At 65.0% G+C, this 56,614-nt stretch carries 55 protein-coding genes; 21 read left to right on the top strand and 34 right to left on the bottom strand.

All coding sequences use genetic code 11. The features are described from left to right. Positions 1-402: 402 nt before the first annotated feature. From ABIC50_RS15825 to ABIC50_RS15845, 5 genes are all read left to right on the top strand, one after another. Positions 403-1,203: a transporter substrate-binding domain-containing protein gene (locus tag ABIC50_RS15825; protein ID WP_175667359.1), complete on the top strand. Its 801-nt coding sequence runs from the start codon at positions 403-405 to the stop codon at positions 1,201-1,203. 85 nt (positions 1,204-1,288) lie between these two features. After that, positions 1,289-1,948 (top strand): amino acid ABC transporter permease, encoded by a 660-nt coding sequence (locus ABIC50_RS15830; protein ID WP_175674407.1) that lies wholly within the window; start codon positions 1,289-1,291, stop codon positions 1,946-1,948. 45 nt (positions 1,949-1,993) lie between these two features. After that, positions 1,994-2,719 carry an amino acid ABC transporter ATP-binding protein gene (locus tag ABIC50_RS15835; RefSeq protein ID WP_041491502.1) on the top strand — a complete coding sequence of 242 codons (726 nt, stop codon included), beginning with the start codon at positions 1,994-1,996 and terminating at the stop codon, positions 2,717-2,719. Between the two features lie 49 nt (positions 2,720-2,768). Beyond that, a complete protein-coding gene (gene metC / locus ABIC50_RS15840) occupies positions 2,769-3,956 on the top strand; it encodes a cystathionine beta-lyase (RefSeq protein ID WP_354165305.1) in 1,188 nt (395 codons plus the stop codon). 69 nt (positions 3,957-4,025) lie between these two features. Next, positions 4,026-4,370: a DUF3088 domain-containing protein gene (locus ABIC50_RS15845; protein WP_354165307.1), complete on the top strand. Its 345-nt coding sequence runs from the start codon at positions 4,026-4,028 to the stop codon at positions 4,368-4,370. 234 nt (positions 4,371-4,604) lie between these two features. On the opposite strand, the gene ABIC50_RS15850 is transcribed toward ABIC50_RS15845, so the two are convergent. Next, positions 4,605-5,288 carry a helix-turn-helix transcriptional regulator gene (locus ABIC50_RS15850; RefSeq protein ID WP_175739310.1) on the bottom strand — a complete coding sequence of 228 codons (684 nt, stop codon included), beginning with the start codon at positions 5,286-5,288 and terminating at the stop codon, positions 4,605-4,607. Between the two features lie 282 nt (positions 5,289-5,570). Between ABIC50_RS15850 and ABIC50_RS15855 the strand changes: the two genes are divergently transcribed. From ABIC50_RS15855 to ABIC50_RS15890, 8 genes are all read left to right on the top strand, one after another. Then, on the top strand, positions 5,571-6,263 hold the full coding sequence (locus tag ABIC50_RS15855; protein ID WP_175658928.1) for a DUF2589 domain-containing protein: 693 nt from the start codon (positions 5,571-5,573) through the stop codon (positions 6,261-6,263). A gap of 15 nt (positions 6,264-6,278) precedes the next feature. Beyond that, the gene (locus ABIC50_RS15860; protein ID WP_354165310.1) at positions 6,279-7,190 is read left to right on the top strand and encodes a DUF2589 domain-containing protein; all 912 of its coding nucleotides are present in this window, start codon (positions 6,279-6,281) and stop codon (positions 7,188-7,190) included. Beyond that, positions 7,174-7,620 (top strand): lysozyme, encoded by a 447-nt coding sequence (locus ABIC50_RS15865; RefSeq protein WP_354165313.1) that lies wholly within the window; start codon positions 7,174-7,176, stop codon positions 7,618-7,620. The genes ABIC50_RS15860 and ABIC50_RS15865 overlap by 17 nt, the downstream gene beginning before the upstream one ends. A gap of 174 nt (positions 7,621-7,794) precedes the next feature. Continuing rightward, positions 7,795-8,919, top strand: a complete 1,125-nt coding sequence (locus tag ABIC50_RS15870) for an extracellular catalytic domain type 2 short-chain-length polyhydroxyalkanoate depolymerase (protein WP_354165315.1) — start codon at positions 7,795-7,797, stop codon at positions 8,917-8,919. A 66-nt stretch (positions 8,920-8,985) separates the two neighbouring features. Then, positions 8,986-9,528, top strand: a complete 543-nt coding sequence (locus tag ABIC50_RS15875; RefSeq protein ID WP_165753503.1) for a hypothetical protein — start codon at positions 8,986-8,988, stop codon at positions 9,526-9,528. Continuing rightward, positions 9,525-10,145: a hypothetical protein gene (locus ABIC50_RS15880; protein ID WP_175695235.1), complete on the top strand. Its 621-nt coding sequence runs from the start codon at positions 9,525-9,527 to the stop codon at positions 10,143-10,145. The genes ABIC50_RS15875 and ABIC50_RS15880 overlap by 4 nt, the downstream gene beginning before the upstream one ends. A 112-nt stretch (positions 10,146-10,257) precedes the next feature. After that, positions 10,258-10,875 carry a hypothetical protein gene (locus tag ABIC50_RS15885; protein ID WP_011659248.1) on the top strand — a complete coding sequence of 206 codons (618 nt, stop codon included), beginning with the start codon at positions 10,258-10,260 and terminating at the stop codon, positions 10,873-10,875. Between the two features lie 72 nt (positions 10,876-10,947). Then, positions 10,948-11,565, top strand: coding sequence for a hypothetical protein (locus tag ABIC50_RS15890; RefSeq protein ID WP_175712962.1), 618 nt, complete (start codon positions 10,948-10,950; stop codon positions 11,563-11,565). Positions 11,566-11,623: 58 nt separating this feature from the next. On the opposite strand, the gene ABIC50_RS15895 is transcribed toward ABIC50_RS15890, so the two are convergent. Beyond that, positions 11,624-12,511, bottom strand: a complete 888-nt coding sequence (locus tag ABIC50_RS15895) for a DMT family transporter (protein WP_354165317.1) — start codon at positions 12,509-12,511, stop codon at positions 11,624-11,626. Between the two features lie 127 nt (positions 12,512-12,638). Here ABIC50_RS15895 and ABIC50_RS15900 point away from each other — a divergent pair, with 127 nt between their 5' ends. Beyond that, complete coding sequence (locus ABIC50_RS15900) at positions 12,639-14,096, top strand: aminotransferase-like domain-containing protein (RefSeq protein ID WP_354165320.1); 1,458 nt, start codon at positions 12,639-12,641, stop codon at positions 14,094-14,096. A gap of 42 nt (positions 14,097-14,138) precedes the next feature. Here the strand turns inward: ABIC50_RS15900 and ABIC50_RS15905 are convergent, their stop codons facing one another. Further along, entirely contained in the window at positions 14,139-15,572 is a 1,434-nt protein-coding gene (locus ABIC50_RS15905) for a nicotinate phosphoribosyltransferase (protein ID WP_354165322.1), read from the bottom strand. A gap of 74 nt (positions 15,573-15,646) precedes the next feature. Beyond that, positions 15,647-16,687: a bifunctional nicotinamide-nucleotide adenylyltransferase/Nudix hydroxylase gene (locus ABIC50_RS15910; RefSeq protein WP_105786809.1), complete on the bottom strand. Its 1,041-nt coding sequence runs from the start codon at positions 16,685-16,687 to the stop codon at positions 15,647-15,649. A gap of 185 nt (positions 16,688-16,872) precedes the next feature. Between ABIC50_RS15910 and ABIC50_RS15915 the strand changes: the two genes are divergently transcribed. Continuing rightward, a complete protein-coding gene (locus tag ABIC50_RS15915; protein ID WP_354165324.1) occupies positions 16,873-17,325 on the top strand; it encodes a type II toxin-antitoxin system RatA family toxin in 453 nt (150 codons plus the stop codon). A gap of 7 nt (positions 17,326-17,332) precedes the next feature. On the opposite strand, the gene speD is transcribed toward ABIC50_RS15915, so the two are convergent. The 5 genes from speD to ABIC50_RS15940 are packed head-to-tail and all read right to left on the bottom strand — an operon-like array spanning position 17,333 to position 20,848. Continuing rightward, a complete protein-coding gene (gene speD, locus ABIC50_RS15920; protein ID WP_354165327.1) occupies positions 17,333-17,710 on the bottom strand; it encodes an adenosylmethionine decarboxylase in 378 nt (125 codons plus the stop codon). Further along, positions 17,707-17,853, bottom strand: a complete 147-nt coding sequence (locus ABIC50_RS15925) for a hypothetical protein (RefSeq protein ID WP_164714756.1) — start codon at positions 17,851-17,853, stop codon at positions 17,707-17,709. Before ABIC50_RS15925 ends, speD begins: the two co-directional genes overlap by 4 nt. Next, complete coding sequence (locus tag ABIC50_RS15930; protein ID WP_354165329.1) at positions 17,853-19,373, bottom strand: DUF4178 domain-containing protein; 1,521 nt, start codon at positions 19,371-19,373, stop codon at positions 17,853-17,855. Before ABIC50_RS15930 ends, ABIC50_RS15925 begins: the two co-directional genes overlap by 1 nt. A 9-nt stretch (positions 19,374-19,382) precedes the next feature. After that, on the bottom strand, positions 19,383-20,435 hold the full coding sequence (locus ABIC50_RS15935; RefSeq protein WP_354165331.1) for an SPFH domain-containing protein: 1,053 nt from the start codon (positions 20,433-20,435) through the stop codon (positions 19,383-19,385). Between the two features lie 26 nt (positions 20,436-20,461). Beyond that, entirely contained in the window at positions 20,462-20,848 is a 387-nt protein-coding gene (locus tag ABIC50_RS15940) for a DUF350 domain-containing protein (RefSeq protein WP_105830379.1), read from the bottom strand. A gap of 136 nt (positions 20,849-20,984) precedes the next feature. Here ABIC50_RS15940 and ABIC50_RS15945 point away from each other — a divergent pair, with 136 nt between their 5' ends. The 6 genes from ABIC50_RS15945 to ABIC50_RS15970 all read left to right on the top strand — a co-directional run bounded on the left by ABIC50_RS15945 (position 20,985) and on the right by ABIC50_RS15970 (position 26,709). Further along, on the top strand, positions 20,985-22,499 hold the full coding sequence (locus ABIC50_RS15945) for a polyamine aminopropyltransferase (protein WP_354165334.1): 1,515 nt from the start codon (positions 20,985-20,987) through the stop codon (positions 22,497-22,499). Continuing rightward, positions 22,499-24,118 (top strand): FAD-dependent oxidoreductase, encoded by a 1,620-nt coding sequence (locus ABIC50_RS15950; protein WP_354165336.1) that lies wholly within the window; start codon positions 22,499-22,501, stop codon positions 24,116-24,118. Before ABIC50_RS15945 ends, ABIC50_RS15950 begins: the two co-directional genes overlap by 1 nt. Positions 24,119-24,266: 148 nt before the next feature. Further along, a complete protein-coding gene (locus ABIC50_RS15955; protein ID WP_105830376.1) occupies positions 24,267-25,028 on the top strand; it encodes an N-acetylmuramoyl-L-alanine amidase family protein in 762 nt (253 codons plus the stop codon). Between the two features lie 51 nt (positions 25,029-25,079). Next, positions 25,080-25,469: a lysozyme inhibitor LprI family protein gene (locus ABIC50_RS15960; protein WP_105830375.1), complete on the top strand. Its 390-nt coding sequence runs from the start codon at positions 25,080-25,082 to the stop codon at positions 25,467-25,469. Between the two features lie 79 nt (positions 25,470-25,548). Beyond that, positions 25,549-26,073 (top strand): GNAT family N-acetyltransferase, encoded by a 525-nt coding sequence (locus ABIC50_RS15965; protein ID WP_354165338.1) that lies wholly within the window; start codon positions 25,549-25,551, stop codon positions 26,071-26,073. A 147-nt stretch (positions 26,074-26,220) separates the two neighbouring features. Next, positions 26,221-26,709 (top strand): hypothetical protein, encoded by a 489-nt coding sequence (locus ABIC50_RS15970; RefSeq protein ID WP_354165341.1) that lies wholly within the window; start codon positions 26,221-26,223, stop codon positions 26,707-26,709. Between the two features lie 66 nt (positions 26,710-26,775). On the opposite strand, the gene ABIC50_RS15975 is transcribed toward ABIC50_RS15970, so the two are convergent. From ABIC50_RS15975 to ABIC50_RS16095, 25 genes are all read right to left on the bottom strand, one after another. After that, positions 26,776-28,122 (bottom strand): glutamine synthetase family protein, encoded by a 1,347-nt coding sequence (locus ABIC50_RS15975; RefSeq protein WP_354165344.1) that lies wholly within the window; start codon positions 28,120-28,122, stop codon positions 26,776-26,778. Between the two features lie 146 nt (positions 28,123-28,268). After that, positions 28,269-28,826: a helix-turn-helix domain-containing protein gene (locus ABIC50_RS15980; RefSeq protein ID WP_011659265.1), complete on the bottom strand. Its 558-nt coding sequence runs from the start codon at positions 28,824-28,826 to the stop codon at positions 28,269-28,271. A gap of 26 nt (positions 28,827-28,852) precedes the next feature. Further along, positions 28,853-30,142 (bottom strand): NAD(P)/FAD-dependent oxidoreductase, encoded by a 1,290-nt coding sequence (locus ABIC50_RS15985; protein ID WP_354165346.1) that lies wholly within the window; start codon positions 30,140-30,142, stop codon positions 28,853-28,855. Between the two features lie 290 nt (positions 30,143-30,432). Then, positions 30,433-30,870, bottom strand: a complete 438-nt coding sequence (locus ABIC50_RS15990) for an Lrp/AsnC family transcriptional regulator (protein ID WP_011659267.1) — start codon at positions 30,868-30,870, stop codon at positions 30,433-30,435. Beyond that, positions 30,867-31,796, bottom strand: coding sequence for a homocysteine S-methyltransferase family protein (locus ABIC50_RS15995; protein ID WP_354165348.1), 930 nt, complete (start codon positions 31,794-31,796; stop codon positions 30,867-30,869). The genes ABIC50_RS15990 and ABIC50_RS15995 overlap by 4 nt, the downstream gene beginning before the upstream one ends. Positions 31,797-31,899: 103 nt before the next feature. Continuing rightward, positions 31,900-33,069, bottom strand: coding sequence for a trans-sulfuration enzyme family protein (locus tag ABIC50_RS16000; RefSeq protein WP_011659269.1), 1,170 nt, complete (start codon positions 33,067-33,069; stop codon positions 31,900-31,902). A gap of 44 nt (positions 33,070-33,113) precedes the next feature. Further along, positions 33,114-33,809: an ABC transporter permease gene (locus ABIC50_RS16005; RefSeq protein WP_229081682.1), complete on the bottom strand. Its 696-nt coding sequence runs from the start codon at positions 33,807-33,809 to the stop codon at positions 33,114-33,116. A 13-nt stretch (positions 33,810-33,822) separates the two neighbouring features. Further along, positions 33,823-34,500: an ABC transporter permease gene (locus ABIC50_RS16010; RefSeq protein WP_059699164.1), complete on the bottom strand. Its 678-nt coding sequence runs from the start codon at positions 34,498-34,500 to the stop codon at positions 33,823-33,825. 71 nt (positions 34,501-34,571) lie between these two features. Then, positions 34,572-35,351 carry an ABC transporter substrate-binding protein gene (locus ABIC50_RS16015; protein WP_175739353.1) on the bottom strand — a complete coding sequence of 260 codons (780 nt, stop codon included), beginning with the start codon at positions 35,349-35,351 and terminating at the stop codon, positions 34,572-34,574. A 31-nt stretch (positions 35,352-35,382) separates the two neighbouring features. Further along, positions 35,383-36,180: an ABC transporter ATP-binding protein gene (locus ABIC50_RS16020; protein WP_011659273.1), complete on the bottom strand. Its 798-nt coding sequence runs from the start codon at positions 36,178-36,180 to the stop codon at positions 35,383-35,385. Between the two features lie 79 nt (positions 36,181-36,259). After that, positions 36,260-37,690 carry an aldehyde dehydrogenase family protein gene (locus tag ABIC50_RS16025; protein WP_354165351.1) on the bottom strand — a complete coding sequence of 477 codons (1,431 nt, stop codon included), beginning with the start codon at positions 37,688-37,690 and terminating at the stop codon, positions 36,260-36,262. Further along, on the bottom strand, positions 37,687-38,766 hold the full coding sequence (locus ABIC50_RS16030; RefSeq protein ID WP_354165354.1) for a homoserine dehydrogenase: 1,080 nt from the start codon (positions 38,764-38,766) through the stop codon (positions 37,687-37,689). Before ABIC50_RS16030 ends, ABIC50_RS16025 begins: the two co-directional genes overlap by 4 nt. A gap of 151 nt (positions 38,767-38,917) precedes the next feature. Next, entirely contained in the window at positions 38,918-39,415 is a 498-nt protein-coding gene (locus ABIC50_RS16035) for an Lrp/AsnC family transcriptional regulator (RefSeq protein WP_175734774.1), read from the bottom strand. Between the two features lie 31 nt (positions 39,416-39,446). Further along, entirely contained in the window at positions 39,447-40,157 is a 711-nt protein-coding gene (locus ABIC50_RS16040; protein ID WP_354165356.1) for a hypothetical protein, read from the bottom strand. A 490-nt stretch (positions 40,158-40,647) separates the two neighbouring features. Then, complete coding sequence (locus ABIC50_RS16045) at positions 40,648-40,992, bottom strand: DMT family transporter (protein WP_354165359.1); 345 nt, start codon at positions 40,990-40,992, stop codon at positions 40,648-40,650. Between the two features lie 61 nt (positions 40,993-41,053). Beyond that, positions 41,054-42,757 carry a GMC family oxidoreductase gene (locus ABIC50_RS16050; RefSeq protein ID WP_354165362.1) on the bottom strand — a complete coding sequence of 568 codons (1,704 nt, stop codon included), beginning with the start codon at positions 42,755-42,757 and terminating at the stop codon, positions 41,054-41,056. 93 nt (positions 42,758-42,850) lie between these two features. After that, a complete protein-coding gene (locus tag ABIC50_RS16055) occupies positions 42,851-43,690 on the bottom strand; it encodes an ABC transporter permease (RefSeq protein WP_011659280.1) in 840 nt (279 codons plus the stop codon). A gap of 4 nt (positions 43,691-43,694) precedes the next feature. Further along, positions 43,695-44,957, bottom strand: coding sequence for an ABC transporter permease (locus ABIC50_RS16060; RefSeq protein ID WP_354165365.1), 1,263 nt, complete (start codon positions 44,955-44,957; stop codon positions 43,695-43,697). 17 nt (positions 44,958-44,974) lie between these two features. Beyond that, a complete protein-coding gene (locus ABIC50_RS16065) occupies positions 44,975-46,012 on the bottom strand; it encodes a polyamine ABC transporter substrate-binding protein (RefSeq protein WP_354165367.1) in 1,038 nt (345 codons plus the stop codon). 34 nt (positions 46,013-46,046) lie between these two features. Further along, positions 46,047-47,141 carry an ABC transporter ATP-binding protein gene (locus ABIC50_RS16070; RefSeq protein ID WP_354165369.1) on the bottom strand — a complete coding sequence of 365 codons (1,095 nt, stop codon included), beginning with the start codon at positions 47,139-47,141 and terminating at the stop codon, positions 46,047-46,049. 180 nt (positions 47,142-47,321) lie between these two features. Next, positions 47,322-49,820 (bottom strand): CoA transferase, encoded by a 2,499-nt coding sequence (locus ABIC50_RS16075; protein ID WP_354165372.1) that lies wholly within the window; start codon positions 49,818-49,820, stop codon positions 47,322-47,324. A gap of 271 nt (positions 49,821-50,091) precedes the next feature. Further along, the gene (gene gcvA / locus ABIC50_RS16080; RefSeq protein ID WP_011659285.1) at positions 50,092-50,997 is read right to left on the bottom strand and encodes a transcriptional regulator GcvA; all 906 of its coding nucleotides are present in this window, start codon (positions 50,995-50,997) and stop codon (positions 50,092-50,094) included. A 186-nt stretch (positions 50,998-51,183) separates the two neighbouring features. Then, complete coding sequence (locus ABIC50_RS16085; protein ID WP_354165374.1) at positions 51,184-53,055, bottom strand: glycoside hydrolase family 3 protein; 1,872 nt, start codon at positions 53,053-53,055, stop codon at positions 51,184-51,186. Between the two features lie 212 nt (positions 53,056-53,267). Then, a complete protein-coding gene (locus ABIC50_RS16090; protein ID WP_354165376.1) occupies positions 53,268-54,869 on the bottom strand; it encodes a porin in 1,602 nt (533 codons plus the stop codon). A 235-nt stretch (positions 54,870-55,104) separates the two neighbouring features. After that, the gene (locus tag ABIC50_RS16095) at positions 55,105-56,598 is read right to left on the bottom strand and encodes an MFS transporter (protein WP_354165379.1); all 1,494 of its coding nucleotides are present in this window, start codon (positions 56,596-56,598) and stop codon (positions 55,105-55,107) included. Positions 56,599-56,614 lie beyond the last annotated feature (16 nt).

Raw genomic sequence — 56,614 nt, forward strand, 5'->3', positions numbered from 1 at the left:
GTAGTTCACCGCACGGCTCTGCTTGTTGAGCAGTCCGTTGAGCGACTTCACGCGGTAGCGGTAGACAAGGATCATGCCGGTGATCCTAACCCGTGCAAGAAGCTGCCTGTCAACAGCACGCCTTTCCTTCCCGTCATCGATGGCGGGGTTTCTCGGAGCAAATTCTGATGAACACGATGCTTGAACTCTTCGCCGCGCACCGTTACGCCACCGTGCGCGAACGCATGCCGTAACGCATCGCGGCAAACGGCTCGCGGCCTCTCGCGCCGTCTTTCGCCGCACCTTTCCCGCGCCGCATTCCACTGCGGCCTGCTTCCCGCCCACGGCGACACCACCCGTCGCCGCGGATACGTACGCCCAAAAATTTCGACAACAACGTTTCGACAACACCCGGAGACAACCATGAAGCCCTTCACCCCGACGCTCAAGCAAGGCCTCGCCGCCGCCCTCCTCTGCGTGGCGGCCACGGCGTCGCACGCGGCGGACCTGCTCGACACCGTCAAGCAGGCCGGCGTGCTGAAGATCGCACTCGAAGGCACCTACCCGCCGTTCGACTACCGCAATGCCGAAGGACAACTCGAAGGATTCGACGTCGACGTCGCGAAGGCGGTCGCCGCGCGGCTCGGCGTGAAGCCGCAGTTCGTCACGACCGAATGGAGCGGGATTCTCGCCGGGCTGCAGGCCGGCAAGTTCGACGTGATCGTGAACCAGGTCGCGATCACGCCGTCGCGCCAGCAGGCGCTCGACTTCAGCATGCCGTACGTGTATTCGTCCGCGCAGCTGCTGCAACGCCAGAACGACGCGCGTGCGTTCAAGTCGCTCGACGAGCTGAAGGGCAAGAAGGTCGGCGTGACGATGGGCAGCAACTACGTCGATCTCGTGAAGACGGTGCCCGCGATCGATCTGCAGGTCTATCCGGGCACGCCGGAAAACCTGCGCGACCTCGCGGCGGGACGTATCGACGCGGCAGTCAACGACCGCCTGATGCTCAGCTATCTGATCAAGAACTCGCACCTGCCGCTGCGGCCCGGCTCCGTGCTCGCCGGCGGCGAGGACCGGATGGGCATCCCGTTCCGCAAGGGCAATCCGAAGTTCGCGAAGGCGATCGACGACGCGGTCGCGTCGCTGCAGCAGGACGGCACGCTGAAGAAGATCTCGATGCAGTGGTTCGGCACCGACACGACGCGGCCGGTCGCGCAATAACGCAGCCATCACGCGCCCGCGCGCCTGAACGCGCGGGGCCCGCCGACACCTCGGCGGCACACGACACACAATCAGGAGACACGCGATGGAAGCACTCGATCTGGTCATTCATACCCTGCCCGTGATGGTGAAGGGCGCGCTGCTCACGCTGAAGTTCGCGGTGGCATCGATGGCGCTCGGCCTCGTCGTCGGGCTCGTGGTCGCGATCATGCGCATCGGCAGCAACCGGCTCGTATCCGGTCTCGCGCAGGGCTACGTCAGCCTTATGCGCGGCACGCCGCTGCTCGTGCAGATGTTCGTCGTCTACTATGGGCTGCCCGATCTCGGCATCACGCTCGATCCGACGACGGCCGGCATCTTCACGCTGACGCTCAACGCCGGCGCGTACCTGTCGGAAAGCATGCGCGGCGCGATCCTCGGCATCGGCCGCGGGCAATGGGCGGCCGCGCACAGCCTCGGCCTCACGCACGTGCAGACGCTGCGCCACATCGTCTGCCCGCAAGCGCTGCGCCTCGCGGTGCCGAGCCTCGGCAACACGCTGATCAGCCTGATCAAGGACACGTCGCTCGTGTCGGTGATCACCGTCACCGAGCTGCTGCGCTCGACGCAGGAAGTCATCGCCGCGACGTTCCAGCCGCTGCCGCTGTACCTCGCGGCCGCCGCGCTCTACTGGGTGCTGAGCACGCTGCTCACGCGGCTGCAGGGCCGCGTCGAAACGCGTCTGTCGCTGCCGTCCACGCATTGAGCCCGCGCATCTCATTCAATCCGAACCTCCACCACGGACAAACCCATGATCACGCTCGACAACGTTTCCAAGTGGTATGGCAAGCATCAGGTCCTTTCCGCATGCAGCGCGGCGGTATCGAAAGGCGAAGTGGTCGTCGTCTGCGGGCCGTCGGGCTCCGGCAAGTCGACGCTGATCAAGACGATCAACGGCCTCGAGCCGTTCCAGAAAGGCAGCATCGTCGTCGACGGCATGCGGCTCGGCGATCCCGCCGCGAAACTCGCGCAACTGCGCGCGCGGGTCGGCATGGTGTTCCAGCATTTCGAGCTGTTTCCGCACCTGTCGATCACCGACAATCTGACGCTCGCGCAGGTCAAGGTGCTCGGCCGCCGCAAGGACGAAGCGCTCGACAACGCGATGAAGCTGCTCGATCGCGTCGGCCTGAAGGCGCATGCGAACAAGTATCCGGGGCAATTGTCCGGCGGGCAGCAGCAACGCGTCGCGATTGCGCGCGCGCTGTCGATGAACCCGGTCGCGATGCTGTTCGACGAGCCGACTTCCGCGCTCGACCCCGAGATGATCAACGAAGTGCTCGACGTGATGGTCGAGCTCGCGCGCGACGGCATGACGATGGTGTGCGTCACGCACGAGATGGGCTTCGCGAGGAAGGTCGCGCATCGCGTGATCTTCATGGACCAGGGCGCGGTGGTCGAGGATGCGGCGAGCGATGCGTTCTTCGCCGCGCCGCGCTCCGAACGCGCACGCGACTTCCTCGACAAGATCCTGCACTGACCGCGCGACGCCCTCGCTCCGATTCGACTGAACTTCAAAGGACGCCATCTTGAACCCCCTGCATTCGCCCGACACCCTGCTCGCTCACGAAGGCCGCTCGCACGGCCAGCCCGGCTCGCCGGTGAACCCGCCCGTGTACCGCCAGTCGACGCTGCTGTTTCACGGCACCGACGCGCTCGACGCCGTGCGCGGCACGCCGCTCGCGTACGGACGCCACGGCAGCCCGACCACGCGTGCGCTCGAAAAGGCGCTGGCACGGCTCGAAGGCGCACATGCCGCGCTGCTGACGCCGAGCGGACTCAGCGCGATCACGACCGCGCTGCTCGCGGTGCTGAATCCCGGCGATCATCTGCTGATGGCCGATTCGGTGTACGACCCGACCCGCTCGTTCTGCGACGAGACGCTCGCCCGCCTCGGCATCGAGACGACCTACTACGATCCGTCGATCGGCGCCGGCATCGCGTCGTTGATGCGGCCGAACACGCGCGCGATATTTACCGAATCGCCGGGCTCGCTGACGTTCGAGGTGCAGGACATCCCCGCGATCTGCCGCGTCGCTCACCAGCACGGCGCGGTCGTGCTGCTCGACAACACGTGGGGCACGCCGCTGAATTTTCGCTCGTTCTCGCACGGCGTCGACGTGTCGATCCACGCGGCGACCAAATACATCGCCGGACACTCCGACGTGCTGATGGGTGTGATCCTGACGACCGAAGCGCTCGCGCAGCAGGTGACGCGCTGCTACCGGCAGCTCGGGATGACGGTCAGCGGCGACGATGCGTATCTCGCGCTGCGCGGGCTGCGCACGCTGTCGGTGCGCCTCGAACGCCACCAGCGCAATGCGCAGGTGCTGACCGACTGGCTCGCGCGGCAGCCGGAAGTCGCGCAGATCCTGTATCCGGCGCGGCCGGGCGACGCCGGCCACGCGCTGTGGCAGCGTGATTTCACGGGTGCGTGCGGGTTGTTCGGCCTGGTGCTGCATCCGCAGCCCGACGATGCGGTGCGCGCGCTGCTCGACGGCATGACGTGCTTCGGCATGGGCTACAGCTGGGGCGGCTTCGAAAGCCTGATCATCCCGTCGAATCCGTCGCGCCAGCGCACCGCGACGCAATGGAACGCGGCCGGCCCGCTGCTGCGCATTCATGCGGGGCTCGAGCATCCGGACGACATGATCGCCGACCTCGACGCCGGCTTCGCGAGAATGCGCGCCGCCGCGGCCGCGCTCGCGGAAGCGTGAAATCTGACGACGCCACCTGCGGCCGCTTCTTTTCTTCAACGTTAGACCACCACCGATAGCGAGATCATCATGAAAGACACGCTGTTCATTCTCCGTCCCGGCTTTTTCAAGGACTCCGAAGGTCCGTTCTACTGCGGCGACTCGGTCGCCGTCGAAGGGCTGCTGAGCTTCTATCCGCAGCTGCGCGACGCCGTCGCGGTCGAGTACGTCGACGAGCCGCGGCCGCGCCAGCCGATCGTCGCGCTGATCGGCGAGGACAATCAGTCGGCGCCGGTGCTCGTGCTCGGCGACGGGCGCACGCCGAAGGACGACGCGGTCGCGATTCGCGAACACGACGGCCGCCGCTTCATCGATTCGCCGGCCGATATCCGACGCTATCTGTCGTCGCAATACGGCGTCGCGCACGTCGCGTAAGCACGCCGGCGCCCGCTGTCGCAGGGGCGCCACCGAACGGGACGCGCGACCTGCGCGGCCCGCGCCCCGTTCGCCGCTTTCAGTCCGCACGCGGCCACGCGCGTGCCATGTACTCGGCCACGCGGATTCACCGCTACCGATGATCGGCCCGGGCGCCCCGGGCCCCGGCCGTGCGACCTTCAACGCAGCGCGACACCGGATGCTGGCACACACCGGGGCCGGCCGCGGCCCGCGTCAGCCGGGCGAACTACAGACCGGCGCGAACGCGAATGCCGCCGGTTCGGACGACACGTGGCGCGCGAGCCACAATGCGGCCTCGGTCCGGTTGCTCACGCCGATCTGGCGAAACAGCGCATACAGATGATTCTTGATCGTGCCCTCCGCGACGTTCAGCACGCGGCAGATCTGCTTGTTCGACTTGCCTTCGGCCAACAGGCGCAGCACGTCGCGCTGACGCGGCGTGAGGCGCTCGAACGCGCGATCGTCGCCGGCCGGCACGCCGCCCGGGCGCGCCTGCGTCGCGCCGCCATCGTTCGGCGGCACGTAGATCGCACCGGCCGCCACCCGGCCGAGCGCGTCCGCGAACTCGTCGGCGCTCGCGTGCCGGTCGATGATGCCGGCGGCCCCCGCCAGCAGCGCATCGGCAATCGTGCGGCGGCACACGGCCGTCGCCACGCACAGCCACGGCGCGCCGGCGAACGTCTCGTGCAGCACGTTCGGCCAGCTCGGCCGCGCGGCGTGCTCGTCGCATTCGATCGTGATTGCCTCCACCGTCTCGGGCAGCAACGCATCGCGCAGGCGCAAGACGTCCTCGGGACAGCGAGCCGACCACACATGCCAGTTGACATCGCGTTTACACAGTACGTCCGCTACACCCGCGACGAATAACGGCGGGCTATCGATCATTAGAACGTTCATTGCGCGGTTTCCTCGAAATCGGGCTGCTCGGTTTGTTTTTTTTACTTCCCTACCCGGCGTTTTTTTACCGCTGTTTCACGCACCGCGCACTAGGCTCGTCGCTCCGTGACGAATGGCCTAATTCGTCCGCGCCGGGCCCCCGCCACGCGCGCCGATGCCCGTCGCGGGCCGGCCCGGGCCGCCGGCCGTGACGGACGTCATATTGGGTAAGCGTTTTAAATTTCCTAACGTGAATAAAGACAGCGAATTTCCGTTGTCTTCGACACGAAGAGGAGTTTATTCATGGACGCGAATTTCATCGGCTCGGTCATTAATGCTTTACCCATGGACCAAATGATCGCCGGCCCTTTAAAGGCGATGATCAGCGCGCAGACGCAGGCCGCGAAGAGCTACGCGGATTTCCTGATGCAGGTCTGCATCCAGGGCGGCAAGGCCGTGGCCGTCCAGTTCGACTACGACGAGACGCTGGTGGACGAAAGCGGCGTGTCGAAAGGCGTCGTGCAGAAGACCATGCGCATCCCGCTGCTCGCGGCGATCGTCCACCCGATCATCGCGATCGAGGAAGGCACGATCGACTTCGAGATGGAGATCACGCAGTCGGAGAAGGCGTCGTCGTCGACCGAGGCCGGCGGCGAATTCCAGGCGAAGCTCGGCTGGGGGCCGATCAGCGTGAGCGTGTCGGGGCGCGTGTCGCACAAGGCGGAGCAGACGCGCAGCACCGACACGCGCGCGAAATACTCGATCCATACGCAGGTGAAGCGCCAGTCGCCGCCCGAAGCGCTGATGCGCGTGATCGACTTCCTGACCGAAGCCGCGACCAAGCCGGTGGTCACCGAAGGCAACGCGAAGGACGTGAAGCCGCTGCCGGCGACGCCGACCGACGGCAAGCTGGTCGGCGACGCGTCCGGGTCCGGCGGCAGCGCGGCCGCGCCGGCCGCCGCCGGTGCGGATGCCCGGCAGCCGGCGCACGCGTAAGCGCGCGGGCCAGCCATGTTCAGGCTCTTCAGACGGTCGCGCCGCGCGGGCGGCGGCACGCACGACGACGGGAATCCGCGTCCGGGCGGCGGCAATGCCCGGCAGGAACCCGACGGGCCGGTCCCGCCGCCGACCGCGCCGGCAGCGGGCCATGCCGGCGCGGATGCTGGCCCGAGCGCGGGTGCCGCTGCACCGGCGGCGATAGGCACCGATCCGGCGCGCCACGTGCCGCCCGATGACGCCGGGTGGCCGGCCAGTGCCGCACCGGGCACGCATGAAGCATCGGCCATCACGCCCGACGCGTCCGCCGGCAGCCTGCCGCCTGCCCCGCCCGCCCCGCCAGCGCCACCCGCACCACCCGGCCCGTCGGCCGGCATGCCGGCCGACGACGCGCGCCCGCCGCCGCGCGGCATCGCGCTCGACGAGATCGCGCGCGGGATGCAGCACGCCGCCGCCGCCGCGAACCAGTTGCTCGCGCACCAGTACACGGCCGTGCTCGACCAGTTCTTCGACCGGCGCGACGACGGCCTGCTCGCGCCGCGCGAGGTCACGGTCGCGCTCGACGCAGAGCACACGATGCCGGTGCCGCTCGTCGCGCTCGCCACGCCGCGCGGGCTCGCGCTCGACCGGATGATCGTGCACCTGACCGTGCGCGGCGACTTCACCGAGGCGCTGCCGGCCGGCGGCATCGCGGGCGACGACGACCAGCGCAGCCGCTTCTACGTGACGTTCGCGCCGCGTTCCGGGAAAAAGGACGCGCAGGGCAACGCGCGGCAGCGCGACACCGAGCATATCGACATCGAAATGCAGTTCGTGGCGCTGGCCCCGCCCGAAGCGATCATGCGCGTGATCGACGAATACACGCATCGCCTGGTGCCGCGCGCACGGCCGGGCAGCAAGGAGAACGACGATGGCGAACCAGCCTGAACGTACCGGTGCGCAGGGCATCGCGCTGATCAAGCAGTTCGAGGGGCTGCGCCTCGCGCGCTATCTCGACGCGGTCGGCAAGCCGACGATCGGCTACGGGCACCTGATCCTGCCGAACGAGCGCTTCACGCGCCCGCTCACGCCCGCCGAAGCGGAGGCGCTGCTGCGCCGCGACCTGCGCGGCGCCGAGCTGAACCTGCGCAAGCTGCTGCACGTGCCGGTCACGCAGCAGCAGTTCGACGCGCTGATGTCGTTCGTCTTCAATCTCGGCGCGGAACGGCTGCGCTCGTCGACGCTGCTGCGCTACCTGAACGCCGGCGCGCGCGCGCGTGCGGCCGACCAGTTCCTCGTCTGGAACAAGGCCGGCGGCAAGCCGCTCGCGGGGCTCACGAAGCGCCGCCAGGCCGAGCGCGCGCTGTTTCTGTCATGAACGCCATGACGCCGCACCGGCCGAACGTCACGGGTCGCCGCGCATGCCGTTCGCGCCATTTCGCAAGTCGTCGCGTGCCCGTAAGCTGAAACCGTCGCTGAAGTCCGGTCTTGCCGTACCGATCCGTTACAACGATTCGTCATCCGCCATTCGCCACGACAACAGGAGCCTCGCATGAACATCACCCGCTCGACCGGCCGCACGACGCCGCCCCGCTTCGCCGTTTCGCTCGCCATGCGCCGCGCGCTGCGCACCGTCTGCGTCGCGTTCGCCGCCGCGGCTGCCGTGGCTTCCGGCGCACCGTACGCCGTCGCCGCTTCCGCCGATCCGCTGCCCGCCTATGCGGCCGACCTGCAGCGCACGTCGGTGTCGGGGCTGTCGTCCGGCGGCTTCATGGCCGCGCAGTTCGACGTCGCGTTCTCGAGCCGGGTGATCGGCGCGGGCATCGTCGCGGGCGGCCCGTTCTATTGCGCGGGCGTGAACCCGCTGATCCCGCCGGCGGTGGCCGCGACCACGCTTTGCATGCAGCCGATCGGCCCCGCGCCGTCCGCGGCCGATGCGTGGCGCGCCGCGCGCACTTTCGCGCAGCGTGGCGAGATCGACGATCCGGCCGCGCTGCGCAGCCAGCGCATCTACGTGTTCAGCGGCGCGAAGGATACGGTGGTGTCGACGCGCGTCGTCGACCAGACCGCGCGCTTCTACACGCTCGCGCAAGTGCCGGCCGCGAACCTCCAGTACCGCGCATCGCCGGATGCCGGGCATGCGTTCATCACGAACCGTCCCGAGGACAACGCGTGCAGCGCGAACGCGAGCCCGTATATCGACAACTGCGGCTTCGAACAGGCGCACGACATCGTGCGCTGGATCTACGGCACGCCCGACAAGCCGCTCAATCCGCCGGCCGCGCAGGCAGGCGGCAAGCTGCTGGCGTTCGACCAGCGCGCGTTCGATCCGCGGCGCGCGGCGTCGCTCGGCGATACCGGCTATGCGTATGTGCCGGCCGATTGCGAGCGCGTGACGTGCGCGGTGCACGTGGTGTTCCACGGCTGCGTGCAGAACGTCGCGACGGTCGGCGAGCGGATGATTCGCGGCGTCGGCTACAACGAGATCGCCGATACGAACCGGTTGATCGTGCTCTATCCGCAGGTCGAGAAATCGGCCGTCAATCCGCTCGGCTGCTGGGATTTCTGGGGCTATACGAGCGCCAATCCGCTCAACCCGGGCTTCTACCGCCGCGACGCGCCGCAGATGGCCGCCGTGATGCGGATGGTGCAGCGCCTCGGCGCCGCGCGTCAGTAATCCGCGTCTCGGCCGCCATCACGCCGTCATTGCTCCTTCATCGCGCCTTCATCACGAGGAATCGCCATGTTCTCCACGTTCATCGCCCAATGGGAACGCGCGCACGCCGACGCGCTCCAGCTGTTCGGCAAGCTCGCCGCGCAGACGACCAGCCCCGGCGGCACGCCCGGCGCCCCCGCGTGGCGCGCGTTCGCGCACACCGCGCTGCTCGCCGGCCACCGCTACTCGGATGCCTGCCAGGCCGCGACCGACGCGTTGTGGCGCGGCCAGCTCGAACGGTTCGGGCTCGGCAGTTCGGCCGCCGCGGTCAAGGAGCTGGCGGCGCTGAACGCGGATCTCGCCACGCGCTTCACGCAGAGCCACCTGCAGCATGCGGGCGCGATGGCGGATGCCGCCGCGCAATACCTCGACGATCTCGGCCGCACGCGCGGGCCGGCCGATGCCGCGATGGCGCTCGGCCGCTTCGCCGGGGACCTGCAGGCGCAGGCGCGGGCGCATGCGCTGCACGTCGCGTCGCTCGCGAACGGCGTCCCACCCGCGCTTGCGCAGTGGGCCGACCGCACGCTGCGCGACGAACGCGGCACGCCCGATCAGGAGCAAACGCCATGAACATCAAGCTGCGCTTCATCAATCGCTCGAATGACCTCGGCAACAGCGAAGTCGTGCTGTTCCAGCGCGACGTGATCCCCGATCTCGACGCATTCGCGATCGCGTGGAAAGTGATTCGCTACTGCGGACGCGACTGCTTTCATCCGTTCGACTACTCGACCGACATCGACGTCGCGCTCGGCGACGAGCACGGCAACTTCTCGCCGCGCGTCACGGCGCCCGCCGGCGTGCGCTTCGTCGTGGACCCGCAGCCGACTGGACGCGGCCGGCTCGTGCCCGACCCGGCCGACGCACCGGGCGGCGACATCGAGGTCGTCAACCGGATGCGGCGCGGCGCGGTGAACGTCAACGCGTTCAGCGCGGGCCGGCTGATCGCGGTGAAGGAAGCGGTCGCGCCCGGGCAGAAGGCCGTGTTCCGCTTCACGCCGACGCTGTGGATCGGCGTGGCGTCGCAGGTGCAGGAAAGCCGCGCGCTGCATGCGGCGGTGATGTCGAGCGCGAATACGCAGCTGCCGCTGGCGGGCGTGGCCGCGGCGGACATCGTGATGACGGGCGGCGGCACCGGCGCCGACGCGCAGCCGTTCGCATTCGCGCTCGAGCAGATCGTGCGCGCGTAGCGCCGCCCGATACCGTTTGGATCGGCTTGACGGCACGGCCTCGCGGCCGGGCCGGCGGGAAAGGTGTGCGGCAGACCGACTGCCGTTTTTTTCAAACTCAAGGAGCAACGACGTGGATATCCAACTGAACCTGATCAACCGCTCGAACGACGCGAACAACTCGAGCGTCGTGATCTTCCAGAAGAACGTGGCGACCGACTTCGACGAACTCGCAATCGCGTGGAAGGTGATCCGCAACTGCGGCCAGGGCGACAACCATCCGTTCAAGTTCCCGATGACGATGAGCGTGAGCGCGAGCGACAGCTGGGGCAACTACATGCCGCAGCAGATCGCGAACAACGGCCAGGTGTTCCAGGTCGTGCGCTCCAGCTCGGGCGACGTGCTGCAGCTCGGCGGCGATCCGGGCGCGAGCGCCGAGGTGCAGGTGCGCAACGACCTGCCGGCCGGCGCGATCAACGCGACGATCTACAAGGACGGCAGCGCGCTCGCGCGCAAGACGTCCGTCGCGCCGGGCCAGAAGGCCGTGTTCCAGTTCAAGCCGACGATCTGGATCGGCGTCGCGTCGCAGATCGAACAGGGCGCGCTGATGAATTCCGCCGTGATCTCCGACATCAACACGGAACTGTCGCTGCTCGGCATCGCCAGCGCCGACATCGTGATGACCGGCGGCGGCCCGGGCCCGCGCTCGCTGCCGTTCACGTTCCGGCTGGAAAACGTGGTGATGGCGTAACGGTCGGTGTGCGCCGGCAACGCATGGCCGGCGCCCTATCAATCAGTTATCCGAATCTAATCAAGGTGACTCATGGACATCAATCTCAACTTCGTCAACCTGTCGAACGACGTCAACAACAGCCAGATCGTGATCTTCCAGAAGAACGTGTCGACGGACTTCGACGAGCTCGCGATCGCGTGGAAGGTCATCACCAACTGCGGACGCGGCGACAACCATCCGTTCGTGTTCCCGTTGCTGACGACCGTCTCCGCGAGCGATGCCGACGGGAACTACATGCCGCAAAAGCGCGCGGACAACGGTCAGCTCTTCAACGTGTCGCGCTCGACGTCGGGCAACGTGCTCGCGCTGGCCGGCCCGGCGCCGACGTCGCGCGAAATCCAGCTGCGCAACGACCTGAGCCAGGGGGCGATCACCGCGTCGGTCTTCAAGGACAACCGGCTGCTCGCGCACAAGACCGGCATCGTGCCGGGCCAGAAGGCCGTGTTCGAGTTCAAGCCGACGCTGTGGATCGGCACCGCGTCGCAGATCGAACAGGGCGCGGTGATGAATTCGGCCGTGCTGTCCGACATCAACACCGAACTGTCGCTGCTCGGGATCAAGAGTGCCGACATCGTGATGACGGGCGGCGGCGGCGGCACCACCGCGACCGCGTACCAGTTCCGGCTCGCGAACGTGGTGATGGGGTAAGCAGCGCACGCGCGACGGCGAACGGGCGGCACACGTCACGTCGTCGCGCGCACGCGCGTCAGCCTGCGCGCTGCACGGGCGCCATCTTCGAGAAATATTTCGCACCCGCCACGCAGGCGACCACCACGACCGTCACGACGAGCATCGACGGCGGCACCGTCTCGTGCAGCAGCCCGGCCGCGAGCAGGAAGCCGAAGAACGGCTGCAGCAGCTGCAGCTGGCCGACGCCCGCGATCCCGCCGAGCGCGAGGCCGCGATACCAGAACACGAAGCCGATCAGCATGCTGAACAACGACACGTACGCGAGCCCCCACAGCGCGGCGGCGTCGACGCCGTCGAACGTCGCGGGCCACGTGAGCCCCGTGAGCGGCAGCATCACCGGCAGCGACAGCACCAGCGCCCACGAGATCACCTGCCAGCCGCCGAGCTGGCGCGACAGCCGCGCGCCTTCCGCATAGCCGAGCCCGCACGCGACGATCGCGGCCAGCATCAGCGCATCGCCCACCACCGACGCGCTGCCGCCGTTGCGCAGCGCGAACGCGGCCACCGCGCCGCTGCCGACCAGCGAGAAGATCCAGAACGGCAGCCGCGGCCGTTCGCCGCCGCGCCAGACGCCGAACAGCGCGGTCGCGAGCGGCAGCAGCCCGACGAACACGATCGCATGCGCGGACGTCACATGCTTGAGTGCGAGCGCGGTCAGCAACGGAAAACCGACCACGACCCCGAGCGCGACGATGACGAGCGACACGGTCTCGGCGCGCGTCGGCCGCTTCTGCTTCAGCGCGACGAGCAGGATCAGGCCGAGCACGCCGGCGATCGTCGCGCGCGCGAACGTAAGGAACAGCGGATCGAGCCCCTGCACCGCGATGCGCGTCGCCGGCAGCGAGCCACTGAAGATGATCACGCCCAGCAGGCCGCTGAGCCATCCGTCGGTCGTCTTTTGCACGGGAAATCCTGGTCGAAAAATGGGTGGATGACCGATGATCCGCCGTGTGTGAAAAGCGCGTAAGCTACAGCCCAATACAATTTCGACAAACTGTACTGGACAACCCACCGTACAGTTCCTTCCCGCCATGAGCCGTTCCGTGCAAAGCCCTGCCCCGCCCGCGCCGTCGCGAACGCGCGTGGAAACCGTGATGGACACGCTGCGCGCGCGGATCGCGAGCCGCGCGCTGATGCCCGGCGCGCGCGTGCCGTCGATCCGGATGATGGCCGATGGGCTGCACGTGTCGAAATCGACCGTCGTCGATGCGTACGAGCGGCTCGCGAGCGAAGGCGTGCTGGTCGCGCGGCGCGGCTCCGGCTTCTACGTGTCGGGCCATGCGCCGCCGCTCGCGCTCGCCGAGCTCGGGCCGCGGCTCGACCGCGAACTCGATCCGCTGTGGCTGTCGCGCCAGTCGCTCGAGGCGGCGCCGAACTCCGTGAAGCCCGGCTGCGGCTGGCTGCCGTCGTCGTGGCTGCCGGACGAGAGCCTGCGCCGCGCGCTGCGCGCGGTATCGCGCGACGAACCCGACGCGCTGACCGACTACGCGACGCCGCTCGGGCTGCCCGCGTTGCGCCAGCAGCTCGCGTGGCGGCTCGCGCAGCACGGCGTGCAGGCGGAGCCCGCGCAGATCATGCTGACCGACGGCGGCACGCATGCGCTCGATCTCGTGTGCCGGCTGCTGCTGGAGCCGGGCGACACCGTCGTGCTCGACGACCCGTGCTACTTCAACTTCCAGGCGCTGCTGCGCGCGCATCGCGCGCGGATCGTCAGCGTGCCGTACACGCCGAACGGCCCCGATCTCGCGCGCTTCGAACAGGTGCTCGCCGAGCACCGGCCGCGCCTGTACATCACCAACTCGGCGCTGCACAACCCGACCGGCGCGACGCTCGCGCCGCCGGTCGCGCACCGGCTGCTGACGCTGGCGGCCGAGCACGGCCTGCTGATCGTCGAGGACGACATCTTCGCGGATTTCGAAAGCACGCCCGCGCCGCGCCTCGCGGCGTTCGACGGGCTGTCGCGCGTCGTGTCGATCGGCAGCTTCTCGAAGACGCTGTCGGCCGCGATCCGCTGCGGCTATGTCGCCGCACGCCCGGAATGGATCGACGCGCTCGTCGACCTGAAGCTCGCGACGTCGTTCGGCAACGCGCAGATCGGCGCGAACGTCGTGCACCGGTTGCTGGTCGACGGCACATACCGGCGCCATCTCGACAGCCTGCGTGCGCAACTGGCCGATGCGATGGGCGAAACGATCCGGCGGCTCGCGCGCGCCGGGCTCGGGATCTGGACGGAGCCGCGCGGCGGCCTGTTCCTGTGGGCGGAGCTGCCGGACGGGCTCGATGCGGCGCGCGTCGCGCGTCATGCGCTCGATCATGATGTCGTGCTCGCGCCAGGCGACGTGTTCAGCGCGTCGCACAGCGCGACGTCGTTCATGCGCTTCAACGTGTCGCGCTGCAAGGGGCCCGCCGTATTCGATGCGCTGGCGCGGGCGATGGACGCGGCGCGGGCGGCCGAACGCAGCGGCCGCGCACTGGCCGACCAACGATGAACGCCGAACGCGGCGGGGCGAATGACCGCCCCGCCGCCGCTCTCATCGCTCCGCCGCGTGCGCCCTCGCCCGCACCTCGGCGAACGTCGTATCGACCAGCATCCGCCCCGTGTCGAACACCGTTTCGAGCGCGTCGTCCCACTCGCCTTCGAGCGCACGATCGTCCCACGCGACCGGCAGCGCGACCGTCCGGTACTCGCCCGTGCGCCGATTACGCAGCAACGTGAGCCGCCCCTTCTTCGAGCGCTTGCCCTGATCGGTGACCGGATCCTTGCGGACGTCGTGCCAGACGCCGTCGCGCTGGATCGCCGAGCACTTCATCGCGAAGCGCTGCGTATCGCGATTCACCTGTTGCAGCAGCGCGCCGCCCATCCCGAACACGACGTTACCGGCCGCATAGCCCGCGTCGTCGAGCGCGGCGAGGATCGCGCCGATCGACAGCTCGTCGACGCCATCGCCCTGAATCACGCGCACGCGGTTCAGCACGCGCCGCCCCTTGCCGTTCACGGTCGAGCCGAACGATGCGTCGAGCGCGCGCACGGTCTGCAGCACGATCGTCACCGGGTCGCCCGAATCGGGACGCACGACGAGCGTCGCGCCCGAATCGATCACCGCCTGGCGCAGCGGACCGCCCCACATTTCAAGCGCGGCGAACAGATCGTAGGAGTCCGACACGACCGACACGATCGCGCCGGGCAGACCGAAGCGGCTGATCATGTTGCGGTACGCATCGGCTTCGTGCTCACGCCCCCACGACGTGATCGTGCTGTGCTCGGCCGCCGGCACCGAGTAGGCGGCCATCGGCTCGCGATAGAAGCGGTTCGCGGCCAGCACGCCGAGCACCGTGTCCGAACCCATGAAGCTCACGAGGTGCGCGGCGCCGCCGATCGCGGCCGATTCCGCGCTCGATACGCCGCGCGCGCCGAAGTCGTGCAGCTTGAACGGCAACTGGGCGAGATCGTCGTCGGTCTTCTCGAGAAAGTGGCGGATCGTCTGCCGCAAGTGCCAGCTGCGCGTCGCGACCGTCACCGGGTACCACACGCGCAGCAGCATCGTCTCGAGATACGACGCGAGCCAGAACACCTTCGGGTCCTCGCATTCGACGGTCATCAGCACGTTGTGCACGGGAACGATCGAACCCTCGGGCACCGCGCGAATCTTCACGGGCAGGTAACCGTCGTAGTGCTCGACGACATGACGCCAGCCGTCCTCGTTAAACGGTTCGCCGTGCACCGCGAAGAAGTCGCGCGCGTCGTCGATCATCGCGTGCGTGACGGGCCGGCACAGATATTCCTTCAGCAGCATCTGCAGGCCGAAGAACAGCGTGCGGTCGTAGCGGCCACCGCGCGACTCGACGTACGAGAACATCGCCTGCGCGTCGGGCGGATATTGCAGGAAGTGGGAAGCCTTGTACGAATCCGTGTTGAGGATCGGATTGGCGAGAACCGCGGCAAAGCCGCCGGGATCGTTTTGCATGGCTAGAGCTCCTCTAGGCCGTTGAAGTGCCGCCGCGTCTGTCGCAGCGGACCGGTATCCGGGGAATCAGCGGATCACAGCTTCCCCAGGAAGTGATACGCGATCTCGAAGTGATCCTCGAACATCACGTTGCGCATCTGCGCGAATTCGTTGAGCGGCACCCAGCGCGCCTTGTCGGCGTCGTCGCTGCCCTTCACGCGCGGCAGCTCGCCGGTCGGGAAGTTGAACAGGCACGCGTGCGTGATCGTGCGGCCGCGCAGCGAGCGGGTCGGATGATCGAACACCTGGCGATCCTTGATCGAGCCGCGCAGCACGGGCTCCGGCAGCTTCAGGCCGGTTTCCTCGCGCAGTTCGCGGATGCACGCCGCGTCGAGCCGTTCATCCTGCTCCACGAAGCCGCCCGGCAGCGCCCACAGGCCGCGGCCCGGTTCGCTGCGCCGGCGCACGAGCAGGATATGGCCCGAGTGCACGACCACCGCGTCGACCGTCACGAACGTGACCGGATACGGTGCGGCCGCCCATGCCTTGCGATACGCGGCGATGAACTCGGCCTCGGCCTTCAGCTGCGCGAATTCCGGCTGCGTGCGAAAACGCTCGAGCCAGCCGAACACGGGTTCCGGCACCGCCCATTGCACGAAGCTGTTGGTGCGTTCGGCGAAATACTGGTCGCGGATTTCTGTGGCGGAAATGTCTTCGGTCGCATCGACGTCGACGAGCTCCCATTGCGGGAACATCCGCAGGTAATACGACGTGGCGTCCTTCTCGTGGCCGATCAGCCCGACCTTGCGCTGTGCGATGCTGCCGAGTGCGTCGGCCACGGCATCCTGCACCCAGCGCACCCAGTCGCCGTCGTTGTACGTCGAATCCTGCACGGGCGCGATCGTCACGCGCTCGCGTTCGGACGCATCGAGCAGCGAGGCCAGCATCTGGCGACGCTCGTCGAACGAGAACGGATCCTTGATGGTGCGGGGCTTGTCGGTCGAGCCGATCAGCACGCACACGCGCTCGGCCCGGCTCAGTGCCGATTTCAGCACGTTCAGGTGACCACGATGCGGAGGCTGGAAACGACCAATGAAAACGAGCGCGTCGAAGCGCCGGTTCTGTTGCGTACTCATGAGGCTCCCTCAAGAGATTGAAACGCTTCGGGTCTTTCCCGAAGGCATGGAATCGATCGTAGGGGAATTCCCGGAGAAGGTCAATCGAGCACCCACTCGACTTGACGAAGTCTGACGAAACGCGCGGTTTTGGCGCGTTACACTCGATTTCATCCTAATCCGCGCCGGCGCACCCGCCATCCATCATGAGAATTTCAGTGAGTCGGATCGTCGGCGTCGATCGCGGGCGCCTGTTCACGTGGTCGCAGGACTACGCGCGGCGGCTCGTGTGGGACAGCTTTCTCACCGACGCCTATCTGCCCGACGGGATGACGGCCGACGTCGGCGTCGACGCGTTCTGCCGCAGCCAGTCGGGCGCGACGATGGTGTCGCGCTACATCTCGTACCGTCCGCCGCAGGTCGCGGCCGTCGAGATGATCGACGGGCCTAAGGTGCTCGAACGCTTCAGCGGCAGCTGGAACTTCACCGAGCGCACGCCGGGCACGACCGAAGTGAAGTTCACGTACCACTTCCGCGCGCAGCCGGCATGGCTGCGCTGGCTGCTCGAACCGCTGATCGGCGCGTTCTATCTCGTGCACACGCGCCGGCGTCTCGACTCGTTCAAGCGCTGGGCCGAGGCCGAAGCGCTGCCGCGCTGAGCGCCGCTCACGCGACGCCGCGCGCGACCTGCTGCCGGACCTGCGCGTGCGTGCCGAGCGCGGCGGCAATCGCATCGACCGCATCGGCCGTGCGCGCGGCGCCGCACATGAACGCGTCGACAGCCGCGAAGCCGTGCTCGGGCCACGTATGAATCGTGATGTGCGACTCCGCGAGCAGCACGACACCCGTCACGCCGTGCTCGCCGCCGAAATGATGGAAGTGCGCGCCGATCACGCGCGCACCGGCCCGCTGCGCGGCGTCGGCGAGAATCGCTTCGAGCCACGCCGCATCGCGCAACAGCGCCGCGTCGATGCCAGCGAGATCGGCCAGCACGTGCGAGCCGAGCGTCGCGCGCGGCGGGGCGATGCACTCGCGCGCCGTCATTTGTGCGACCCGTACGACGAGTAGCCGCTGCGCGCCGACGAACTGCCCCACCCGCTGCCGACCGAACTCACGCCGCCCAGCGACGTGCAACTGAACAACGTGACGACAATCAGCCCGTAGAGTCCATAGAGGATGTGACGCATCAGCTGTTGCCCCCATCCGATGCGAAACCCTTCCACAGCCATTCAGGCAGCCACAGCACGAGCAGGCCCACCAGCACGAAGACGGAGCGGCCGCTGAACGAGAACAGCGAGCCGATGTTGAAGATCACGAGCAACGCGCTGAACACGAACGGCAGCGGCGCGAAGCTGTGCGGGTACTTTTCATCGAAGAGGCCCGTCGGCTTCCCGGCCGAACCCGTTGCGGGCACAACGGCCGTCGTCTTGAGCGCCGGCGTGGCGAAGCGTTCGGCCAGCGCGCTGGCCGACAGCCGGCGCGCGCGCGACCACACGATCTCGGCGGCGCTGCGCTCGCGCGTGAGCTTGTCCTTCTGCCAGCCGTAGTCGGCGATCGACGTGCGGTCGCCGACCTGTACGCGCCAGTTGAACGCGCCGACCACGTACACGACTTCCGAGTCGTACGTGTCGCGCAGTCGATAGGCCTTGCCGTCGTCGGTCACGTCGGACTCGCCGCCGATCGTCGGCCAGTGATCGAGCACCTGCACGCGCTCCCAGCGCCCTTCGCTCTGCACGAGCCACAGGAAGCCGCGCTTCGGGTTCAGCAGCAGGTATTCGTCCCACGTCTCGTCGTCGCCCGGCACGCGGCAACGCATCATGCCGATCACCGTGTACTTCACGCCGTCGAACATGCCGATCGCACCGAGCTCCAGCGCGCCCTTCACCGCATCGAGCCTGCGCTGCGCGGCGAAGACGGTCTGCTGCTCGGCCGTGCATTGCACGCCCGCGTGGCAGCTGCCGCACACGACGTAGTCGGCGAGGTTCGGCGCATACGACAGCGGCGCGCCGCAGCTCGGGCACGCGAACGGCACCATCGTCGCGCCGCGTTTCTCGCGCGTATCGGTTTCGATATCGCGCAGCCCGGTGAACGCGAGCGCGTCGAACTCCAGTGCCTCGCCCGTATAGACGGCAGGACACCCGCCATTCGCATCGGCGTCGGAATAGTCGTAGGTCGCGAACGCGTTGCCGGTGCGCAGGTCGACGACGCGCGCCTCCCAGCCCGCATCGACACGGAACGGCAACTCGCCGTCGCCGCCCGTGCAGCGTGCGGTGCGCACGTCGGACACGAGATACGCGCGGCCGCCGTGATCGATCCGCATGCCGGGTTCGAGCGTGCCGAACGCCGGCCACGCGCCGCCGGACGCATCGTCGGGCTCGCGCACCGTGACCGCATACTGGCCCGACGCATCCGACAACCAGCCGAACGCGCCGTCGTCGAACACGACGTACCACTCGCTCCACGTGCCGGCGTCGTAGGTCATCTGGATGCGGCCGAGCACGGTGAACGCGCGCTTGCCGTAGCGGCCGGCCGTGCCGATCTGGATCGGCGACGCGTCGTCGAGCACCGTGGCGAGCTCGCCGATGCGTTCGACGTCGGCACCGCGCTTGAGCAGCGTGCTGCGACAGAACGCGCAGACGGCCATTACCGCCGCCGCCGAGCGAAACTCGACCGGCGCGCCGCACTGGGGGCACGAAGTACTGAACATGCGTGACGCTTACCGGGTGAGCTTCGCGAGGATTTCCGCCTTCGCGCGCGAATAGTCTTCTTCGGTCACGAGACCCTTGTCGAGCAGGGCCTTCAACTGCTCGAGACGCTGCACGTAGTCGGTCCCTTCGGCCGGTGCGGCCGGCTGCGCAGCCGCAACCGGTGCCGCGGCGGGCGCGGGCGGCGCCGCTTGCGCCGCGTGCGCGGCGCCGGCGATCTGGCCGGCCATCGCCTGGCCGATCACCGCGCCGGCCGCGAGCCCCGCGCCGACGCCCGCGATGCCGCCCGGGTTCTGCGCGGCCAGCGGGATCGCCTGCGCGGTCTGGTATTGCGTCGCGCGGCCGAGATCGCCGGCCATCCCCGCGCCGATCCGCAGGTCGAGCGCCTTCTGCAGCTCGGCCGGCAGCGACACGCTTTCGACCGCGAACGCATCGAGCGCGAGGCCGTAGCGCGTGAACACCGGCACCAGCGCCTCGGCGACACGTTGCGACAGCAGCGTCTGGTTCGCGGCCATGTCGACGAACGGCACGTCGGCCGAGCCGAACGTCGTGCTCATCGCGGTGACGACCAGGTTGCGCAGCTGCTGTTCGAGATCGTCGACCGTGTACTGCGCACGCGTGCCGCTCACCTCGCGGTGGAACGCAGCCGCATCGACGATCCGGTACGAGTAGATGCCGAACGCGCGCAGCTGCACGAAGCCGAATTCGCGATCGCGGATCGTCACCGGCTGCGCGGTGCCCCAGCGCCGGCCGAGCTGCAGCCGGGTGCTGAAGAAGTAGACGTCCGACTTGAAAGGCGACTGAAAGAACTTGTCCCAGTTCTTCAGGTACGTGAGCACCGGCAGCGTGCGCGTTTCCAGTTTGTACAGCCCGGGCTGGAACACGTCGGCGACCTTGCCTTCGTTGACGAAGATCGCGACCTGCGTTTCGCGCACGGTCAGCTGGCCGCCGTACTGGATCTCCTGGTCTTCCATCGGATAGCGCCAGGCCAGCACGCCGTCGGTGTCTTCCGTCCATTGCAGGACGTCGATGAACTGCTTGCGGATAAACGAACCCAGACTCATGTCGGTCTCCTCGAACGCGTGGCGCGTCAGGTCAGGCAGGCGGCATTGATGATGCCGACGACGAGCGATGCGGTGCCCATCAGGCCGCCCATCGCGACGTTGCGATCTTCGATCGCATGGTTCATGCCGGAAATCAGGCGGGTCAGCACCGCATAGGTGACGAGCTGCACGGCCATCGCGCCGATGGCCCACAGCACGACTTCGCCGAGCGTCGAATTGTGCGCGATGCTGGAGGCGAGCGTCAGGCAGAAGCCGATCAGCGCGCCGCCGAACGACAGCGTCGCGGCCGGGTTGCCGGCGCGGATCAGTGCCAGTTCGTCGAACGGGGTGACCTTCAGGTACACTGCCGCGAACACAAAAAGCAGCACGAACGCCGACAGTAAATGGACCGCATAAAGATAGGCACTATTCATTCTTTTCCTCGGATTTTGTGCTCGCTTCGCCGCCCCCTCTCCGGTCGGCCCATGGAGCGCCGCCCCGCGCCCGGCCGCCCCACGGATAGCCGCGCCAGTATATCCACATTGACGAACACTGCACAACGGACGCGCCATGCTGCATAAGCGCGCGCTCGTCCTGTCGATTCTCGTGCTCGCGTCGTGCGGGCTCGGCTACGAACTGATCAGCAGCGCGCTGGCGAGCTACCTGCTCGGCGATTCGATCCTGCAGTTCTCGTCGGTGATCGGCTGCTACCTGTTCGCGATGGGGATCGGCTCGTGGCTCGCGAAGTTCGTCGAGGACGACGACGTGCTCGACCGCTTCGTCGACATCGAGCTGCTCGTCGGCCTGCTCGGCGGCGTGTCGGCCGCGCTGCTGTTCGCGGTGTTCGGCTGGCTGGCCGCGCCGTTTCGCGCGGCGCTCTACGCGCTCGTGCTCGCGCTCGGCCTGCTGATCGGGATGGAGATCCCGCTCGTGATGCGTGCGTTCCAGCAGCGCCGCCAGGCGTTCCGCCATACCGTCAGCGAGGTGCTGACCTTCGACTATCTCGGCTCGCTCGCCGTGTCGCTGATCTTCCCGCTCGTGCTCGCGCCGCGTCTCGGCCTGTTGCGCACGAGCTTCCTGTTCGGCTTGCTCAACGCGTTCGTCGCGCTGTGGACCACGCACCTGTTCCGCGACGAGATCCGCAACGTGCGCGGCAAGCTGATGCGCGCGTCGCTCGTGATCGGGCTGCTCGTCGCCGGCTTCGCGCTGTCGGACCGCATCACGCACTGGGCCGAACACGGCGTGTACGGCGACGAGACGGTCTATTCGGAAACCACGCCCTATCAGCGCATCGTGCTCACGCAGTGGCACGACGACATGCGGCTGTACCTGAACGGCAACCTGCAGTTCTCGTCGCGCGACGAGCATCGCTATCACGAGGCGCTGATCCATCCGACGATCGAAGCGCTGCCGTGGGCGAAGCGCGTGCTCGTGCTCGGCGGCGGCGACGGCCTCGCGGTGCGCGAACTGCTCAAGCACCGCAACCTCGAACAGATCACGCTCGTCGATCTCGATCCGGCGATGACGAAGCTGTTCTCCACCTCCGTGCCGCTCGTGAAGCTGAACCAGGGTTCGCTGAAGGACCCGCGCGTGCAGGTGATCAACGCCGACGCGGTGCGCTGGCTCGAAGCGAGCGCCGACGTGTACGACGCGATCGTCGTCGACTTCCCCGACCCGACCAACTTCGGGCTCGGCCGGCTGTATTCGGTGCCGGTGTTCCGGCTGCTCGCGCGCCACCTGTCGGAGAACGGCTATACGGTGATCCAGTCGACGTCGCCGTATTTCGCGCCGCACGCGTACTGGACGATCGTCTCGACGCTGCACGAAGCCGGGCTCAACACGTGGCCGTACCACTGCTACGTGCCGTCGTTCGGCGACTGGGGTTTCGTGATCGCCGGCAAGCGCCGCGACTTCACCGTGCCGACGCACTATTCGGTGCCGACACGCTGGCTCGACGCGCAAACGGCCGTCGAGATGTTCCATTTCCCGGCCGACATGCCGGCGCGGCCGATGTTGCCGAACGAACTCAACGACCAGCCGCTCGTGCGCCGCTTCGACGACGACTGGAAGCACGTGCTGCGCTGATGGATCGCCGCACCTTCCTCGTCGCGTCCGCGGCTGCGTCGCTCGCCGCATGCGGTCGCACCGGCTGGATCGAGACGACGCCGCGCGTCGCCTACCCCGGCATGCGCGAAGGCCACGCGCTGCGCGACCACGCGGCGCTGCCGCCGCCGTCCGGCACGATCGAGACCGACGTCGCGATTCTCGGCGCCGGCGCGGCCGGCCTGTCGTGCGCGTGGCAGCTCGCGCGCGCCGGTCACACGCGCTTCGTCGTGCTCGCGGGCCCCGAATTCGGCGGCAATGCGGCCGGCGGCCGCTTCGGCGAGCTCGGCTATCCGAAAGGCGCGCACTACCTGCCGCTGCCGTCGCTCGAATCCGTGCATCTGCGCGACATGCTCGCCGATCTCGGTGTGATCGAGTCGGCGCCGTTCTCCGCGCAACCCGTGTACGACGAACGTGTGCTCGTGCACGCGCCCGACGAACGGCTGTTCATCCGCGGCGAGTGGCAGGACGGCATCGTGCCGGCGACCGGCCTCGACGCCGACGCCCTCGCACAGCAAACGCGCTTTTTCGCGTACACGGACGGCCTGCGCACCGCACGCGGCGCGGACGGCCGCAAGGTGTTCTGCATCCCGATCGCGGAATCGTCACGCGACGCGCGCTGGCGTGCGCTCGACCGGCGTTCGTTCAAGCAGTGGCTGCTCGACGAGGGTTACACCGCGAACGCGCTGCACTGGTACCTGAACTACTGCTGCCGCGACGACTATGGCGCGGGCTACGAGCATGTGTCGGCGTGGGCCGGGCTCCACTATTTCTCGGCACGCGGCGGCCATGCGCGCAATGCGAGCGACGGCGCGGTGCTGACCTGGCCCGACGGGCTGCATACGATGGTGACGAAGCTGAGCGATTCGATCACCGCGCGCACCGGTTCGAATGCGTGGTCGCGGGACGGCTTCGCCGTGCGCGCGACCGAACGCGCGGGCGGCGTCGACGTGCTGTGCGCACGCGTCGCCGACGACGGTACGCTGTCGACGTTCACGCTGAAGGCGCGGCGCGTCGTCAGCGCGATGCCGCTGTTCGTCGCGGCGCGCGTGTTTCCGCAGTTGCACGCATACGGCTTCGATCCCGCGCGCGACCTGCCGCCACGCGCGCCGTGGCTCGTGTCCAACTTCCTGCTCGACGGGATGCCGGCCGAGGAGGCCGGCGTGCCGCTCGCGTGGGACAACGTCGTCTACGACGGCGCGGGGCTCGGCTATGTCGTGTCGACGCACCAGTTGATCCGGATGTCGCCGCCGACGCGCTCGGTGTTCTCCGCCTACCAGGCGTTGAGCACGCGCACGCCGGACGACACCCGCCGCTGGCTCGCGCAGGCGCAGCCCGACGCGCTGCGCGAACAGGCGGCGATCGACCTGCAGGCCGTGTACGGACGCGAGCTGTGGAAGCATGCGAGCGCGCTCGAGATCACCGTGCGCGGTCATGCGATGGCGACACCCGACGTCGGCTTCCTGAGCCGGCCGGGGCTGCTCGCGCTGCGCGAGGCCGACGGCCCCATCGTGTTCGCGCATGCGGATCTGTCCGGGCTGTCGCTGTTGGAGGAAGCGTCGTACTGGGGCGTGCTCGCGGCCCGCCGCGTGCTCGCCTGAGCGCCGGCTGCCGGCGCACGCGGCAGCGCGCATTCCGTCATTGCGGCGCCGCCGGCAACCGCTATAATCGCGCGACATTCCGACTGCATTGAGCAGGCCGACGGTGCCGGGCCATTCGCCGCGCCGCATCCCCTCCTCGACAACAACAATGACACACCGAACCGTTCGACGCCTTCGCCCGTTCGCTCGCGCCGCCGCGCGCCTGCTCGCGTGCGCCCCACTGCTGGCCGCGCCGCCGGCGCTGCATGCGGCCGATGCCGCCAGCCCGGACGCGCAGCCCGCATCCGGCCGCTACATCGTCGTCGATACCGGCCATACGCCGGCCCGCCCGGGTGCAACCGGCGCGAGTGGCCGCGTCGAATACCGGTACAACCTCGACCTGTCCACCGCCGTCGCCGAAAAGCTCGCCGCGCATGGCGATCGCGTGCTGCGTACGTCGGCCGACGGCCGCGAGATCACGCTCGACCAGCGTTCGACGCAGGCGCCCGACGCGAACCTGTTCGTGTCGATCCATCACGATTCGATGCAGCAGCAGTTCATCGACGCGGGGCGGCAACGCGAATTCCGCGGTTTCGCCGTGTTCGTGTCGGAACGCAATCCGCACTATGCGGAAAGCCTGCGTTGCGCGAAGTCGATCGCCGAGCGGATGATCGCGGCCGGCGAACGGCCGTCGCTGTATCACGCGCAGCCGATCAAGGGCGAGAACCGTCCGCTGATCGATCCGCAACTCGGCATCCATCGCTTCGACGATCTCGTCGTGCTGCGCACCGCGCCGATTCCGGCCGTGCTGGTCGAGGCTGGCGTGATCGTCAATCCCGACGAGGAAAAGCGTCTCGCGCAGCGCGAGACGATCCAGCGTCTCGCCACCGCGATCGCGGGCGGGATCGATGCGTGTACGGCGGCCAGGTAGAGGCTGGCGCCGGTCGGTTTCAACGGTTTTCACCCAGTGAGGAGCACCACCATGAAGAAAAAGAATCTGCTTGCATCCTTTGCGCTGCTCGCGCTTGCCGTTCCGTTCGCCGCGCAGGCGGCCGGGTGCGGGAAACCGCGCAGCGCGTTTGATCAGGTGTACTGCAGCAGCAACGAGTTCTCGCAGCTCGACCGCGAACTGAACGATCAGTACGGCCGCGTGCGCAAGCACCTGAGCGGCGACCAGCAGGCGAAGCTCAAGACGAGCCAGCTCGCGTGGATGAAGCAGCGCGACGACCGCTGCAGCGAAACGCGCGACGACGGCTACCTCGTGAACCTCCAGTGCGCGATCGACGCGACGCAATCGCGCCTGTCGTTCCTGCGCGAACGCGAGCGCGAATGCTCGAGCACCGGGTGCGTGACGGCGAAGCTCGGCGAGTAAGCGCTGCACGGGTGTCGTGCCGCGAATCGCTTCGCGGCGCGGCACTCCGCTTTCCGGCCATATTCGTTGCGGAATACGCATGGCACCGAATACGACGATCGACATCCGCGCCGCCACGCCCGCCGACGCGCCGATCATCGCCGCCATCCACGTCGCATCGTGGCAAGCGACCTACCCGGGCATCATGCCTGCGTCATTCCTCGCCGCGCTGTCGGTCGAACAGCGCACCGCCGCGTGGCGCGCTGCGCTCGATGCGGGGCGGCCGCGTGTCGCACTCGCCTTCACGGAAGACGCGCCATCGGGCTGGATCGCCTATGGCCCAACCCGCGACGCCGACAAGGACGCGACCTGGGGCGAGATCGAAGCGATCTACCTGCATCCGTCGCATTGCGGACAGGGAATCGGCGCCGCGCTGATCGCTCACGCGTGCCGATCGCTGCATGACGCCGGCCATGAATGGGTGTCGCTGTGGGTGCTGGTCGAAAATCGTCGCGCGAAGGCGTTCTACGAACGCGAGGTCTTCGTCGCCGAGCGCGACATCAAGACGTTCGAGATCGACGGCGTGCCGATCGAGGAGGTCCGCTATTGGCGCGCGCTACCATAGCTCCGCCATTCCTCCCGTGCCGCTCTTCCCGTAACGCCCCGCATACGTTCGGTCCATTTCCCCCCGCGTTCGACGCCGATATCGTGCTCGTGTCCACTCCCATCGCGGACACATCCAGACCGATCGATATCGAACCGGAGGCACATCATGCAATACGCATATCGTGGTGAAGACAACGCCCGTGCGGGCAAACCCGGCCGCACGCCGGCGCAGGTCAAGGCCGCGGGCGGCTTCACGCCGTGGCTGGCGAAGACCGTCGAGAAAGCGAGAAGCAACCTCGTGACGCTCGTCGCAAACGGCACGCTCGCGGAACAAGCGCAAAGCTGGTGCATGTACAAGAACAAGGAGAACGGCTGGTTCTTCAGCACCGGCACCGACGTGCAAACGGCCTACGACCACTACGACTTCTTCTATCGTCTCGCGATCGACGGCCTGAACAAGGTCGACTGGAGCGTGATGAAGGCCAACGTCAAGGGCATGAGCCTCTATCTGAACGGAACGTCGGTCGACGACTCGACGCTGATCGCCGTCGTCTGGTCGGTACGCCCGACCGAACTGCTGATCATGACGCCAGTCCCAACGGGGTCCATCGACGTGCAAGACGGCAATCGCTGGAACCCGCTGTCCGCGTATTGAGCGCATTCGATCGCGACGACGCATGCCGATCGCGCGTGACCCGCCGCGGGGTCACGCGTCATGCGTTCACAGAAACCACCGATACTCCCGCGCACCGATCTCGTTGCGAAAATCCAGCTCCTCCTGCCGCTTGTTCTCGCAATACACCATCACGAACTCGCTGCCGAGCCCGTCGCGCACCGCCGCGTGATCCTGCATCGCCGCGACGGCCGACAGCATCTCCTTCGGAAAATCGATCCCGCTGCCGCGATCGTCGTTGAGCGGCGCGATCGGCTCAAGCCGCGCATCGAGCCCGTGCTCCATCCCGGCCAGGATCGCCGCGAGCACGAGGTACGGATTCGCGTCCGCGCTCGCGAGCCGATGCTCGATGCGCAGATTGCGCGCATCCGAATCCGGAATCCTGATGCACGCGTCGCGATCCTCGAAGCCCCAGCTTGCACGGCTCGCCGCGTTCACCATCGATCCGTAGCGGCGGAACGCATTGTGATTCGGCGCGAACACCGGCATGCAGTGCGGCAGCAACGCGAGGCAGCCGGCCACCGCATGCCGCAGCGGCCGCTGCCCGTCCGCGGCGAGCAGGTTGCGACCCGCATCGTCGTACAGGCTCACGTGCACATGCATCCCGCTGCCCGGCGCATGCAGGTACGGCTTGCCCATGAAGCTCGCGCGATAGCCGTGCTGCAACGCGACGCCGCGCGTGCTGCGGCAGAACAGCGCCGACCAGTCGGCCGCGCGCAACGCATCGTCGGTATGGCCGAAGTTGATCTCGAACTGGCCGGGCCCGAGCTCGGCCGTGATCACCGTCGCGTCGACACCCTGCTCGCGCGCGGCCTCCACCATCTCGTGCAGCACGTTGGAAAACCGCGACAGGCGTTCGATGTGCATGTTCGGCTGATCGTCGCGGTCGTCGCTCAGGCGGTCGCGCGGATACTGCGGCATCCCGTCCGCGAGCTGCGCGGCAAACAGATAGAACTCGAGTTCGAACGCGACGACCGGCCGGATGCCGCGCGCCGCGAACCGCCGCAGCACGCGCGCAAGTACCTCGCGCGGCTCGAACTCGATCGGCGCATCGGTGCCGTCGGAGCTGATCAGCATCTGCGCGAGCGGCTGCCGCTCCCAGCGCACCGGCTTCAGCGTGCCGGGGATCAGGCGACGCGGCGCATCGGGGTCGCCGTCGTTGAAGCAGTAATCGCCGATCTTGTAGAGGCCGCCCTGCGTGCCGAGCAGCACGCAGTTCTGCGGCAGCTTCAGCAGCGCACCGGACGCGACCTTCTCGAGCGCATCGATCGGATAGCGCTTGCCGTAGAAGTGGCCGGGCAGGTCGAGACAGATCAGGTCGACATAACGGATCTCGGGATGCGCCTGCCGGAATGCGCGGACTTCATCGACCAGCACGGTAACGACGTCAGCCATGTCTCATCCTTTCCATGTCTTGTATGGCGGTGCCGCATCGCGGCGAACCGGACACATCGGCATGCGGCACTCACATGCCCGATTTCGATCAGTACTGCAAACCGCTGGCACGGCGTGACGGCCTGTCAGGCTGCCGCGCCAATGACTCAGGTGAAAACCCAGATCACGCGCGTGAGCGTGTCGCCCAGGTTCGCGTAACGAAACCGCTGGTGCGCGGGCAACTGGAACGCGTCGTTCGGGCCGAGCGTGACGGGCGTGTCGTCGCCGTCGATCCAGATCGTCAGCTCGCCTTCGAGCACGAAGCCGCCCTGCTCGTCGCTGTCGTCGACGGAGCGCTCGCCGCTGTTCGCGCCGGGTGCGAGATGGCTCTCGAGGATCGAGAAGCGCGAACGCATGTTCGGCGACACGAGGATGTCCGTGATGCCGGCCGCGTAATACACGGTGCGCCGCTCGTCGGGCCGCGTGACCCACGGCACGCTGCGCGGCTTGCTCAGGCTGTAGAAATACGTGGTCGGCACGCCGAGCGCCTCGCCGATCGCGGTGAGATCGGCCACCGTCGGGCGCGACAGCCCGCGCTCGACCTGCGACAGAAAACCGACCGAGCGGCCGATCCGTTCCGCGAGATCGTTGAGCGTGACCTTGCGATGCTTGCGCAGGTCGCGGATCAGGATCGCCAGACTTTCTATTTCTTCCTGTTCGTTCATGTCAGATTCCGGTGCGTCAGACGGTGTCAGACGGTATCGCGCAGACGGTACCAAACCTTGCCGATCGCTTCCAGCGGCGCGGCGAGGCGGTCGCCGCCGGGAAAGCGCGGGTTGCGGATGCGCTGGTACTGCGCGAGCAGGCGATCGCCCCCGAGCACCGCATCGGCGACCGCGCGGGCACCGGCGAGTGTCGGCAGCACGCCGTGTCCGGAGAAGCCCTGCAGCCAGAAGCGCTGGCCGCGGCGGCCGATGTCCGGCGTGCGTCGCATGCTGATGTCGATGTGGCCGCCCCACGCGTAGTCGAGCGGCACGCCGCTAAGTTGCGGAAACACGCGTTCGAGGTGCGGGCGGGTCGCCGCCGCGATGTCGGCAGGTATGCCGCCGAGATACGTGCAGCCGCCGCCGAACAGCAGGCGGTTGTCGGGGCTCAGGCGGAAGTAGTCGGGCACGAACTGGTTGTCGATCACGCAACTGTTCCGCGGCAGCAGCGCGCGTGCGACGTCCGGCGCGAGCGGCGCGGTCGCGACCTGGTAGGTGCCGACCGGCAGCAGCCGGCGCGACAGCTCCGGATCGAGCCGGTCGACGTACGCGTTGCATGCGAGCACGAGCACGTCCGCGCGCACCTCGCCGTGCGCGGTGCGGGCGACGTGGCCGCCGGCCGTCTCGCGACAATCGAGCACGCGGCTTTGCTCGAAGATGCGGCCGCCGGCCCGCTCGATCGTCTGCGCGAGACCGAGCGCGAGCTTCAGCGGATTCAGATGGCCGGCCTCGGGATCGTAGAGCGCGGCGAGATAGCGCGCGCTGCCGATCCACTCGGGCATCTCGTCCTGCCCGATCACGCGCAGCCGGTCGTAGTCCCAGCGCTGCGCCGCTTCGTCTCGCGCCTGCGCGAGCATCGCGACGCGACGCGGGCGCAGTGCGGCCCACAGGCTGCCGGGCCGGTAGTCGATGTCGAAGCCGTGACGTGCAGGCAGTTCGCGCACTTCGGCCGCCGCCCAGCGCATGCTGTCCCACAGCATGCGCGCGCCGTCGCGGCCGAGCGAATCCTCGAGCGGCTGCATGTCGCACGACCAGCCGAGCAGCGCCTGACCGCCGTTGCGGCCCGATGCGGCCCACGCGACGCGGCTCGCCTCGAGCACGACCACGCGCTTGCCCGCGAGCGCCAGGCGCAACGCCGTGTGCAGCCCGCTGAAGCCCGCGCCGACGACCAGCACGTCGGCGTCGATGCGTTCGTCCAGTTCGGGACGCAGCGGGATCGGCGCCGGGTAGGTGCCGGCGTAGTAGCTTGCGACGTGACGGTCGGACTGCACGAACATGTGGGCTTCCGTGAAATTTTCGCCGGTTAATTTCATGAAAAATTAGCACGGCAATTTCACGGAGACAAGCGGGATCGCGAGGCGAGGAGAACTGGCGATACAGCCCGACGAACTAAAGTTCCTATAGTTACTACAGACTTTCCGGCGTCAGTGTTAATTGTGTAAAGCCTTGCGCACGACGGATCCCCCACTCCAATCAAGCTTCTATCTCGCCCCCAATTGAGCCATCAAGCAATGGAAGAAACCGATGTCATCCACGTTACCTTCCCTTCCCCATTGCGCCGGTTGATTCACCGCTTGTGAACGATTGAATCAAGCACGAAGCTGGTCGTCATATTTTGCACACCGTCCATCGCACTGATCGTCGCCCAGATATCGCTGATGCGCTCGTGCGTGGGCGCCTCTATCTGCACCAGCAAATCGACCTCGCCGCTGAGCACCGCGCAATCGCGCACCTCGGCGATCCGCTCCAGTGCGGCAAGCACGTCCGCGCCCCGCATCCGGTCCTTGCGGTAAACGAGCATGACGGCGCGCACCGGCACGACATCGTCGGGCAATGCGAGTCGCACCGTATAGCCTGCAATGATGTTCAGCGCTTCGAGCCGGTCGATCCGGTTTCGAACCGCCTGCCTGGACAGACCGATCCTGTCGGCCAGCACCGCGAGCGGAACCCGCGCATCCGCGGACAACGCGTCGATGATCTTCTGGTCCAGGCTGTCGATCTTCATTCCCCGAACCCGGGGTGCAGGGCGCCGCGTGCATCGACCGCGTCGCGCAATGCCGCGATGTGGCCGGGACCGATTCCGCAACACCCACCGACGATCTGCGCGCCCAGCGCAAGCCACCGCTCGGCCCATCTTGCATAGCCGGGTGGATCGATGTCGCCGCGCAAACCGTGGAGTTCCTCGTTAGCGCGCGCATCGGCGCGCTGAGGCGGAAACGCGTTCGCATAGGCGCCGACCGCGAGCGGCGTTCCCATTTGCGCGAGCGTGCGCTGCACCATCTCGATCGCCGCACCCATCGACTCCGGCTGGCTGCAGTTGAACAGCAGCGCAGTTGCGCCCGCGGACACGGCAGCGTCGATCGCTTCGTTGAGCGCCTGCCCCGATCGCAGTACCGGCGTGGCGCCTGGCTCGACGTCGTCGCGCAGCGTGAACGAGACCCACAGCGGTTTCGGATTGTCACCGAGCGCTCGCCTGACCGCGCCGATTTCGTCGGTCAGGCTCTGCGTCTCGGCCAGCCACAAGTCGACGTAGGAATCGAGCCCATCGACGAGTGTCGCCAAGATGGCATCGGCGCGCGCCGCATCGAAGAGATCGGGTCGGTAGGAGCCGCCCGTCGGCGGAAGCGATCCGGCGACGCGCACGGGCCGCCCCGCGCGGTCCGCCGCTTGCCGCGCGAGTTGCCCGGCAAGGGACGCGAGCGCGACGCCGTCACGACGGAACCGCTCCTCGCCGATATGGAACGGTACGACCGCATAGCTGTTCGCGGTGATCACATCGGCGCCCGCCGCAACGAACGCGTCGTGTGCGAGACCGACGTAATGCGGCGCTTCCATCAGCGCGAGCGCCGACCACTCCGGCTGCCTGAACGGCGCTCCGATCCGCGCCAGTTCGCGCCCCATGCCGCCGTCGAGTACTGTGATGTCATGCATAGTCCGTGCTCCATGGTTGCAATCCGTGCATCAAGTGCCCGAATCGATTCAAAGGTCGGCGCAACGCACACGGCATCCATCGATGCGTAAGCGCCGATCCGAGTCAGATCTGCTCCAGCGCCTGCGCGATATCGCATTTCAGATCGTCGATGTGCTCGATGCCGACCGAATAGCGGATGAAATTGAGCGGAATGTCGGCTGCTCGCATTTGCTCCGCCGACATCGTGCCTGCCCACATGGACGCCGTGTGGATCGCGAGCGAATCGACGCCGCCGAGATTGCCTGCATTCATCGGCAAGCGCAGCGCCTCGACAAAGCGTTGCGCTTCGCCGTAGCCTCCGCGCACGCCGAACGCCACCACGCCGCCGAAACCGCGCATCTGCCGGCATGCGAGCCCATGCTGGGGATGGCTGCGCAGGCCCGGATAGAACACGCGCTCGATCTTCGCGTGAGCTTCGAGGAATTCGGCGAGCGCCTGAGCGTTCGCATTGATCCGCTCGACGCGCATCGGCAGCGTGCGCAGCCCTCGCAGCAGCAGCCACGCGTCCATCGGCGACAGCACCGAGCCAAGCGTGATGTGCGTATGCCAGATCTGCTCGGCGAGCACGCGGCTCGTGCAGATCACGCCGCCCGTCAGGTCATGATGGCCGCCGAGATACTTGGTCGCGCTATGCACGACGATGTCGACACCGAGCCGGTGCGGCTGCTGGTTGACCGGCGACGCGAACGTGTTGTCCGCGAGCGTCAGGATGCCGCGGGCTCTTGCGATTTCAGTCACCGCCCCGATGTCCGTCACGAGCAGCAGCGGATTGACCGGCGACTCGAGTACGATCAGCCGCGTGTTCGGCCGGATCGCGCGATCGAACGCGGCCACGTCGGTCTGATCGACGAACGTCACCTCGACGCCGAACCGGCGCAGCATGTCGTCGAGCATCTTCGTGGTGCTCATGTAATGACGGGTCTGGCCGACGACGTGATCGCCGGCCTTCACGACACTGAGGATCGCGGTTGCGATCGCGCCCATGCCGGATGCCGTAACGAGCGCGGTCTCGGTGCCCTCGAGCTCCGCCATGATCGCCTTCACGCGCTCGTGAACCGGATTGCCGTAGCGGGTGTAGTTGCGCGGATGCTGTGCCACGCTCGACATCTCCGCGAATTCCTCGCTGCCGGCTGCCTTGAATACCGCCGAATAGTGGATCGCCGGCGCGACCGACTTCTCGTCGGTCACGTCGCGGTCCGCAGCGAGAGCCAGCGTTTCAAGCTTGTATCCCATGTCGTCCTCGGATCGTTCGTTGTGTCGCGTTCATGCGGCGCCCGTCAGGCACGCACGCTGCCCAGATGGCGATTCAGCAGGCCTTCGACGCGTTTGAGCACGGTCGAAAGCACTGCCGTGATACCGACGTACACGATGCCGGCCAGCATCAGCGCGTCGGTCGTATAGGTTTCGATCGAGATGCGTCGCGCGACACCGGTCAGGTCGAGCACGGTGATCGTGCTGGCCAGCGCAGTCGACTTCAGTTGCAGCACGATCTCGTTGCCGAGCGTCGGTGCGACGATGCCGATCGCGCGCGGCACGATCACGAACCAGGTGAGCATGAAGCGGCTCATCCCGAACGCGAGCGCAGCCTCCTTCTCGCCGGCGGGAACGCCGGCGATCCCGCCGCGGATGTCTTCCGCCATGTAGGCCGCGAGATTGAGCGTCAGCGCGCACAACGCGCACGAGAACGATCCGCCGACCAGCAGCCACAGAGGCGACGCACGCACGATCGCGAACTGCGCGAGCCCGTAATACAGCACGAAAATCTGCACCAGCAGCGGCGTGCCGCGAAACACCGACATGAACAGGCGGCTCGGCATCGACAGCCACCGGCATGCCGACGTGCGCGCGACAGCCAGCGGCACCGCGAGCGCGAACGCAAGCGTGCATGACAGCACCAGCAGTTCGAGCGTGATCCCTATGCCGCGCGCGACGTCCGGGCCGGACTGCACGATGAGGGAAAGAAAGTCGTTCATCGTATGGCCCTCCTCAGGTGCGTTTTGCGTAACCGCGGCCCGCGATGCGCTCGAGCCATGCGAACACGGGGTTGGATACGGCGAGAAAGCCGAAATAGACGATGCCGACCGTCACGTAGAAGACGAATGGCTGCTTGGTGAACTGCGCGGCGATGTTGGCCTTGCGCAGCATGTCCTCGAGCCCGACGATCGACACCAGCGACGTGTCCTTCAGCAAGTTCTGCCACATGTTGTTCAGGCTCGGCAGGCAGATGCGCCACGCCTGCGGCAGACGCACGTGCCACAGTGTCTGCAGGCGTGTCATCCCGTACGCGCGCGCGGCCTCGATCTGTCCGGCCGGTACCGCGATGAACGCGCCGCGGAACATCTCCGACGAGTAGGCGCCGAACACCACGGCGAGCGCGATCACGCCGGCCGAGAACGGGCTGATGACGATGGCGCCGTCGAATTGCGCGTTGAGCAGATGCGACAGCCCGAAGTAGCAGATCAACAGGATCAGGAACTCGGGAATGCCGCGCAGGAAATTGGTCAACGCATAGGTCGCATGTCTGAGCCACCCCAGGCTCGACAGTTTTGCCGATGCACCGGCGATGCCGAGCAGCATGCCGACGCACAGCGCGGCGACTGCAAGCTCCAGCGTGACGAGCGCGCCAGCCGCGATCTGCGCGCCGTAGTTCACCAAGATGTCCATCGTCGAATCGCTCCTTGTAAGCCCGGATCGCGCAGGCCGCCGTCCGGCGCCCGCGCGGTACCGATGCGCAGTTATTGCGGCGCGATGCTGAACGGGAAATAGCGCTTGTTGGCTGCGGCGAACGTGCCATCCGCCTGCACCTGCGCGATGCCCTTGTCGAACAGCGCCTTCAGCGGCGCGTCGCCCTTGCGTACCGCGATCGCCGTACCGTCGCCGAAGATCTCCGCATCGGCGATCGGCTTGCCGACGAAGTCGAAGCCTTCCTTCCTGCCGACCTTCGTCAGCCAGTCGTACGCGACCGTGTTGTCGGCAAACACCGCATCGACGCGTCCGGCTTCGAGATCGAGCCAGGCTTCGTCGAGCGTCTGATAGACCTTCACGTTGATCCCCGACTTGCTCGCCGGCAGGCGGCGGCGCAGATAGGATTCGTGCGTCGACGCCGTCTGAACGCCGATCGTCTTGCCGCGCAGCGTGGCGGCGTTGTCCGTGATGCCCGAGCCCTGCTTCGCGACGAACTGCACGGGCGCCGTCGTGAAGATGCGCGTGAAGTCCACCGACTGCTCACGCTCCGGCGTCTTCGACATTTGCGCGAGCACCGCATCGATCTGCTTCGCCTTGAGTGCCGGAATCAGCGCGTCGAAATCCATCGTCACCCACTGGCACTTGACCTTCATCGTGTCGCACATCTTCTTGCCGATGTCGATCTCCATGCCCTGCAGCTTGCCTGATGCATCCTTGTATTCGAACGGCGCGTAATCGGCGAGCGTGCCGACCCGCACGACCTGCTCGGCATGCGCGACCGATCCGAGCAATGCCGCGCCCACGCACAGCGACTGAAGCAGCTTCTTCATGATGTCCTCTCCGGTTGGCATTGAATCCGCATCAAATGATGCTGGACAGAAACTTCTGGAAACGCGGTGATTTCTGGCTCGCGAACACCTCATCGGGACTGCCGTCTTCCTCGATTCGTCCCTGGTGGACGAACACGACGCGGTTGGCGACTTCGCGCGCAAACCCCATCTCGTGCGTGACGACGAGCATCGTGCGTCCCTCGTCGGCCAGCGAGCGCATCACTTTCAACACTTCGCCGACGAGCTCCGGATCGAGTGCCGACGTCGGCTCGTCAAACAGCATCACGTCGGGGTCGGTCGCGAGCGCTCGTGCAATCGCAACGCGCTGCTGCTGGCCGCCCGACAGCTGGTTCGGATAGTGTTCGCACTTGCCGGCGAGCCCGACGCGTTCGAGCATCGCAATCGCCTTGTCGCGGGCGTCACGCTTCGGCACACCAAGCACGCGCACCGGCACGAACATCACGTTCTGCAGCACGGTCATGTGTGCCCAGAGATTGAACTGCTGGAACACCATCGCGAGCTTGCGGCGCACGCGCATCACCTGCCGCGCGTCGGCCGCGACGAGCGCGCCGTCGCGGCCTGCCTGTTTCAGCGCGAGCGTTTCGCCATTCACGCAGATCCGGCCACGGTCGGGCATTTCCAGCAAGTTGATGCACCTGAGGAACGTACTTTTGCCCGACCCGCTGCTGCCGAGGATCGACACAACCTCGTGATTCCTCGCGGTCAACGAGATGCCCTTCAGCACCTCGACACCGCCAAACGACTTGTGAATATCCTCGACCACCAGCGCGTCAGCCGCCGGTTTGCATGCAGGAATTGCTGCTGGCATCCTCGACTCCTTCTTCGATACGTTGCTCACACCGCTCCGGTTCGCGCCGCGCCGGCCCGCGAGGGCCCGCGCGTGCGCATCAGCTCGACAGCCGCCGGTTGCGCCTGAAGCAGACCACCTTCGGCTGCGTCATTTCCGTCATCGCGAACCGAACGCCTTCGCGGCCCAGCGACCCATGCTTGAATCCGCCGAACGGCATGCCGTCGAAGCGGTAATCGGACGAATCGTTGATCATCACGCCGCCCGCCTGCAGGCGCTCGGCCGCGCCGAGCGCCACCTCCAGGCTGCCGGTGAACACGCCTGCATGCAGGCAGCTCTCCGACGCGTTGGCCGCGTCGAACGCCTGCTGCAGGTCGGCGAATTTCTCGATCGTCACGACCGGCGCGAATACCTCGTCGGTCCATACACGCGCGTCGTGCGGCACGTCCGCGAGCACCGTCGGTTCGTACAGTGCCCCGCGCCGCCGATGGCCGGTCAGCACTGTCGCGCCACACGACACGGCTTCGTCGACCCAGCGTTCGATACGGATCGCCTGTTCCTCGCCGATCATCGGCCCCATGTCGGTCGCGTCGTCCAGCGGATCGCCGACGACCATCCTGCCGGTCAGTTCGACGAAATACCGGACGAACGGCTCGTACGCGGCCTCGGCGACGAAGATCCGCTGCGTGCCGATGCAGTTCTGTCCTGCGGCCCAGAATGCGCCCGACACGCACGATTCGGCGGCATCCTTCAGGTCGCAGTCGGCCATGACGATCACCGGCGCATTTCCGCCCAGGTCCATCGCGATCTTCTTGAGGCCGGCACCGCGTGTGATGGCTTCGCCGGTCTGCGGGCCGCCCGTGAAGGTCACCATCCGGATCCGCCGGTCGCGCACCAGAGCGGATGCGATCTCCGCGCCGCCGTGCACAACCTGCAGCGCGTCGCGCGGCGCACCGGCTTCCCACAGCACCTCGACGAGCGCCTGTGCGGACAGCGGCGCGAGCAACGAGGGCTTCAGGATGACCGCGTTGCCGGTCGCAATCGCAGGTCCAAGCTTGTGTGCGACGAGGTTCAGCGGGTCGTTGAACGGTGTGATCGCGAGAATCACGCCCAGCGGTTCCAGCGTGTAATAGCCGCTGCGATCCTCGGAGCCGGGATACCCGTCGAACGGGATCGTCTCGCCGGTGAGTCGTTTCGCTTCCTCGCCCGACAGGCGCAGCGTGTTCACGCAGCGCGCGACTTCCTTGCAGGCCTGCCGCAGCGGCTTGCCCGCTTCGAGCGCGATCGTGCGTGCAAAGGTCTCCGCTTGTGCCTCCACGCTCGCGGCCGCGCGAAACAGGATGTCGGCGCGCTGGCTGCGTGGCATGGCTGCGGCTGCACGCGCGCCATCGAGCGCGCGCTCGACGAGGGCCGGCGCCGCGTCGGCACGCGACAGACGGACCTGGCCGACGATCGAGCCGTCATAGGGCGACCGAACCTCGGCTACGCCGGCTCCCGTGCAGTCGGTCATCACCGCATCGCGCGCGCTCATGCGGCCACCTCGTGCGAGGCTGCACCAATCCTGTCCGCGAGTTCGATCAGATCGGAGAGGATCGCAAACGCCGTTTCCTCGCGCCCCGCACCGGGCCCGCTGATCGTCACCCCGCCGAGCACGTCGGTGTCGAACGTGATCGCGTTCGTCACGCCGCTCGCGGCAAGCAGCGGATGGCCGGCCGGCAGCTTGCGCGGTTCGACGCTCGCGGTGACGGTGCCGTCCGGATGGCGGACGGCAGAACCGATCAGCCGCCAGGACATGCGCTCCGCCGCCGCTGCGCGCACGTCGTGCTCGGTCAATTCCACGATGCCGCGGCACGTCACGTCGCCACGCTTGAGGCCGGCATTCCACAGCGCGTTCGCCAGAATGACGACTTTCAGCTGCACGTCCGAACCGTTGACATCGGCCGCCGGGTTCGCCTCCGCATAGCCGCGCTGCTGCGCATCGCGGATCGCCGCATCGAAGCTCGCGCCGGCCTCGACCTCACCGAGCACGTAATTCGACGTGCCGTTCAGGATGCCGGCGAAGCCGTTGATGTCGCAGCCGCGCAGTGAGGTCGCGAGTTGCCGCAGCACCGGCGTGCCGCTCATCACCGTGCCCTCGTACATCACGCAAGCACCCGATTGCGCGGCGATCCGCGCCAGCGCCGGCTGCGCGAGCGCGATCGGCCCCTTGTTGGTCGTGATCACGTGCTTGCCGCATTCGAGCGCGGTACGGCAATGCGACAGCGCAGGCTCACCGGTGTTCGGATCAGTGAAGGTCGCCTCGATGACGACATCCACGTGTTCCGACGCGATGGCCTTCAGCACCGCACCGAGGCCGACGTCCGGCGACACCAGCGTGCCGGGATCGCGACGTAGCGCTTGCGCGTCGACGCCCCGCCGCGCGGTTTCGTCGAGGACGTCCAGCGCAATGCCGCGAGGATTCGTCGCGATCCCGAGCCGCAGGTCGGCGACCACCGTCACCGATACGTCGAGTCCCGCCGCACCCAGCATCGCACGCTTCTTTTTGAGCAGTTCGACCAGTCCCTGATTGACTCCGCCGAAACCGACCAGTGCCAGTTTGAGTTCCATCTTGATCATCTCCTGTTCATTGACTACATGGCACAGGTTAGTTATGCGAATCGATTTTCAAATTAGTCGTTTCGCCCGATTCAGGTAGTCACCCGTTGCGGTTTGTCATGCGGGACGGGCGGATCGCCAGTTCCCGAGCGGAACCGGTACGTCAGGTGACCGTCGGTTCGTCGTCGCCGTCCTTGTCGACCGGCACGAACAGTCCGACCTTGACCGCGCTCAGCACGACGTTCGTGTTGATCCGGCGGATCATCGGGTTGCTCTGCATGATCCGCGCGGACAGCCGGTCGTACGCCTCGACGTCGTGTGCGGTGATGATCGCGATCAGGTCGACGGAGCCGGTCACGTAGTAGATCTGCTGGATTTCGTCATGCGCCTTCGACCACTCGCGGAACCTGGCGACCGTCTCGTAGTTTTCGCGTTCGATCTCGATTGCCGCAATGAACGTCATCGGCCTGCCGACCGCCGCGCGATCGACCACCGCGATTTCCGCCGAAATGATCTTTTCGGTGCGCATGCGCTTCAGCCGCTTTTGCACGGCCGACGTGGACAGGCCGATCCGTTCGGCAATGGCATCCGCAGTCGCGGTGCAGTCGCGCTGGACGATATTCAGGATCTTGCGGTCGAAGGAGTCGAGTGCGTCGGTCATGGCGTGGTCTGCCGGAGAACGGGTGCTTGCGTCAAAGATAGAAAGGCCGGGCCGATCTGAGCCCGACCAGATGCCGGACACGGTCGAACGCGGTGACGAGCGTTTCGCGCCACTGCGCGACCGGCCCGCAGATACACACGGGTGCGAAATGGATCGTATCCACACCCGCAGGAATACGGAACGGACGCTCGATGCCATCGTCCGATTCGGTCACGAGTGCGGTGCCGTCGACTTCGGTCAGGCTCATCAACAGATGGGCGCGGGCAGTCCCGCCAAGCAGGTCGCGCAGGGGCAACTCGTGCGCGGACAATTGCTCGAGCAGCGGCAGTTCGTACGCGCCGGGCCACCAGGTGTCGTGCTCGTCGAGCCAGGGGCCGACGCCCGGCATTCCGACCATCTCGAGGGTCCGGTCCGCGCCGAGATGCGCATAGGCGCGACACCGGCCAACCCCGTCGGACGAAGAACGCGCCAGCCAGCCGCCGGCGCTCGGGACCGGGTCCGTCAACACGACGTTCGCAGGCTTCAGTCGGCCGAGCATTTCAGCCGCGCTTGCGGCGGATCGGTGCCCTGCGTGGGACCTCTGTGCGTGATCCGGGACGATCCTGTCCGGGACGATCCTGTCCGGGACGATCCTGCACACCCACTTGGGACCATCCAGCAAGGCGACGGGGGCGTCGCCGGCCCGGACTTGAGCGGTTCGCCTGCGGGCGTGTTCAACGATGGCGATTGGCGTGTCCGGCATACAACTCTCTCGTGCTTGCGGGGCGCGTCGTAGGGATCCTGGCGCGCTTCGTGGATCGACTGACGATGTTGGCGGTTGAAGAAATAATATCGCGCGGATGCGACCAAAAAAATCTCAACAGCCAGGCATTTCGACGTAAATCGTCGAAAAAATCAGACGCCTGGATGTTTTGCATCCATCCAGGTTCCCGGCAGGTCCGGTGACGGGTGCGGGCGGGAAGACAGCCTCGCGGTTACAGGCCAACACGCTCCGCGGATGCTCGATGTCTCGAAGCGAATTGGCTATCGGCCACGGGGGTTCACACCACGACGCCACCCCGACGAGCACGGTGATCGCTTGAACATCGAATCGCCGACGGAGCCCGCGATCATGAAGGAGACGGGCCCGTTCAGGGGGCCGATGACTCGAACCCACCGCAGGCGATCCATCGAACACGCGTGTCGGCAATGAATTGACGCGTTATTCCGTTGATCTACGTCGATACGCCGAGCTAGACGCCTTCCTGCAGTTGCAAACCCACGATGCCCACGACGACGAGAGCCATGCAGACCAGCCGCCCGAGGACGGCGGGCTCATGAAACCAGACGATGCCGACCAACGCCGTTCCCGCTGCACCAATTCCTGCCCAGACAGCGTAAGCATCTCCCAGCGGGAGGACTGTCAATGTGAGACTCATTAGCCACACGCTCAGTACGGCTGCCACGATCGATATCCCGCCGGGCAGTACTTTTGTGTAGCTGTCGGAGAGCTTCATCGTCACGGAGAAGACGACTTCCAATACACCGGAAGCCACAACGATCGACCAGGCAACAAGCGGACTGGAGGGGACAAACATGGGTCTCACCTTCAGGTTGGATGTGGTCGACAGAGGGTATCAAAGTATTTCCACCTATTCTTCATGTCGACAATACTCCGCCGCGAATTGTCTCCGCCAACCGGCCTTCCCGCTTTCGATCTGCACGAATCATCTCGCTAGCGCGCTCCGCGATCATCAGGGTCGGCGAATTAGTGTTGCCGGATGTGATCGTTGGCATGACCGACGCATCGACAACCCGCAAGCCGCTCACGCCACGCACGCGAAGCCTGGAATCGACGACCGAGCCCGGATCGTCCGCCCTACCCATCCGGCAGGTTCCAACCGGATGAAAGATGGTTGTTCCGACGTTGCCGGCCGCATACTGCAACTCCTCCTCAGTCTGGAATTGAATGCCGGGCAATATTTCCTGCGGGCGAAACCGCTCGAGCGCGGGTGCCGCAACAATGCGCCGCGTCAGCCGCAACGCGTTGGCCGCGACGTGGCGGTCTTCCTCCGTGGACAGATAGTTGGGCGCAATACTCGGCGCGATCAGCGGATCATTGGACGTGATGTGCACGCTACCGCGCGACGACGGCCGCAATTGACAAACGGACGCCGTAAATGCGTCGAACGGATGCAGCGGTTCGCCGAACCGTTCGAGCGACAGCGGCTGCACGTGGTACTGAACGTCGGGGCGCGTCAGCGTCTTATCGTTCGGGTCAGACTTCGCAAACACGCCGAGCTGCGACGGCGCCATCGCCATCGGCCCGCTTCTGAACAGCCCATATTCGAGGCCGATCATCAGTTTGCCCCACCAGTAAGCACTGAGTGTGTTCAGGGTCCGCACACCTTCTACCTTGAAGGCCATGCGCAATTGCAGATGATCCTGCAGATTCTCGCCGACGCCGCACAGATCTTGCACCACCTCGATTCCGAGCTTCGCCAGACGCTCGGCACTCCCGATTCCCGACAATTCGAGCAATTGCGGAGAATTGACGGCGCCGGCACACAGGATCACTTCGCGCTTTGCCTCGGCAATGCGCGGTTCGTCGCCGAGACGAAACTCGATTCCGGTGCAGCGCTTGTTGTCGAACAGGAGTCGACGGGTCTGCGCGTTCGTCAGAATCGTCAGGTTCCCCCGCTTCGATACTGGCCGAAGATAACCTTTCGACGCATTCCAGCGAATGCCGTGCTTCTGATTGACGTCGAAATATCCGACGCCGGTGTTGTCGCCTCGATTGAAATCGTCCGTTGCGGGTATGCCGGTCTGTTCGGCGGCTTGCGCGAACGTCTCGAGAATGTCCCATTTCAGCCGCTGCTTTTCTACGCGCCACGGGCCGCCTGCACCATGAACATCACTTGCACCGCCGTGATAGTCCTCGCTCTTCTTGAACGTTTCGAGCACCGAGTCCCATTGCCAGGACGAATCGCCCGTCACTCGCGCCCATTCGTCGTAATCCTCACGCTGACCTCGCATATAGATCATGCCGTTGATCGACGAGCATCCACCCAGAACCCGGCCTCTCGGATAGGACAGCGCCCTGCCGTTCAGTCCCGCCTCGTCACGGGTTTTGTAACGCCAGTCGGTCCGTGGGTTTCCGATGCAATAGAGGTACCCCACCGGAATGTGAATCCAGTGGTAGTTATCCTTCCCACCCGCCTCGATCAGCAGCACGGATACGTCGTCGTCCTCGCTCAAGCGATTCGCGACCGCGCAGCCAGCCGTACCCGCTCCGACCACGATATAGTCGAACTCGCCAACCGATCGCGTCGCGCGGGCTTCGTTGATCTCTCCTGCCGACATCTTGCCTCCTGGATTGTGTGCATAACGTCTGCGCGTCGTTCCGGACATTTGCCCCTACCAAGGCAGATCCGATAATCGCCAGTGCAGACGACGTCAGGTCGACGCCTGCCTCGCGACGGATCGGGAACGCAGCCATTCCATGGTGATCAGCAGCAGACTTGAGAAGACGATGAAAATGGACGCGAGCGCAGCGACCGTGGGCGTAATGTTTTCGCGAATCCCGATGAACATCTGAAGCGGAAGCGTTCCCTGCGTCGGACCGGCGATGAACATCGTGATCACGACGTCGTCCAGCGACGTAGCGAACGCAAACAGCGCGCCGGAAATCACCCCTGGCGCAATGATCGGCAACGTAACGGCAAAAAATGTTCGCACCGGCGATGCCCCCAGGCTCAGGCTGGCTCGCACATAGTTCTGGTTGAAGCCGGCAAGCGTCGCATTGACCGTGATCACGACGAACGGCGCGGCGATCACCGTATGCCCGAATATCAGGCCGGTATACGTTCCAGCCAGTCCCCATCGTGCAAACAACAGGTACATCCCGACACCGGTGACGATGACCGGGACGATCATCGGCGAGATCAGGATGGCGACCAGCAAACCCTTGCCCCTGAACGACGCCTTGTTCAATCCCAATGCCGCCAGCGTTCCCAGGACGGTCGCAACGATCGTCGCGATCGGCGTCACGATGAAGCTGTTTGCGCCGGCGCGCGCCCAGTCCGTGGACGTGAACAGATTGTGATACCACCTGAACGAGAATCCATGTATCGGATAGACGAGAAATGAGTTCTCGTTGAACGAAAGCGGAATGATCGCCAGGATCGGCAAAATCAAAAACAGTAGCACCACGACGTTTGCCGATCGCAGTGCGTAATGCCATACGATTTCCGGCGTCGACATGTAGGGTGCGAAACGCGGCACGTGAGTTTTCATGATGCTAGGCCACCTTGATTTCCGAACCGACGATCCTTCGATAGAGCGCGAAGAGCACCAGCGTCACCAGGAGAAGGACTGCACCGAGCGCACAGGCCATCCCCCAGTTCAGGGCCACGTTGGTGAAATAAGCGATGTAGTAACTGACCATCTGGTCGCCGGCGCCACCGAGCAGCGCCGGGGTGATGTAGTAGCCCAGCGAGGTAATGAATACCAGCAACCCGCCCGCGCCGACACCGGGAAGCGTCTGCGGCACATAGACTTTCCAGAATGCCCCGAAAGGATGACTGCCGAGGGAAATTGCCGCTTTCGTGTAACTCGAAGGAATCGACTTCATCACGCTGTAGAGCGGCAGGATCATGAACGGCAGCAAGATGTGCGTCATCGCGATCAACACCCCCGTCCGGTTGAACAGGAGCGACAGGGGCGTCGAAATCACCTGCAGCGCCATTAACGCCTTGTTGACGAGGCCCGCCCCCTGGAGAATGACGATCCACGCCGAGATCCGCACGAGAATCGACGTCCAGAACGGCAGAAGCACCAGGATCATGACGAGATTCGCCTTTCGAGCCGGCAGAATCGAGATCCAGTAGGCAAGCGGATAACCCAGCACCAGCGCCGCAAGCGTCACAAGCCCGCTGATCACGAAGGTCCGCATGAACACCGCGCGGTATGCGGACGCGCCGTTCTCGACCGACACGATGCGGCCGCCCGAGTCCTCACGATAGTCGATCGTGGCAAGGAGATACTGGCTCGTGTAACGGGACGATACGCTGGCGATCGCCTGCCAGTAGCTCGTATCGGCCCAGCGTGGGTCCACTTCGATCAGCCGCTTTTGCATATCCTGCGCGGAAATCGCCGCATCGTTGTCGGTGAAAGGAAGCGCACTGGTCGTCTTGTAAAACAACGACCGGAATCCATCCTTCAGCCCGTTCAGCCGACCGGCCGCGGTACCGGTATCGTTGTCGCCACCGTTGCTCTCCACGTCGAGCACCAGCGCACGGTAAGCTTCGGCAGGAACGGAGGACTTGCCATCCCAGTGGCGCAATGCGGAGGTCGTCTTCGGCAATGCATCGACCACCTCGGGACTTTGGATCGATCGAGAAATCATCGATGCGACCGGCATCACGAACACAAGCAAGATGAACAGAACGAGGGGCGCCACCAGTCCTAATGCCACGACCTCCTTTCGAAACTGAACAGCTCGCAGCGACCGCTTGAGCTGGCGTGTATGCCAGCTCTGTTGCCGAGAAGTTATGGTGCTCATGCTTCTTCCCCCGGTCGTTACTTCGCGGCCCAAGCCGTAAAGCGCTGCTCCAGTGCGTCGCCGTGGTCCGTCCAGAACTCGACACTGTTGGGAATGGCGGTTTTGCCATTCTTCGCTGAATTGGGAAGCGCTGCCTGTGCTGCCGCATCGAGCATTTTCAGCGCTGCCTTGTTGGTCGGACCATACGGAATCTTCTGCGCGAACGCGACTTGTGCCTGGGGCTTGAGCACATACGAGATGTATTTTTCGGCCGCTTCCTTGTTCTTCGAGCCCTTCGGAATGACGAAGAAATCGAGTTCGTAAATACTCTGATCCCACGCTATACCGAGATTCTTGTTTCCTTCACGCACTGCCGCGTCGATGCGACCGTTATATGCGGTCGACATCGCAACGTCACCCGCAATCAGGAATTGTGGCGGCTGCGCGCCAGCCTCCCACCACTGGATGTAGGGCTTGAGTTCGTCCATCTTCTTGAACGCGCGTTCGACACCCGCGGACGTGCCGAGCACCGTGTAGACGTCCTTCGGCGCCACCCCGTCAGCCATCAGCGCGAACTCCAGGTTATAACGTGCCTCCTTCTTCAATCCCCGCTTTCCCGGAAATTTCTTGACGTCCCAGAAATCCTTCCAGCCTTGCGGCGCACCCTTGGTCAGCGCGGGGTTGTATGCGAGCACGGTCGACCACACGAACGTGCCGGCCGCGCAAGGTGTGGCAGCTCCGGCCATCAGGTCGCTCTTGTTGGCGATCTTGGGCCAGTCGAGTTTCTCGAAGAGACCATCCTGGCATCCGCGACCGACGTCCGCCGCTTCCACCTCCAAGACATCCCAGGTGACATTTCTGGCTTCGACCATGGCTTTGACCTTGGCCATGTCACCCGTGTACTGGATGGCGTTCGTCGCTATGCCGCTTTCCCTCGCGAACGGGTCCACCCACGCCGCCTTTTGGGCATTACCGGCCGCGCCACCATAGTTGACGGTCGTGAGACCATCGGCGAAAGCTGCCATCGACAGGGACGCGAGCAACGCGGCGCAAATCGTTTTCGAATTCGATTTCATTGTCTCCTCCTACTGAGTGATACAAACTAGAAAGTCAGCTCAAGATCTTCAGGTGGTCCTCACGGAACGACAGCGCAATCCTGTTTCCCTGACGAACATGCGACCGCCAATCGTGTTCGAGGGGAACCTTGACGAAACACTCGGCTTGCCCCGGTCCACGGCAACGCAGTCGGACGTGGTCGCCGAAATAAATTGCGTCGAGCGTTTCGGTGTCGATGACATTGCCCTCGTGGGTCGTAAACTTCGATTCGACGGAGAGCCGTTCCGGTCGGATAACCGCCGTCGCCTGGTTGCCGACGTCAACGGAAGCCACATTCAGTGCGTTCACCGTCGTCCCATCTGCGAGCCGAAGCTTGCAACGGTCACCGTTCCTTGCAACGACCGTGCCGCTCATCCGATTGTTATCGCCGATGAAATTCGCGACGAAGAGATTCGTCGGTGATTCGTACAAGCGATCCACGGTATCGAGCTGCTGAATCACGCCCTGGTCGAACACGGCAACACGATCGGACATCGTGAGCGCTTCACTCTGGTCATGCGTGACGTAGACGAAAGTCAGCCCGAGCTCCTCGTGAAGCGCCTTCAGTTCGAGCTGCATGTGTTCGCGCAATTGTTTGTCGAGCGCACCGAGCGGTTCGTCCATCAGCACGAGCCGAGGGTTGAATACGAGTGCACGCGCCAGCGCGACGCGCTGCTGCTGACCGCCGGACAGCTGGCTGGGCATCCGTTTGCTCAGCTTCTCCATGCCGACCATGTCGAGCGCTCGCTTGACCTTTGCGTCTCGTTCAGCGGGCGGCATTTTCCGAACCTTGAGCGGGTATTCCAGATTTTGCGCGACAGTTAGATGTGGAAAGAGCGCGTAGTTCTGGAACACCATCCCGATATTGCGTTTATGTGGCGGGATCCGATTCAGCAACTGGCCATCAAGCCAGATCTCGCCATCGGTTGGATACTCGAATCCTGCGAGCATCATCAGACAGGTCGTCTTTCCTGAGCCGGATGGGCCGAGTAAAGTCAGGAATTCGCCCTTTTGGATTTCAAGATTGAGATCCTTGACGACTAGCGTCTCGCCGTCGTAAGTTTTTTTGACGTGACGAAAGCTCACGAGAGCCTGGGTCGGATCGTGCATGGCTGTCTCCAATGTAAGAATATTCACATCCCGCCGTAGCCTTGCGCACGTCGGCTGTGTGTCGCGTTGATTCATCCGGCGAAGCGCCGGCACGACTGTCTCGTCGCCGCGACGTTCGTTTGGCACCGCGCTTCATGCGGAAATGCTCGACCGGTCGCGCGACTCGACGACGACATGCAACTAGCTGGGCAAATACTCTTCGGACCAGCTATCGCCGACCGCATGTCGGGCAATCAGTATCTCGATCTCGACATCGCTGTATCCGAACTCGCGCAGGACGGCGTACGTCGATGCGCCGAATTTTTCGGCCGGTGCCAAGGCGCGAATCCGGGCATGGCGCGGACGAATCGCGAAAGGATCGAGCTGCGTGACGCATCGACCGCTAGGATGGTTCGCATAGACGCTGAACGAATAGCTGCCGTTGTCGATACCTGGGCGATCGTCGCAGGGCCGACTGTTGTGCCGGCGGAGGTTGACGATGTTGTCAGGCACCGCCGCCGCGATATTGGCGGCCTGCAACCGGGTCTGCCAGGTTTCGGCGGATGCGGTACCCAGCGCGGAGGCGAGGAATGCAGCCGGATCCTTGGCGGCTGCGATTCCGCCTAGACCTTCTACTCGATCCAGTTCGTCCAGCTCCTTCCCGCTGGTGTGCACATAGATCCAGTCGTCCGCGGCCCGGAAGAATCGAGACATCGCGCAATAGCCGCTCACTTCGCGACCAGACGGTTCGTCGAATGGCGGGCGATTCGCATAGTCATACGAGAACGGGATCTGCACCAGATTGCCAAGCGCCGACAAGGAGGTTCTCGCGCGGCCGACCTCGCCTGTTTTCGCCTTGCGGTAAAGCGCGGCAGCCACACCCAGTGCAGCCGCGAATCCACACATGACGTCGATCGTTCCGACATGCGCATGCTCCTCCGGCGTCTCCATGCCGCCACCGAATCGCACCATGATTCCGGTGCACGCCTGGATCAGATCGTCGTAGCCAAGGTAGTCGGTCCGCGGCCCGCGTCGAGGACCGCCGAAGCAGTCGAGCTGGCAGAAGATCACGCCGGGATTGATGGAACGCAGGCTTGCCTCGTCCAGTCCCAGCGGCTCAAGCTGACGATCCGGGGCATTCATGACGATCACATCGACAGACCGCGCGAGTCGAGCGAACACCTCGCGTCCATCCGGATGGTTCAGATCGACGAGCACGCTCTGCTTCCCTCGCGCCGACGACATCCCGAAGACCACGGTATTCCACGGATCATAATTCGGCACGACGGGGTCGAGTTTGATGACATCGGCACCAAACCGGCCGAGAAACGACGCAGAATGGGGCCCTGCGATCACGTTCGTCAGGTCGAGCACACGCACCCCGTCGAGCCACCCCTGTGTGGGCGTCCCCGACGGAGCAGGCAGCTCAGTACGCTCCTGCTCATCCAGAATGGCTAACGCATCCCGGAAGGTCACCGGATGGCGGGACGCCGGCGAGAGCATGGATTCGGCACAGTCTTCAAGCCATGCGACCGGCCCAGGCTGCTTCATCACACCATATTCGAGATCGTCGACATTCACGACCAGGCCGGCAGTATTCGCGTGGTCGTCATGCAGCCACTCCCGCGTGGTCCGGTGTGCCGCTCCAGGGAAACCTCCTTCGCCGAAAATCTTTTCCCACTCGGCTGCTGTTTTCGTACGAAAAACTTCCTTCATACGCGCGGAAATGCGCTTCGCCCACTCTTCAGGTAACGGATAAACCCCTAGCGACGCGTTCCCCTCCCATTCGCAAATCGGCAGGTACGGATCATCGATCCGTGGCAAACCGGCTTCCAGCATTTCCTCGTACAGCCCCATCGCCTGCAGGCAGCGGCGTGCGTGCGAGCGATGTGACGGGCACACCGTATAAAACTTGCGGCCGTCAGCACACTCATAGGTCCGGTAGAACGGATCCAGATATTCCTGCAGCGTTTCGTACGACAGGTCCATCGGTAGATTGTTGGAGCGCCGCCGCTCGATTTCCTTTTCGCGCAGGGTCTTGTATCGCTCGGGGTAGTTCTCGATATGGATCGAGTTGTAGGAGAGCCCCTCCATCACAGCCGATGCCAGAGGGACCTCGATTTCATCTCCCATGCCTGTGCGCTGCCGCGCCTGCAACGCAAGCGCGACAGCCGAGACGGCCAGCATGGTGCCGTAGGCGGACGCGAGCGGCAAAGGCGAGAAACTCGGATTGATGCCCATCAGCACGCGGTTCTGCCCCATGTCCGTAAATACGCCCGAAGCGGACGCGATGATCGGCTCGAACGCGCGCCATTCGCGACGTAACTGGTCGTTGCTGGCAAAGCCTGGCATCGAGAGCGTGATCAGTTGCGGGCGTGCTTCACGCAACTTCGCGAAATCAAGACCCAGCCGCGCCATCACGCCCGGCCGAAAGTTCTCGATGACAACGTCCGCGCGCCGAATCAGATCTTTGGCTTCTTCCAGGCCTTTGTCGGTCTTCAGGTCGAGCCGCAGGCAATGCTTGCCGCGGTTGAGCACCGCATTGGCCGGGCTATCCCAAAGCGGCCCGGCTGGAGGATCGACGTGAATGACGGTCGCACCCAGATCCGCGAGGATCATCGCGACCGCTGGCCCCGCAATGTACTGGCCGAAATCGATGACTTTCACACCGCTGAACGGCAATTGATTGCTCTTTCCCATAATCCGCCGAGTCGCCTCCAGACTGGCCGCATCGCGCGACCGTCGATCATCGTGTTGTGGACAATCCCCCGTCACCGCCGGCCGGCCGCGTCGAGTCGCGGTTGGATGACGGTCAAACGGGATGGAAGCAACTTTCGGTGAGAAGCCGTGGTGGGTAAAGCAATAAAAAAAACGAGGATGGGTACGTTTTTTTTATGACTCGAGCAAATGATGGGCCGGTCAGAGATCGCATCCCGGCAAGCCGACTCGCATACGCAAACCACATGCGAGATCAGAATTTCGCGTGGGCCCCCTGAACCTGTGCACTGAGCCATTCGACGAACGCAGCCGCATGAGGGTTAACGATACTGTGCGGGGAATAGACGAGGTAGAACGCCTCGCTGGTTGGAAGGCGTGGTTTCAGTGGCGCAATCAACTGGCCGGAAATCAACATGTGCTCGACGAGGGACGACCTTGCAAGCGCAACGCCCTGACCGAGTTCAGCCGCCTTCAGGGCCGAAATCAGCGTGTCGAATTGCATCCCCTTCGACGAATCGACCTTCGATGCACCCGCCTTTTTGAGCCAGTATCCCCAGCCTTCCTCGTAGCCGAGCACATGGAGCAGTTCGTAATGCGCTAGGTCCTTCGGCACCGAAAGAGGCGCTTTGGGAGACAGCAACCCGGGAGCACAGACCGGCAGCAGCGTGTCCCAGGTCAGTCGCTCAGCACGCAGCCCCGTCCATTTCCCGTGCCCGTAGCGGATCTCCAGATCGGCTTCGACATCAGTCACGCTGCTATCGCCTCCCCAGATATTGCTCGTAATGCGTAGATTGACGTTCGGATACCGTTTGCGAAAGTCCGGTATGCGCCATGCGAGCCAATGCGTGAAAAACACCAGGCTCACTCGCACCGTCAGCACCTTCAGATGCCCTTGCCCAAAAATCTCGTCGGTGGCGGCAGCAAGCCGCTCTATCGCTTCATGCACGACTGGCAGGTAGGCGAGTCCGGCCTCGGTCAACTCGATGCCGCGCGGCAGGCGCTTGAATAACGCCGTACCGAGCTGGGATTCAAGTCCTTTCACCTGCTGGCTGATTGCGGCCTGGGTCAGATTCAACTCGGTCGCCGCGTGCGTGAAACTCAGGTGCCGGGCTGACGATTCGAATGCACGTAGCCAATTGAGCGGTGGAAGTCGTTTCATCGTGCGAATCGTTGCAATAGATCGGGTGGGCAAACGAGAATACCGGCATTCTATTGCACCGATGCGATCAGAATCGGGCGCGGGGCGCCGCGGCGGATGTCGAGAGACAACGACAAGTTACTCGCCAGCGCGACATCATATGAGGGATCGGCAATCCATATCGACCGCACTCCGGTTGATCCTCGACTATCTCTCATAGACAAGACCAAAGCCAATCGGATAAAGAGGATGTGCCGTGTCGTGCGGCACGTCTGGGCGCTGACGCGCCACCTCGGCCATTGACGAGGGCAGTTCGAAAGGCAATTTGCCTGCGGGGCTAAGCTTTCCCGTGAGAACGTCGAACAACGCAGCGTCACCGACTCCAAAGTTACCGATCAGAGCGGTCGCTTTAGAGCGTACGTTGGCAAGAATCGCTGGGCGATCGAGGTAGACCGTCACGATTGTCGGCACACGTCGGCTTACCGCTTCAATGGCGGCATAGTCGGGATTGCTTTCGCCAAACGCGAGATCGCCTTCGTTGTAGCGTGCGCCGAAGAAATAGTTGGCATGCGGGCGCTCGAATGGCGTCGTCACGCGCAAGATCGCCAGATCGGCGTCTTCTAGCTTGTCCACCGGTTTAAAGCCGGCTCGGCGAGCGGCGTCAGCGTCGACGTGGTACAGGAACACTCGCTGTGCAGACGGGCGCAAGGGCAAGAAATTTCCCTTGTTCTCGAGCAGTACGAGCGAACGAGCCTGAGTCTCCTTTGCTTTTTCCGCAAAGGCGGCATTGCCCACCACTCTCGAAGCCCGCTCCGGATCGACGTAGGGATTCTCGAAAAGCCCAAGCTTGAATTTCAGCTCGAGAATTCGAGTCACCGAGGCATCCAGACGAGTTTCGGACAGTCGTCCTGACTTCACAAGCTCAACGATCGGCGTCGGGTCGTCGATTCCGCCGAACTGATTGACACCCGCATTCAGCGCCTTCAAAAAGCGCTCGGCTTTCGGCAGATTCTCAACGCCCCACGGCATCGCGATGTCGGCTGGCGTGGCCTTTTTGCCTGGAGCGGCTCCATGCAGGCAAACCTCGTCGCAGTCGTCGACGATTCCCCAATCGGTCAGGATGATGCCGCCGAATCCAAAACGACCTCGGAGCAGTTCAGTCAGCATCTGTCGGCTAAAACCGGCACCGACTTGTTCCAGCGGACCCTCTACTCCGCGGACATTCAGATCTTTTGGAGGCATGCTGTACGTTGGCATCACCGCAGCGACTCCCGCGTCAAACGCGCCTTTGAATGGCGTCAAGTGGCTTTCGAGCGTTTCAGTCGACAGATCGGTGAAGCGACCATAGTGGTTGTGCCCGTCGTAGCCGTTCACAGATGCGCCATAGCCAACCCAGTGCTTGACGACTGTCGCAACGCTCGTATCGTCGATGCCGTGAGCACCCTGGAAGCCAAGAATGTACGCATTGACCAGCCGCCGGGCCATTTCTGGATCCTCGCCGAACGTACCCTTGATGCGTCCCCACCGCGGCTCGGTCGCGAGGTCCGCCTGGGGAGACAGCGCCATGCGAATTCCGATAGCGCCGTACTCCTGCCGAGCGATATCCGCAAACTGTCGCACCAGGCCAGCATCGCCGATCGCGGCAAAGCCTGGGGGATCGGGCCACTGAGAGAAGCGACCCGCTGCGACGCTTGCCCCAGCCTGGTAGTCGAATCCATTGCGCGGGTCCGAACTGATCGTAAGTGGAATACCAAGGCGCGAATGTTCGGCGATCGCCTGCGCCTCGTTGTACTCCCTCGCGAGATCAGCGGGATTCCCGCTCAGGCGCGTGATGAAAGAATTGACATGTGAGCGTTCAATCAGGTTTCCGAGTCGATCGAAATCCCAACGATCCCCGGCACCCGGAACCGGAGCGTGACCCAATGACGGAGCGGTACCATGCATCATGGTCCCGGCCTTTTCCTCAAGTGTCATCCGCGCGGTCAGATCGCGTGCGCGCGTCTCGGCACTCAGTCTCCAGTCTCCGTACGGATGCAAAACTCCATCATGTGCGAGATCTTTGAAGACCAGGCCGTCCACATGAATCAGTGAATCGGAGCGAGCGCCTATGAAAGGCTGCCTCGTTGAACCGCTTGGAGGCGTCGTGCAAGCGGCGGCTGCGATTGCGCACGCGCACACGACGAACCTTGCGGGAAAACGAATGTTAGGAATATGCACGTTCGAGTCCTTAAGAGCCAACGCGACCTGCGCACAGGTGATATAGATCACCTGTGTACGTAGATCGAGTTCAGTTAGAAGCGGAAGACGGCACGTGCAGTGATAACGTCACCACGATCGCTCGGGCTGCCGGACGTCGCGGTCGTTGCCTTGTCGCTGTGCGCAACAAAATGGTCATATGTCATCTGCAACTGCATGCCTTTCCACAGCGTGTATGCCGCACCCAGTTCGTACACGCGCAACGTCCGTGCACCGGGGAGTGTCATTTGTCCCGGATCCTGTCCGTAGCGATATGCGCCGCCTACGACCCACCGACCAAAGCGGTACTGAGCTTCGAGCGAATAGTTGTAGGTATTCGCGTTATAGATCGGGGAGCTTGCCGTGCCATGCTTTTGCTGGGCGCTCTTACCCAGATAGAGCACGGACGGTCCGATTGCAAAGCCGCCGTACTCGACGCGGAATGCGGCCTGATAGGCCCTGAGATCGTAGAACGTGCCGCCCACGGTCGTCGCCGTTGGAACGGACTTGCCAGTCATATAAACGAAGTTACCCAACAGTCTCACGTCACCGAATTTCTGATCGTAGTCGAAACCGACTTCAATCAGATTGCGGAAAACTGCGTCATAACCAGCCCCGGTGAGCGCGGTAGACGTCGTGTAATTGAGCCGATTGGTACTAATGTCGTACGCGTCGTTCCGGGGCGTCCAATCGAAGCCGAAGCGGAACCCTGCGAAGCGGGGCGACATGTACATCACCTTGCTCGCATTGTTGTCAACCGCAAGCGCAGGCCAAACGACGCTCGTACCCATCAGTGCCCCCATTACACCGCCGCCGATGTCCGCACCCTGGTACCGGCCATTGATCGCATCTACGCCTTGTGCTCCTCCGGTCGTGCCGCCGTTGGGTACCATGAAGCCGAGCGCAGTGTCGAAGCGGCCGGTAGGCAAGTAATCGAGCGCGAACGGAAAGTAGCTCTCGTCGCCATAGCCATTGCGAACGCCAGCGCTGAAATCACCATAGGGTCCTCGCGCGTATAGAAACGTGCGGTCTGGTGCGTTGACGCTCTGATCGCCCTTCGCGACAACGTAACGAACGAGACCGCCATAACTGAATCCGCCGTTAGCCTGCACTTCAGGGTTGACGATAAATCTGAAGCGCTCCCGTACCGCACTCGAGTTGAGATGAGAGTCGTTAGCCTGGCTTACGTATCCCCCCTCGACAACCACGTCACCGCGCAACCGCGTGACTACGCGGCCGAGTGTCAAATCAGGGATCATGCCTGAATAGAGTGCCGGAGGCGCGATCGTGTCGAGTGCGCCCGACGGTGTCACGCTAGCGACCTCCGCTCCTGGAGCCGTATCGGCTTTGCGGCGCGCGATGGCTTCGGCCTTGCGCGACGAGTTCCTGGATTCAGGGGAGTCAGTACTCGTCGACGCCATCGAATCGGTCAATGCGGAACGCGATGCGGGCATTTGCTGGTTGACCTGCATGCGTAGATCGCGCATTTCCGCCTGTAATTGTTCGATTTGCGCATTTTGCTTCCGGACAAGTTCCATCAATTCCTCGTTGCCACCAGCCCACGCGGGTCCAGTCGCAATACTCAGCGCTATCGCGCCCACCGGAATCAGATTGTCGGTTCCTATCCTCGAACGACGACTTCTTTTCTGCTCACTCATGATCTCCGCCCATGTCGTTATTTAATGAAATATGAATTCAATTACAATCAGTATTGCTAACTATAAAATTCGCAAAGGTATGCTTCTATCTTTGAAGTCTCCAAACGGCTATCCTCCCTTCCTATAGAAGCTTTACGTCAGAGAAAAACCGTCGATCGGCAGCGGTTACCTCACCTTCCAAACCGAGACAGTAGGCACAAGCTCCCTGGCTCTCTGATTGAGCCTCATCCTGAAGTCAGTGCGAAGCCCTTCCCGGATCAGGGAGCGAACCCGCGTCACCCTCGTCGCGCGTGGGCGGTGCATTGGGCGCTGATGTACCGGCCGAAATCGCGGCAATTTCGCGCTGGCCGAGCGAGATCACGGCGGCGGCCAGCGCCAGCGCGATCGCGAAAAGCCCGAACGTATAGCCTGACGACGACGTGACCGAAGCAACCGCGCCGACAATGATCGGCCCCATGATCCCGCCGACGCGATTCAGGCCGACGGCCACGCCCATCCCGGTGCCGCGCACCTCCGTCCGGTAGCTCATGGCCTGGTAGTTGTTCAGCACGCCTTGCGCGCCGAAGACGAAGAAGCCGGCGGCGATGATGAACGGCGGCAGCCACAGATGTCCGATGGCGAGACCGATGGCGCCCATCGACACCGCCGCGAACACATAGCCGACGACCATCGCCCGGATGCGGCTGCGCAGCCGGTCCGCGAGCCAGCCCATGCCGATCCCGCCGAACACGGATGCCACCATGACCATGGCCCCGTAGGCGAACGCCGACGACACGCCTTCACCATGTGCGATCACCAGCGTCGGCAGCCAGCCCGTCAGGCCGTGGATGCAAAAGAGGCTCAGAAAGCCGGTGATCCAGTGAACCAGCGTGTTGCGGCGATAGATCGGCGCCAGCAGCTCAGCGACAGACCCGATCTTCGCCGGCTTGTGCATCGGTGCGAATGCAGCGTCGCGGTACACGTCCGCCCGCTCGGGACGCAGCGTCGCCAGCAGCTTGCGCACCGGCTCATGACGCTTGCGCAGCATCAGGTACTGGATCGACTCGGGCAGCCAGAAGCCTGCCACGATCGCGACAACGAACGACAGCGCGCCGATGAAGTAGAGCGACTGCCAGCCGAAGCTCGGCGTGAGCCAAAGCCCGGCGATGCCCGCAAAGATGCCGCCGGCGGAGAACCCGAGCTGAAACACCCAGGTTGCGAACAGGTTCGCCTGCTTCGCCGGCGCCCATTCGTTGATGCAGGTGAGCGCGAGCGGCGTGACCATGCCGAGCGCGACACCCATGACAAGCCGCAGCAGCGCGAACATCGTCGGCGTATGAACCACGGTGGCGAGCAAGGCGCTTGCGCCGGTGAGCATCCAGAGCGCCAGCAGCATCGTGCGGCGGCGGCCAAAGCGATCCGAGAGCAGCCCCTGCACGACCGATCCAATCGAAAGCCCGACGATGCCGCTCGACAGCATGATGCCGATCATGTTGGGCGACGGCTGCCAGCTCTTGCGCACGAGCGGGATCACATAAGCGGCGTTGAACAGGTCGTAGCCGTCGAAAAACATGATGATGGTGATGAGCGCCGCGAACCGGAGATGAAACGCGCCGATGCGGGCGTGCGCGATTTCCTCGCGTGCGTTGATGGTGATTGCCACTGATGTCTCCTCGTCTTCTCGAACGGGTGCCGGACGTGGTCCCGGCCGATACTGCTTTTTCCGGTATGACGGTCCGGCGCCGCGCACGGCACCGGTTCCGCGA

The sequence above is a fragment of the Burkholderia sp. 567 genome (assembly GCF_040545115.1).
Lineage (GTDB): Bacteria > Pseudomonadota > Gammaproteobacteria > Burkholderiales > Burkholderiaceae > Burkholderia > Burkholderia ambifaria.

Coding starts and splice junctions, on each gene's coding strand:
- ABIC50_RS16030 (WP_354165354.1), bottom strand. CDS start 38,766: ATGGAACTCAAACTGGCACTGGTCGGTTTCGGCGGAGTCAATCAGGGA.
- ABIC50_RS15930 (WP_354165329.1), bottom strand. CDS start 19,373: ATGTTCAGTACTTCGTGCCCCCAGTGCGGCGCGCCGGTCGAGTTTCGC.
- ABIC50_RS15905 (WP_354165322.1), bottom strand. CDS start 15,572: ATGCAAAACGATCCCGGCGGCTTTGCCGCGGTTCTCGCCAATCCGATC.
- ABIC50_RS15830 (WP_175674407.1), top strand. CDS start 1,289: ATGGAAGCACTCGATCTGGTCATTCATACCCTGCCCGTGATGGTGAAG.
- ABIC50_RS16070 (WP_354165369.1), bottom strand. CDS start 47,141: ATGCACGATCCGACCCAGGCTCTCGTGAGCTTTCGTCACGTCAAAAAA.
- ABIC50_RS15985 (WP_354165346.1), bottom strand. CDS start 30,142: ATGTTCGTGCAGTCCGACCGTCACGTCGCAAGCTACTACGCCGGCACC.
- ABIC50_RS16020 (WP_011659273.1), bottom strand. CDS start 36,180: ATGCCAGCAGCAATTCCTGCATGCAAACCGGCGGCTGACGCGCTGGTG.
- ABIC50_RS15870 (WP_354165315.1), top strand. CDS start 7,795: ATGAACATCACCCGCTCGACCGGCCGCACGACGCCGCCCCGCTTCGCC.
- ABIC50_RS15975 (WP_354165344.1), bottom strand. CDS start 28,122: ATGGCTGACGTCGTTACCGTGCTGGTCGATGAAGTCCGCGCATTCCGG.
- ABIC50_RS15935 (WP_354165331.1), bottom strand. CDS start 20,435: ATGAGTCTGGGTTCGTTTATCCGCAAGCAGTTCATCGACGTCCTGCAA.
- ABIC50_RS16050 (WP_354165362.1), bottom strand. CDS start 42,757: ATGTCGGCAGGAGAGATCAACGAAGCCCGCGCGACGCGATCGGTTGGC.
- ABIC50_RS15900 (WP_354165320.1), top strand. CDS start 12,639: ATGAGCCGTTCCGTGCAAAGCCCTGCCCCGCCCGCGCCGTCGCGAACG.
- ABIC50_RS16040 (WP_354165356.1), bottom strand. CDS start 40,157: ATGCCGGACACGCCAATCGCCATCGTTGAACACGCCCGCAGGCGAACC.
- ABIC50_RS15980 (WP_011659265.1), bottom strand. CDS start 28,826: ATGAACGAACAGGAAGAAATAGAAAGTCTGGCGATCCTGATCCGCGAC.
- ABIC50_RS15990 (WP_011659267.1), bottom strand. CDS start 30,870: ATGAAGATCGACAGCCTGGACCAGAAGATCATCGACGCGTTGTCCGCG.
- ABIC50_RS16065 (WP_354165367.1), bottom strand. CDS start 46,012: ATGAAATCGAATTCGAAAACGATTTGCGCCGCGTTGCTCGCGTCCCTG.
- ABIC50_RS16015 (WP_175739353.1), bottom strand. CDS start 35,351: ATGAAGAAGCTGCTTCAGTCGCTGTGCGTGGGCGCGGCATTGCTCGGA.
- ABIC50_RS16075 (WP_354165372.1), bottom strand. CDS start 49,820: ATGGGAAAGAGCAATCAATTGCCGTTCAGCGGTGTGAAAGTCATCGAT.
- ABIC50_RS16060 (WP_354165365.1), bottom strand. CDS start 44,957: ATGAGCACCATAACTTCTCGGCAACAGAGCTGGCATACACGCCAGCTC.
- ABIC50_RS16045 (WP_354165359.1), bottom strand. CDS start 40,992: ATGTTTGTCCCCTCCAGTCCGCTTGTTGCCTGGTCGATCGTTGTGGCT.
- ABIC50_RS15875 (WP_165753503.1), top strand. CDS start 8,986: ATGTTCTCCACGTTCATCGCCCAATGGGAACGCGCGCACGCCGACGCG.
- ABIC50_RS15860 (WP_354165310.1), top strand. CDS start 6,279: ATGTTCAGGCTCTTCAGACGGTCGCGCCGCGCGGGCGGCGGCACGCAC.
- ABIC50_RS15825 (WP_175667359.1), top strand. CDS start 403: ATGAAGCCCTTCACCCCGACGCTCAAGCAAGGCCTCGCCGCCGCCCTC.
- ABIC50_RS16035 (WP_175734774.1), bottom strand. CDS start 39,415: ATGACCGACGCACTCGACTCCTTCGACCGCAAGATCCTGAATATCGTC.
- ABIC50_RS15835 (WP_041491502.1), top strand. CDS start 1,994: ATGATCACGCTCGACAACGTTTCCAAGTGGTATGGCAAGCATCAGGTC.
- gcvA (WP_011659285.1), bottom strand. CDS start 50,997: ATGAAACGACTTCCACCGCTCAATTGGCTACGTGCATTCGAATCGTCA.
- ABIC50_RS15880 (WP_175695235.1), top strand. CDS start 9,525: ATGAACATCAAGCTGCGCTTCATCAATCGCTCGAATGACCTCGGCAAC.
- ABIC50_RS15940 (WP_105830379.1), bottom strand. CDS start 20,848: ATGAATAGTGCCTATCTTTATGCGGTCCATTTACTGTCGGCGTTCGTG.
- ABIC50_RS16000 (WP_011659269.1), bottom strand. CDS start 33,069: ATGGGATACAAGCTTGAAACGCTGGCTCTCGCTGCGGACCGCGACGTG.
- ABIC50_RS15855 (WP_175658928.1), top strand. CDS start 5,571: ATGGACGCGAATTTCATCGGCTCGGTCATTAATGCTTTACCCATGGAC.
- ABIC50_RS15865 (WP_354165313.1), top strand. CDS start 7,174: ATGGCGAACCAGCCTGAACGTACCGGTGCGCAGGGCATCGCGCTGATC.
- ABIC50_RS15925 (WP_164714756.1), bottom strand. CDS start 17,853: ATGCGTCACATCCTCTATGGACTCTACGGGCTGATTGTCGTCACGTTG.
- ABIC50_RS15845 (WP_354165307.1), top strand. CDS start 4,026: ATGAAAGACACGCTGTTCATTCTCCGTCCCGGCTTTTTCAAGGACTCC.
- ABIC50_RS15970 (WP_354165341.1), top strand. CDS start 26,221: ATGCAATACGCATATCGTGGTGAAGACAACGCCCGTGCGGGCAAACCC.
- ABIC50_RS16055 (WP_011659280.1), bottom strand. CDS start 43,690: ATGAAAACTCACGTGCCGCGTTTCGCACCCTACATGTCGACGCCGGAA.
- ABIC50_RS15850 (WP_175739310.1), bottom strand. CDS start 5,288: ATGAACGTTCTAATGATCGATAGCCCGCCGTTATTCGTCGCGGGTGTA.
- ABIC50_RS15950 (WP_354165336.1), top strand. CDS start 22,499: ATGGATCGCCGCACCTTCCTCGTCGCGTCCGCGGCTGCGTCGCTCGCC.
- ABIC50_RS16010 (WP_059699164.1), bottom strand. CDS start 34,500: ATGGACATCTTGGTGAACTACGGCGCGCAGATCGCGGCTGGCGCGCTC.
- ABIC50_RS16090 (WP_354165376.1), bottom strand. CDS start 54,869: ATGAGTGAGCAGAAAAGAAGTCGTCGTTCGAGGATAGGAACCGACAAT.
- ABIC50_RS15965 (WP_354165338.1), top strand. CDS start 25,549: ATGGCACCGAATACGACGATCGACATCCGCGCCGCCACGCCCGCCGAC.
- ABIC50_RS15955 (WP_105830376.1), top strand. CDS start 24,267: ATGACACACCGAACCGTTCGACGCCTTCGCCCGTTCGCTCGCGCCGCC.
- ABIC50_RS15945 (WP_354165334.1), top strand. CDS start 20,985: ATGCTGCATAAGCGCGCGCTCGTCCTGTCGATTCTCGTGCTCGCGTCG.
- speD (WP_354165327.1), bottom strand. CDS start 17,710: ATGACGGCGCGCGAGTGCATCGCCCCGCCGCGCGCGACGCTCGGCTCG.
- ABIC50_RS16005 (WP_229081682.1), bottom strand. CDS start 33,809: ATGAACGACTTTCTTTCCCTCATCGTGCAGTCCGGCCCGGACGTCGCG.
- ABIC50_RS15910 (WP_105786809.1), bottom strand. CDS start 16,687: ATGAGTACGCAACAGAACCGGCGCTTCGACGCGCTCGTTTTCATTGGT.
- ABIC50_RS15995 (WP_354165348.1), bottom strand. CDS start 31,796: ATGCATGACATCACAGTACTCGACGGCGGCATGGGGCGCGAACTGGCG.
- ABIC50_RS15960 (WP_105830375.1), top strand. CDS start 25,080: ATGAAGAAAAAGAATCTGCTTGCATCCTTTGCGCTGCTCGCGCTTGCC.
- ABIC50_RS15890 (WP_175712962.1), top strand. CDS start 10,948: ATGGACATCAATCTCAACTTCGTCAACCTGTCGAACGACGTCAACAAC.
- ABIC50_RS16025 (WP_354165351.1), bottom strand. CDS start 37,690: ATGAGCGCGCGCGATGCGGTGATGACCGACTGCACGGGAGCCGGCGTA.
- ABIC50_RS15915 (WP_354165324.1), top strand. CDS start 16,873: ATGAGAATTTCAGTGAGTCGGATCGTCGGCGTCGATCGCGGGCGCCTG.